Genomic DNA, 55,686 nt, shown 5'->3' with positions numbered 1-55,686 from the left:
GGCGAGGTTCGCGGAGACCGTGAAGCGGTCCGGGAAGGCCCGGTTGAGGGTCTCCGAGACGTGCAGGCCGATCGCCGGGCCGACCAGTTCCAGCAGGACCAGCGGGGACATCGGCAGGCCGAGGGGCTCCACCGCCTTCTCCGCGATCTCGACCGGCGTGCCCTCGTCGATGACGTTCTGGATCTCGCCCATGAAGCGGGTCAGGATGCGGTTCACGACGAACGCCGGGGCGTCCTTGACCAGAACCGCGGTCTTCTTCAGCTTCTTGGCCACCGCGAAGGCGGTCGCGAGCGAGGCGTCGTCCGTCTTCTCGCCGCGGACGATCTCCAGGAGCGGGAGGACGGCGACGGGGTTGAAGAAGTGGAAGCCGACGACCCGCTCGGGGTGCTGGAGCTTCGACGCCATCTCCGTCACGGAGAGGGAGGAGGTGTTGGTGGCGAGGATCGCGTGCGCCGGGGCCACCGCCTCGACCTCCGCGAACACCTGCTGCTTGACGCCGATCTCCTCGAAGACCGCTTCGATGATGAAGTCGGCGTCCGCGAAGCCCTCGGCCTTGTCCAGGACGCCGGTGACCAGGGCCTTCAGCCTGTTCGCCTTGTCCTGGTTGATGCGGCCCTTGCCGAGCAGCTTGTCGATCTCGGCGTGGACGTAGCCCACACCCTTGTCGACGCGCTCCTGGTCGATGTCCGTGAGGACGACCGGGACCTCCAGGCGGCGCAGGAACAGCAGGGCGAGCTGCGAGGCCATCAGGCCCGCGCCGACCACGCCGACCTTCGTCACCGGGCGGGCCAGGTTCTTGTCCGGGGCGCCCGCCGGGCGCTTGCCGCGCTTCTGGACGAGGTTGAACGCGTAGATACCCGCGCGCAGTTCGCCGCCCATGATCAGGTCGGCCAGCGCCTGGTCCTCGGCGTCGTAGCCCTGCTGGAGGTCGCCGTTCTTGGCGGCGGCGATGATGTCGAGGGCGCGGTAGGCGGCCGGGGCCGCGCCGTGCACCTTGGAGTCCGCGATGAAGCGGCCCTTGGCGACGGCCTGGTCCCAGGCCTCGCCGCGGTCGATCGCCGGGCGCTCGACGACGATCTCGCCCTTGAGGACGGTCGCCGTCCAGATCAGCGACTGCTCGAGGAAGTCGGCGCCCTCGAAGATCGCGTCGGCGATCCCGAGCTCGTAGACCTGCTTGCCCTTGAGCTGCTTGTTCTGGTTGAGGCTGTTCTCGATGATGACCGAGACGGCCTTCTCGGCGCCGATCAGGTTCGGCAGCAGCGCGCAGCCGCCCCAGCCGGGGACCAGGCCGAGGAAGACCTCGGGGAGGGAGAAGGCGGGGAGGGCCGCGGACACCGTGCGGTAGGTGCAGTGCAGGCCGACCTCGACGCCGCCGCCCATCGCCGCGCCGTTGTAGTACGCGAAGGTGGGGACGGCCAGCTTCGACAGCCGCTTGAAGACCTCGTGGCCGCCCTTGCCGATGGCCAGCGCGTCCTTGTGCTCCTTGAGCAGCTCGACGCCCTTGAGGTCGGCGCCGACCGCGAAGATGAACGGCTTGCCGGTGATGCCGACGCCGACGATCTCGCCGTCCGCGGCCTCCTTCTCCACCTGGTCGATCGCGGTGTTGAGGTTCGCGAGCGAGGCCGGGCCGAAGGTGGTCGGCTTGGTGTGGTCGAAGCCGTTGTCCAGGGTGATGAGGGCGAACTTGCCGGCGCCCAGGGGGAGGTCGAAGTGGCGTACGTGCGCCTGCGTGACGACCTCGTCGGGGAACAGCTCGGCCGCGCCCTTCAGGAGTTCAGCGGTGGTGCTCACTTGTCGCCTCCGTCGAAGTGCGGGTTCTCCCAGATGACCGTCGCGCCCATGCCGAAGCCGACGCACATGGTGGTCAGGCCGTAGCGGACGTTCGGCTGCTCCTCGAACTGGCGGGCCAGCTGCGTCATCAGGCGGACGCCGGAGGAGGCCAGCGGGTGGCCGTAGGCGATGGCGCCGCCGTACTGGTTGACGCGCTCGTCGTCGGCGATGCCGTAGTGGTCGAGGAAGGCCAGGACCTGGACTGCGAAGGCCTCGTTGATCTCGAAGAGGTTGATGTCCTCGATGGACAGGCCCGCCTTGGCGAGGGCCTTCTCCGTGGCGGGGATCGGGCCGTAGCCCATGACCTCCGGCTCCACGCCCGCGAAGGCGTAGGAGACCAGGCGCATCTTGACCGGCAGGCCGTTCTCGCGGGCGAAGTCCTCGCTGGCGATGATCGACGCGGTGGCGCCGTCGTTGAGACCGGCCGCGTTACCGGCGGTGACCCGGCCGTGGACGCGGAACGGGGTCTTGAGACCGGAGAGGTTCTCCAGGGTCGTGCCCGGGCGCATCGGCTCGTCGGCGGTGACCAGGCCCCAGCCCGTCTCGCCGCCCTCCGGGCTGGTGCGGCGCACCGAGATCGGCACCAGGTCGGCCTGGATCTTGCCGTTGGCGTACGCCTTGGCGGCCTTCTCCTGGGAGCGCACGGCGTACTCGTCGGCGCGCAGCTTGGTGATGTGCGGGTAGCGGTCGTGCAGGTTCTCGGCGGTCATGCCCATGAACAGGGCGGACTCGTCGACCAGCTTCTCCGACACGAAGCGCGGGTTCGGGTCGACGCCCTCGCCCATCGGGTGGCGGCCCATGTGCTCGACACCACCGGCGATGACCGCGTCGTACGCACCGAACGCGATCGAACCGGCCGTGGTGGTCACGGCGGTCAGGGCGCCCGCGCACATGCGGTCGATGGAGTAGCCGGGGACCGACTGGGGCAGACCGGCGAGGATGCCGGCGGTGCGGCCCAGGGTCAGGCCCTGGTCGCCGATCTGGGTGGTCGCGGCGATGGCGACCTCGTCGATCTTCTTCGGGTCGAGCCCGGGGTTGCGGCGCAGCAGCTCCCGGATCGCCTTCACGACGAGGTCGTCGGCGCGGGTCTCGTGGTAGATGCCCTTCGGGCCCGCCTTGCCGAACGGGGTGCGGACGCCGTCTACGAAGACGACGTCCCTGACGGTACGAGGCACGATGGCTCTCCTCCAGGTGCGGGATGGCACTGCTGCGTTGCGCTGAGCGCGCGCTCAGCACCCATGCTACTTATGGGTAACGTAGCTGCACAGTCCTGGCGGGGGGAGCGGTGAACGTCACACCGGCGGCGCAGTGCCGGGAGGGGCCCGCAGGCCGGGGGGCGTGCCTTTCGGCCGCGTTCTAAGGCCGCGGGCTGTGGGACGAGTGATCCGGTGGTGCCGTCGACCCCCTCGGCGTCAGCACGGGTGTGGGGACCGCATGTGAGTCCGGTCCCTCTCCCGTGATCACCCCGAACAGTGTCCTGGCCGCGTCCGCGCCGAAACCGTGCACGTCGTGGCTCATCGCGGAGAGGGTGGGGTGGGTCAGCCGGCACAACTGGGAGTCGTCCCAGGCCAGCAGGGACACGTCGGCGGGCACCTTCAGGCCCATCTCGGCGGCCACCGACAGCCCGGCCACCGCCATGATGTCGTTGTCGTAGACGATCGCGGTCGGCCGGTCCGGCGGCGCGGCGGTCAGCAGTGAGCGGGTTGCCCGGGCACCGGCCTCGCCCGAGTAGTCGGTGGTGACCTGCCAGGCACCGGCGAGGTCCAGGGAGCGGGCCGCCTCGTCGAAGGCGGCCGTGCGCATCGCCGTGTGCCCGAGGGCCGCCGCGCCGCCGACCCGGGCGATCCGCCGGTGCCCCAGCGCGGCCAGATAGCGCACGGCCTCCGTGACGGCGGTGGCGTCGTCCGTCCACACGGAGGTGAGCCCCCCGGTCAGCGACGGGTGTCCGACCGCCACCACCGGCAGGCCGAGCCGCTGGGCCACCGCCGGCCTCGGGTCGTCCGCCCCGAAGTCCACCAGGATCGACCCGCCGATCTGCCGTCCCTTCCACCAGGACTCCAGCAGACCGGCCTCCTCCCGTACGTTCCGCACGAGCCTCAGCAGCAGCGAGCAGGACCGCTCGGTCAGCACGCTCTCCACGCCCGAGATGAACTCCATGTAGAAGGGCTCCAGCCCCAGCATCTGCGCGGGCCGGCAGATCGCCAGCCCCACCACGTCCACCCGGGCCCCGGCGAGCGACCGGGCGGTGAGGTTCGGCGCCCAGCCCAGCTCCCGGGCGGCGGCGAAGATCCGGTCGCGGGTCGCCTCCGACAGCCCCGGCTTGTGGTTGAAGGCCAGCGACACCGCGCCCTTGGACACTCCGGCGCGCGCGGCGACGTCCTTGATGGTGACGCGGGGGGTCGGCGTCGCTGTCATCAGGCGGGCTCCACGCAGTACAGGGCGGCCCGGGCGGCGGCCGGGTCAGGAGTCTTCCAGCCCCGCACGCCGATCGTGACCCGTTCCCCGGGAAGCAGCGTGACCAGCCCACGGTCCGCCCGTGCCGTCGGATCCAGCCGGTCGGCCTGAAGCAGCAGGTCCCGTACGAGGGTACGGGCCGCCACCGTCACCGCGCCCGGCGCCACGGACACCTCGAACTCCGGCCGGGGGTACGGGATCTCGCGGTCGGGGGCCGGGAAGTGCAGGGCACGCAGCCCGGCCGCGTCGGCGACGAGGAACTCCTTGGGCCCGGCCGGCCTGAGCTCCCTCGGCACCCCGATCTCCGCCACCGCCCGCGCGCCGGCCGTCAGCGCCATGCTCGCCCCGCCGGCCACCACGCCGTCGACGGTCATACGGCGCAGCGTCACCGTCCCCGTCCACTCCTCGGCGGCCTGGTTGACGGCGGCCAGCACCAGCCCGTCCGCCCTCGGCCGCAGCGTCAGCAGCCGGTCGGCGTACAGCCGCCGCAGCTCGTGGTACAGCGGCTTCTCCCGCCCGTCGCCGTCCACGGCCGCCCAGGAGGTCACCGGCCAGCAGTCGTTGAGCTGCCAGACGACCGTGCCCGCGCACACCGGCCAGTGCGACCGCCAGTGCTCGATCCCGGCGGCCACCGCCCGCGCCTGGTTGACCTGCGTCAGATAGTGCCAGCGGTCGAAGTCCCCTTCGGGCACGGCGAAATGACGGGCGAGGCCGCGCTCCAGCTTGCCGTTGCCGTCGTCCGCCTTCTGGTGGTGCAGCACGCCGGGGGAGTCCGGCGCGAGGTCCTCACCGGGCAGCGCGCTCCGCAGCGTCGCGTACGCGGGCGGCGCCTGCCAGCCGAACTCGGCCACGAACCGCGGCACGCTCAGCCCGTAGTCCGCGTAGTCCTCCCGGTTCCACACCTCCCAGGAGTGGTGCGTGCCGTGCGCCGGGTCGTTCGGGTGGTGCGCCCAGGACCCCGACCACGGGCTGCCCGCCGTGTACGGCCGCGTCGGATCCAGCTCGGCCACGACGCGCGGCAGCAGTCCCAGGTAGTACCCCTCGCCCCAGGAGTCCCCGGCCAGCCGCCGCTCCCAGCCCCAGTCCCTGAAGCCCCACAGGTTCTCGTTGTTGCCGTTCCACAGCACCAGCGAGGGGTGCGGCATCAGCCGTACGACGTTCTCCCGGGCCTCCGCCTCCACCTCCCCGCGCAGCGGCTGCTCCTCCGGGTAGGCCGCGCAGGCGAACGGGAAGTCCTGCCAGACCATGAGTCCCAGCTCGTCGCAGGCGTCGTAGAAGTCCTCGCTCTCGTAGATCCCGCCGCCCCACACCCGCACCAGGTCCACGCCCGCCGCGGCGGCCTGCCCGAGCCGCTCCCGGTAGCGCTCGCGGGTGACGCGGGAGGGGAGCGCGTCGTCCGGGATCCAGTTCACGCCCCGCGCGAACAGCCGCTCCCCGTTGACGACGAGGGTGAAGCCGGTGCCGTCCCCGTCGGGCCGGCGGTCCAGCTCGACCGTGCGGAAGCCGATCCGGCGGTGCCAGGTGTCGAGCACCTCGTCACCGTGTGCCAGCATCAACTCGAGGTCGTACAGCGGCTGTTCCCCGTACCCCCGCGGCCACCACAACCGCGCCTCCGGCACCCGGAGCCGCACGACCCCATGCGTACCGTCGACCTCGGCGCGCGCCGTCCGACCGCCCACCCGGGCCTCCACCGCGAGCCGTGCCTCCACCCGGGTCCGCTCCACGTCCACCCACAACTCGACGACACCCGTGCCCTGTTCGACGGTCACCAGGGGCCGCACCCGGCTGATCCGCGCGGTCGACCAGCGCTCCAGCCGCACCGGCCGCCAGATGCCCGCCGTGACCAGTGTGGGCCCCCAGTCCCAGCCGAAGGAGCAGGCCATCTTGCGGATGTACTGGTACGGCTCGGCATAGGCGGCGGGCCGCTCGCCCAGCCGCTCGCGGACGGCCTCGGCCTCGGTGTAGGCGGAGGCGAAACGCACCGCCAGCGGACCCGTCGCCCCCGTGACGTCGAAGCGGTAGGAGCGGTGCATGTTCCGTACCCGGCCGAGGAGTTGTCCGTCGAGCGTGATCTCGGCGGCGGTGTCGAGGCCGTCGAAGACGAGATCGGTCCGCTCGTGCGCGGATGCCTCCCGCAGCTCCCTCTCGTACGCCCACTCCCGCCGCCCGACCCAGGCCACCTCCACCTCGTTCCGCCCGACGAACGGGTCCGGGATCACCCCGGCCGCGAGCAGATCGGAGTGCACGCACCCCGGCACCCGGGCCGGCAGCGCCTCCCCTTCGTGCCGCAGGATCCAGCCCTCGGTGAGCGGTGTGGCCTCCAGCATGCGCACTCCCTAAACCGGTCTACACGCGGGATTGGACGTACTTCTGCATCGTTGGCGGGATTGGGACTTTACCGGTTGAGGAAAGCGCTGTCAGAGTGCCGAATCAGCCAACTCGCACGTGCTCTTCCGTCCCGAGAACGGAGTTGACGCACATGAACCGCCGTACGCACCGAAGCCCCATCCTCGCCACGGCCGCGGGAGCCGCCCTGCTGCTCGCGGGCTGCACCGGTACGGGAGGCTCGGCCAAGGGCGCCGACGCCAAGGCGCCCGACGACCCGTCGAAGGTGAGCGGGACCATCACGGTCCTCACCCAGCGGACCGACCTCGTGCAGGACGGCACGATGAAGAAGTACGCCGCCGAGTTCAACAAGACGTATCCGAAGGTGAAGGTCAAGTTCCAGGCCCTCACCAACTACGAGTCCGAAGTCAAGATCCGTATGAACACGGAGAACTACGGCGACGTCCTGATGATCCCCGGGGTGATCAAGAAGAGCGACTACCCCAGGTTCTTCGCCTCCCTAGGCACCCAGGAGGAGCGGGCGAAGAAGTACCGGTTCACCGACTTCACCACCGTCGACGGCAAGGTCTACGGCCAGAGCCCGATCGGTGTGACCCCCGGCTTCGTCTACAACAAGCGGGTCTGGAAGGAGGCCGGCGTCACCCGGTGGCCCACCACCCCGGCCGAGCTCCTCGACGGCCTGAAGGCGATCAAGTCGAAGACCGGCGCGACCCCGTACTACACCAACTTCGCCGCCCAATGGCCGCTGACCTCCTGGACGTTCGTCAACGGCTCGGTGCACTGCGACACCCGGGCGACCACGAAGATCGCCGACGGCGACCCCTGGGCCGAGGGAGCCGACCTGCGCGTCGGCGACCAGCTCCTGTACGACATCGTGCACGACGGGCTCGCCGAGAAGGACCCGACCACCACCAACTGGGAGGCGTCCAAGCCCCAGTTGGCCAAGGGGAAGATCGCCACGGAATGGCTCGGCACCTGGGCGATCATCCAGTTCCAGGACGCGGCCCGCAAAGCCGGGGTGGACCCCGGCGACATCGGCTTCATGCCCTTCCCGGCCCAGGTGGACGGCAAGTTCTGCGCGGTCGTCGGCCCGGACTACAACCAGGCCGTCAACGTCCACTCCGCGCACAAGGAGGCGGCCCGCGCCTGGATCGACTGGTTCACCGACAAGTCCGGCTACGACAAGGACAACCTGGCCATCTCCCCGCTGAAGGACGCGCCCCTGCCCACCGTCCTGAAGCCGTACGAGGACGCGGGCGTGCAGCTGATCGAGCTCGACGACTCCGCGGGCGCCAAGGTCAAGCTGATCGACGACCAGTCCGAGGTCGGCATCAACAAGCCCGACTACCGCCAGGACCTGGTCGACCTCGCACGTGGCGCGAAGAGCGGCAGCCTCGACGACTTCCTGGACGGCCTCGCCAAGAAGTGGACCGACGCCCAGAAGACCGTGGGGTCGGGGTCCTGATGACGGACACCACGCAGAAGGCGGCCCACCGGGAGATCACCGCCCCGGCCGGACCGGCCCCCGCCCCGGAACCCGCGCCGCGTCGGGTGCGGCTCACGCGGGCGATGACCCCCTGGCTGTTCCTGCTCGCCCCGCTCGCCCTCCTGATCACCTTCACCTACGCGCCGATGGCCAACATGGTCGCGTACAGCTTCACCGACTGGGACGGCGTCAGCCCGGAACTGCACTACACGGGCACCGGGAACTACACCGAACTCTTCACCCGCCCCGACCTCTTCGAGGTCTTCTTCGTCAGCGGCTACTACCTGGCCGCCTCCGCCGTCCAGATCGTCGCCGCCCTCTACTTCGCGACCGTCCTGAGCTTCGACGTCCGCTTCCGGAACTTCTTCAAGGGCGTGCTCTTCTTCCCGTACCTGATCAACGGGGTGGCGATCGGCTTCGTCTTCCTCTACTTCTTCCAGGACGGCGGCACCCTGGACTCGGTGCTGAGCCTGTTCGGCGCGCACTCTCACCACGCCTGGCTGGGCACGCCCGTCTCGGCGAACCTCTCCCTCGCGGGCGTCTCCGTCTGGCGCTACCTCGGCCTGAACTTCGTCCTCTTCCTGGGTGCGATCCAGTCCATCCCGGGGGAGCTGTACGAGGCGGCCGAGCTGGACGGCGCGAACCGCCGGCAGCAGTTCCGCCACATCATCGCGCCCGGCATCAAGCCGGTGGTGACCCTGACCGTGATCCTCTCGGTCTCCGGCTCGCTGTCCGCCTTCGACATCCCGTACATCATGACCGGCGGCGCGACCGGCACCGAGACCTTCGTGATCCAGACCGTGAAGCTGGCCTTCCAGTTCAACAAGACGGGGCTCGCCTCGGCGGCCGCGGTCGTCCTGCTGCTGATCGTGCTGGCGGTGACCTGGCTGCAACGGCGTCTGGTCCCCGACGACAAGGTGGACCTCGTATGACACGCCGTACCGTCGCCCGCACCCTGGTGTACCTGTCGCTGATCACCGCGACGGTGGTCGTCCTGCTCCCCCTGGGCGCCGTCCTCCTGACGTCCCTGAAGACCCCGGACGAGATGGCGAACGACAGCGGCGCCCTCGCCGCCCCCCACGACCTGTTCAACTTCCACAACTACGTGACGGCGTTCCAGGACGGCGGAATGCTCCGGGCCTTCGGCAACACGGCCTTCATCCTGGTCTTCGCCATCGGCGGCACCGTCCTCATCGGCTCGATGACGGCGTACGCCATCGACCGCTTCACCTTCCGCTTCAAGAAGCTGGTGGTGGCGCTGTTCCTGCTGGCCGCGCTGGTCCCCGGCGTGACCACCCAGGTGGCCACCTTCCAGATCGTCAACAGCTTCGGCCTCTTCGACACCCGCTGGGCCCCGATCCTGCTCTACATGGGCACGGACATCGTCTCGATCTACATCTTCCTCCAGTTCGTCAGGTCGATCCCGGTCTCCCTGGACGAGTCCGCCCGCCTGGACGGCGCCAACGCCTTCACGATCTACCGCAAGATCATTTTCCCGCTGCTGAAACCCGCGACGGCGACCGTGGTGATCGTGAAGGGGATCACCGTCTACAACGACTTCTACATCCCCTTCCTCTACATGCCGTCCCAGGATCTTGGCGTGATCTCGACGTCCCTGTTCCGCTTCCGCGGCCCCTTCGGCGCCCACTGGGAGACGATCTCGGCCGGAGCGGTGCTGGTGATCCTGCCGACCCTGATCGCCTTCCTCGCCTTGCAGCGCTTCATCTACAACGGCTTCATGAGAGGCGCGACAAGATGACGCCGCCAAGGTGACGCGCCCCGAAGGGGCGCGGGGAACTGTGCGACAAGCCACGAGTAACCCGCAGCCGCCGTACAACAGAACCCCCAACGGCGCCTAGGCCCCCGTAGCGGCCAGCGCGGCAACAAGCACCGGCGTCACCAGCTCCACCTGCCAGGCCCGCGCACCGTACCCGGACAGCGCGGCACCCACGGACTCGTCGTCCACACCCTTCGGCGGCTCCCAGCAGAGCCGCCGTACCGTGTCGGGGGTGATCAGATTCTCCTGAGGCATGTTGAGCCGCTCGGCCAGCGAGGACACCCCCGCCCGAGCCGCCGAGAGGCGCGCGGCGGCGGACGGGTCCTTGTCCGCCCAGGCCCGAGGCGGCGGCGGCCCCGCGACCGGCTGCCCCGGCTGCGGCAGCTGCGACTCGGAGAGCGCCTTGGCGCGATCCACCGCGGCCTGCCACTGCTCCAGCTGCCGCCGCCCCATCCGGTGCCCAAAGCCGTTCAGCCCGGCCAGGACGTGCACATTGGCCGGCAAGGAGAGCGCCGCCTCCACGATGGCGGAGTCACTGAGCACCTTGCCCGGCGACACGTCCCGCCGCTGGGCGATCCGGTCCCGCGTCTCCCACAGCTCGCGCACGACGGCGAGTTGCCGGCGCCGCCGCACCTTGTGCATACCCGACGTACGGCGCCAGGGGTCCTTGCGCGGCTCGGCGGGCGGCGCCGACGCGATGGCGTCGAACTCCTGCCGGGCCCACTCCAGCTTGCCCTGCCGTTCGAGCTCCTTCTCCAGCGCGTCGCGCAGGTCGACGAGCAGCTCGACGTCCAGCGCGGCATACCTCAGCCACGGCTCGGGCAGCGGCCGGGTCGACCAGTCGACGGCGGAGTGGCCCTTCTCCAGTACGAAGCCCAGGACGCCCTCGACCATCGCGCCGAGGCCGACCCGCGGGAACCCGGCGAGCCGGCCGGCCAGCTCGGTGTCGAACAGGCGGCTGGGAACCATGCCTATCTCACGCAGGCAGGGCAGGTCCTGGGTGGCCGCGTGGAGCACCCACTCGGTGCCGGACAGCGCCTCGCCGAGTCCCGACAGGTCGGGGCAGGCTACGGGGTCGATCAGCGCGGTCCCGGCCCCCTCGCGGCGCAGCTGCACCAGATAGGCGCGCTGTCCGTAGCGGTATCCGGAGGCACGCTCGGCGTCGACGGCGACGGGGCCGGTGCCCGCGGCGAAGGCGGCGACCGCCTCGGCCAGCGCGGCCTCGTCGGCGATCACCGGGGGAATGCCCTCGCGGGGCTCGAGCAAGGGAACCGGCGCCGCCGTCTCAGAGGATCCGCCGTCGTCCGGAGGGGTTCCTCCGGTGGTGCGCAGTGGCATGTCTGCTGCGGTCTCTTGGGCGTCGGTCACATGTCAAGGGTATCTGTGTGTGGACAGCGCCCGTCGACGGAACGTTCCGTCGACGGGCGTCGGAGGGTCGTAAACCAGTCAGGAATCGGTCAGGCGGGTGAAATGCCTGGTTCACATGGGCGAACCGTTATGAGGTCAGTGGATGGCGGTCAGTGGATGGCGGTCAGGGGGTGAGGGTCAGTGGATGATCCCGGTGCGCAGGGCCACCGCCACCATTCCGGCCCGGTCGCCGGTGCCGAGCTTGCGGGCGATGCGGGCGAGGTGGCTCTTGACGGTGAGGGCGGACAGGCCCATCGAGACGCCGATCGCCTTGTTGGACTGGCCCTCGGCGACCAGGCGCAGCACCTCGACCTCGCGGCCGGACAACTCGCGGTAGCCGCCCGGGTGGCTCGGGGCGCCCGGGGGGCGTCGGTGCATACGGGCGGCGGCACCGATGGGGGCGGCGCCCGGTCGGCTGGGGAGCCCGATGTTGGTCCGGGTGCCGGTGACGACGTAGCCCTTGACCCCGCCGGCCAGGGCGTTGCGTACGGCGCCGATGTCGTCGGCGGCGGACAGCGCCAGGCCGTTGGGCCAGCCAGCGGCGCGGGTCTCGGACAGCAGGGTCAGGCCGGAGCCGTCGGGAAGGTGGACGTCGGCGACGCAGATGTCGCGGGGGTTGCCGATGCGGGGACGAGCCTCCGCGATGGACGAGGCCTCGATGACATCGCGCACGCCGAGCGCCCACAGGTGGCGTGTGACGGTGGAGCGGACGCGCGGATCGGCCACGACCACCATGGCGGTCGGCTTGTTCGGGCGGTAGGCGACCAGGCTTGCGGGCTGCTCGAGGAGAACGGACACCAGGCCTCCTGGGGTGCGGGGACGGGGCCGGCTCCTGGGGATGAAGCCGGGACGAACCGTGATTTCAAGGTCACAGTCGTCTTCGGCACCAAACCCGTCCGCCTTTAGGGAATGATCACGATCCAGTGAGTAACAATCCGTGCAATTCGGACACGCGGTCGATCATTCGGAGATCGAGTCGGTTCGAGCGGGTGCGATTCGGATTCCGGAAGTGGCCGTATCGACAAAGAGATGGTCAATGAAGGGTGAGTCGCGCGACTGCCGGGTGGACGAGAACGCCCCGCCGGCGATGCCGACGGGGCGGAGGTACTGAACTGCGGGGGTCAGCGGGACTGCGGCCCCCTGCGCTGCGGCAGGGTCACCACGGACGCGTCACCGGGGGCGGCCGGCGGCAGGCCCGCGACCTGGGCCAGCAGATCGCACCAGGAGGCCAGATGAGCGGCGGTGTCCGGGACCCCGCCCAGGCCCTCGCGGGGCGTCCAGGAGGCGCGGATCTCGATCTGCGAGGCGGCGGGCCGCTCGGACAGCCCGCCGAAGTAGTGCGAACTCGCCCGCGTGACCGTGCCGCTCGGGTCGCCGTACGCGAGCCCGCGCGCCTGGAGGGCGCCGGTCAGCCACGACCAGCACACCTCGGGCAGCAGCGGATCGGCCGCCATCTCCGGCTCCAGCTCGGCCCGCACCAGCGTCACCAGCCGGAAGGTGCCCCGCCAGGCGTCGTGCCCGGCCGGGTCGTGCAGCAGCACCAGACGGCCGTCGGCGAGGTCCTGGTCGCCGTCGACGACCGCGGCCTCCACGGCGTACGCGAAGGGGGCGAGCCGCTGCGGGGCAGGCGTCGGCTCCACCTCGATCTGCGGCCGCAGCCGGGCGGCCCGCAGCGCCTCCACGGCGGCCCGGAAGGCCGGCGGAGCCGCACTGCCGTCATGCCGGTCCGCCTCCCCCGTCTCCTTCTCGTCGTCCATCCCGCCAGCGCCGTCCGACAGTCGTCCCTGAGCCGCAGCCATGCGGGGAAGAGTAAGGGGAAGCGGGGCGTCGTGCGGGGCAGACACCCCGCGCCGCCGGTCGCCGCACCCCGGCAGGGCTCCCGGCACCGCCGTGCGAGACTTTCCCCGTGAGTGCCAACGAGACTGACCACGAGACTTCCACGGGCCGGCGGCCGACGCGGCCGTCCGCGACGTACGACTCCGCCTTCCTCAAGGCGTGCAGGCGTGAGCCCGTGCCGCACACCCCGGTGTGGTTCATGCGGCAGGCCGGGCGCTCCCTGCCGGAGTACCGCAAGGTGCGCGAGGGCATCCCCATGCTGGAGTCCTGCATGCGGCCCGAGCTGGTCACCGAGATCACGCTTCAGCCGGTGCGCCGGCACAACGTGGACGCGGCGATCTACTACAGCGACATCGTCGTACCCCTCAAGGCCATCGGTATCGACCTCGACATCAAGCCGGGCGTCGGCCCGGTCGTCGAGCGCCCGATCCGCACCCGCGCCGACCTCGCCCAGCTCCGTGACCTCACCCCCGAGGACGTCTCCTACGTCACCGAGGCGATCGGCCTGCTCACCCGCGAGCTCGGCCCGACCCCGCTGATCGGCTTCGCCGGCGCCCCGTTCACCCTCGCGAGCTACCTGGTCGAGGGCGGCCCCTCGCGGACGTACGAGAACGCCAAGGCGATGATGTTCGGCGACCCGGAGCTCTGGGCCGACCTGCTCGACCGCCTCGCCGGCATCACGACCGCGTTCCTCAAGGTGCAGATCGAGGCCGGGGCCTCGGCCGTCCAGCTCTTCGACTCCTGGGCCGGCGCCCTCGCCCCCGCCGACTACCGGCGCTCGGTGCTGCCCGCGTCGGCGAAGGTGTTCGAGGCGGTCTCCGGGTACGGCGTTCCGCGCATTCACTTCGGCGTCGGCACCGGCGAGCTGCTGCGGCTCATCGGCGAGGCCGGCGCGGACGTCGTCGGCGTCGACTGGCGCGTCCCGCTCGACGAGGCCGCCCGCCGCGTCGGCCCCGGCAAGGCGCTCCAGGGCAACCTCGACCCGACCGTCCTGTTCGCCGGCACCGAGGCCGTCGAGGCCAAGACCCGCGAGGTCCTCGACACGGCCGCGGAGCTGGAGGGCCACGTCTTCAACCTTGGCCACGGGGTCATGCCGTCCACCGACCCGGACGCGCTGACCCGGCTCGTGGAGTACGTGCACACGCGGACCGCCCGCTGACCTACCAGGTCTGCCAGGCCTGCCGGGGCCGGGCCCGTCTGCCGAACAGCAGGCCGCGCGGCTCCGGCGGGGGCGGGGTGCCGGGCTTGAGCGGCCAGGCGAGCAGCATGCCCGCGAGGAAGCCGACGACGTGCGCCGAGTAGGCCACCGTGCCGGCGCCGGACACGCCGTGCCCGGAGGAGTACACCGCCTGGAGACCGAACCAGAAGCCCAGCACCAGCCAGGCGGGCAGCCGCAGCGGCAGGAAGATCAGGAACGGCACCAGCACCCACACCCTGGCCCTCGGGTAGAGCACCAGATAGGCGCCCAGGACTCCGGCGATCGCCCCGGACGCTCCGATCAGCGGGTCGCCACTGTCGGCGTTGAGCAGCGCGAAGCCGTACCCGGCCGCGTAGCCGCAGACGAGGTAGAAGAGGAAGTACCGGACGTGGCCCATCCGGTCCTCGACGTTGTTGCCGAAGATCAGCAGGAACAGCATGTTGCCCAGCAGGTGCAGCCAGCTGCCGTGCAGGAACATCGCGGTGAACACCGACAGCGGCGGCGACTTGTCGTAGCCCGGCGGCCCCACCACACAGCCCGGGCCGTGCGGGCCCACACCCACGCCCCCCGTCGGGACCATCCTCGGCAGCTGATGGTGGATCAGCTCCCTGGGGACGGCCGCGTAGTGGTCCATGAAGGCCTGGAGGTTGCACAGCTGGGCCAGATCGCTGCCCCCGGCCACGGATCCGGCTATGCCGGGCGTGGACAGGAACACGAGGACGTTCGCGGCGATGAGCGCGTATGTCACCCATGGGGTACGGCGCACCGGGTTCACGTCATGCACGGGGATGACCACACAGAAGTACTGCCCGCGATGCGGCGGACGAATCGGTGAACGCCGCCGCGCAGGCGTGCGTATCTCTCCTCAACCGACGTGAGGATCAGGCGATGAACGACCGAATCACCCCTCCGATGCACGCCACGCCCGACGGCGAGGCGGAGATCGCCCTCGTGGTGCGGCTCCCCTGGGAGGACGTCGCACGGCTCGGCCAGGAGGCGGGGCGGCTCGCCTCGCAGATGCAGCGGCCGGTGACGCTGGACGAGGCGGTGAGCCATCGGCTGCGGTCCACGAGGGCGTCCGCGGCCCATGCCAAGCCGGCGGGGGAGCAGCCCGCGGCCGTGACGTCCAGCACCTCGGTGACCTCACTCCCGAGGATCAGCGGCACGGGCTGAGAGCCTGTGTCACACAGGCTCTAACCGGCACTCGCACGCACCTTCGCCGACGCCTTTCTCGCCGCCACCAGTACCGGGTCCCACACCGGTGAGAACGGCGGGGCGTAGCCCAGGTCCAGGGCCGTCATCTGTTCCACCGTCATGCCCGCGGTGAGGGCCACCGCGGCGATGTCGACCCGCTTGCCCGCGCCCTCCCTGCCGACGATCTGCACGCCGAGCAGCCGTCCCGTGCGGTGCTCGGCGAGCATCTTGACCGTCATGGGCGAGGCACCGGGGTAGTAGCCCGCGCGGCTGGTCGACTCGATGGTGACCGTCTCGAACCTGAGGCCCACCCGGCGGGCGTCCTTCTCGCGCAGACCGGTGCGGGCGATCTCCAGATCGCAGACCTTGCTGACGGCCGTGCCGACCACGCCCGGGAAGGTGGCGTAACCGCCGCCCGCGTTGGTGCCGATGACCTGGCCGTGCTTGTTGGCGTGGGTGCCGAGCGGGACGTACTGCTCCCGGCCGGAGACCAGGTTCAGCACCTCGACGCAGTCACCGCCGGCCCAGATGTTCTCGTGGCCGCGTACGCGCATGGCGAGGTCGGTGAGCAGGCCGCCACGGGCACCGAGGGGGAGGCCCGCCGCGGCGGCGAGCGCGGTCTCCGGGCGGACGCCGATGCCCAGGACCACGATGTCAGCGGGGTATTCGGCCTCCTCCGTGGCCACCGCGCGGATCCGGCCGTCCTCACCGGTGAGCAGCTTCGTCACCGCGGCGTCGTTGACCATGGTGATGCCGAGGCCCTCCATGGCCCGGTGCACCAGACGGCCCATGTCCGGGTCCAGGGTCGACATGGGTTCCGTGCCGCGGTTGACGACCGTCACCTCGAAGCCGCGGTCGATCAGCGCCTCGGCCATCTCCACACCGATGTAACCGGCACCCACCACCACCGCACGGCGGCCACGCGTGTCCGCCAGCGTGTCGAGGAGGGCCTGACCGTCGTCCAGGGTCTGCACGCCGTGCACACCGGGAGCGTCCACACCCGGCATGTCGGGGCGGACCGGGCGGGCTCCCGTGGCGACGACGAGTTTGTCGTACGACGTCCAGGACTCGGCGCCGGAATCGACGTCACGCGCGCGTACCCGCTGCCCGGCCACGTCGATCTCCACGACCTCGGTGCGCATGCGCAGGTCGATCCCGCGCGCGCGGTGCTCCTCGGGAGTGCGCGCGATCAGCTGGTCGCGTTCGGGCACGGCACCGCCCACCCAGTACGGGATCCCGCACGCCGAGAAGGAGGTGAAGTGGCCGCGCTCGAAGGCCACGATCTCCAGTTCCTCCGGGCCCCGCATCCGGCGTGCCTGCGACGCCGCGGACATCCCCGCGGCGTCGCCGCCGATCACGACCAGCCGTTCCGACCCGCGCCGTTCACCGCTCATGCTCATGTGCACACGCTAGGGCACGCCGGATTTCGGGCCCGCTCAGCCCTGCTCGTCCGGTTCGGCGGCGGCCTGCGGTGCCGCGGGCCGGGAAGCCGCGGGCTGGGGCGCCGGACGGGCCGTCGGCAGCGGCCCCGGGTCGGCCGTCGCCGGTGAGGCGGCGCGCGGCAGCCGGGGGCGTACGACCCGCAGCCACAGCAGCGTCAGCAGCGCGGCCAGGGCCGCGAACGGCAGCACCGCGCCGAGGGCCAGGGCGATCCAGCGGAGCATCGTGACGAACGCGTGCCAGCCGCCCGCCAGGGCGTCCCCGAAACCGGGGGAGTCGTCCCCGGCCGCCTTCCGCACCGGCGTCCGCGACAGCGACAGGGTGATGGTGGCCAGGCTCGTACGGTCCTTCAGGGACGCCTGCCGGGCGAGCAGCGCCTCCAGGTCCGACTCGCGGCTGCTCAACTCCCCTTCCAGGGTGACCACGTCACCGAGCTTGCCGGCCCGGTCCATCAGCTCCCGGATCCGGGCCACGCTGGCCCGCTGCGACTTGATGCGGCTGTCGACGTCCACCACCTGGTCGGTGACGTCCCGCGCCTTGGCCGTGCGGTGGATCAGCCTGCCCGAGCCCTCCAGGCCGGTGAGGACCGCGTCGTACTTGTCCGTGGGCACGCGCAGTACGACCCGGGTGCGCTCGTGGCCCGCGGAGTCCCGGCTGGTGGTCTCGTCGCCGACGTAGCCGCCCGCGTTCTCGGCGGTGGCGCGGGCCTCGTCCAGTGCCTTGGGCACGTCCTTGACCTGCACGGTGAGGGAGGCGGTGCGGATGATGCTGCTCGCGGTGAGCCTGGGGGCCTTGGTGGCGGCGTCGGCGCCGCGCGCCTTGCCGCCGGACGCCCGGTCCTGCGCGAGGCCGGCGGAGTTGGCCTTGCTGTCGGCGGAGCCGCCGCCGGCGTCGTCCGCGCCGCTGCATCCGGCGAGGGCGAGGGACGCGGCGAGCAGGACGGCGGCCAGGGCCTGAACGGGCCGTAGGGATCGTGGTGTGCGCATGTGGCGGTACCCCCCGAGAGGTTCGCGACGACTGACGTTCCTTCGACGCCCGGACGGCGCGGCGCGTTGGGGGGTGGACGGTTCCGATGAGGTCACGGTCACATCGCGCCGGGGCCACAAGGCCCTGGCGCCGCTGTCAGTGGTGTCTGAGAGGGTGGAGCCATGAGCGGATCACGTACGGGCACGGGTCACGTCGTCGTCATCGGAGCGGGCATCGCCGGGCTGGCCGCCGCGCACCGGCTGCTCCAGCGCGGGGCCCGGGTGACCGTGCTGGAGGCCTCCGACCGGGTCGGCGGCAAGCTGCTGCCCGGCGAGATCGCGGGCGTGCGCGTCGACCTGGGCGCCGAGTCGATGCTCGCGCGCCGCCCCGAGGCGGTGGGCCTCGCCCGCGAGGTCGGACTGGCCGACCGCCTTCAGCCGCCGGCCACCGCCACGGCCTCGATCTGGACCCGGGGCGCCCTGCGCCCCATGCCCAAGGGCCACGTCATGGGCGTCCCCGGCACCGCCGCCGCCCTGACCGGCGTCCTGTCCGACGAGGGCCTCGCCCGCATCGAGCGCGACGCCGACCTGCCCCGCACGGAGGTCGGCGAGGACGTGGCGGTGGGGGAGTACGTGGCGGCGCGGCTGGGCCGCGAGGTCGTCGACCGCCTGGTCGAGCCGCTTCTGGGCGGGGTCTACGCGGGCGACGCGTACCGCATCTCGCTGCGCTCGGCCGTCCCCCAGCTCTTCCAGGCCGCCCGCACCCACACCTCACTGACGGAGGCGGTCCGCGAGATCCAGGCGAAGGCTGCCGCCAATCAGCAGACGGGCCCGGTGTTCATGGGCATCGAGGGCGGCGTGGGCCAACTGCCGCTCGCGGTCGCGGACTCGGTGCGCCGACGGGGCGGCGACATCGTCACGGGCGCCCCGGTGGGCGAACTGCGCCGGGAACCCGGCGGCGGCTGGCGGGTGGCCGCCGGTGACCGCGTGCTGCGCGCCGACGCCGTGGTCGTCGCCGTCCCCGCCCCGGCCGCCGCCGGGCTGCTGGCCGCCGAGTCCCCGGAGGCCGCCGCCGAGCTGCGGACCGTCGAGTACGCCTCCATGGCCCTGGTCACCCTCGCCTACCGCCGCGCCGAGGTCGCCCTCCCGGACGGCAGCGGCTTCCTCGTCCCGCCCGTCGACGGGCGCACCATCAAGGCCTCCACCTTCGCCTCGCAGAAGTGGGGCTGGATCGCCGACGAGGACCCCGACGTGATCGTGCTGCGCACCTCCGTCGGGCGGTACGCCGAGACGGAGATCCTCCGGCGCGAGGACACCGACCTGGTGGAGGTCTCCCGGCACGACCTGCGCGAGGCCACCGGCCTGGACGCCACTCCCCTCGAGACCCGCGTCACCCGCTGGACCGACGGCCTGCCCCAGTACCCCGTCGGCCACCACGCGCGCGTGGCCCGCATCCGCGAGCACGTCGCCAAGCTGCCGGGCCTGGCCGTGTGCGGCGCGCAGTACGACGGTGTCGGCATCCCCGCGTGCATCGCGAGCGCGAACGCGGCGGTGGACCAGCTGGGTGGTGACCTGCGCGGTGTGCAGGAGCTCACCGCCGACCCGGTGCAGAGCCTGCACGGCGGAGCGGGAGAATAGCGGCATGAGTGACGACGCTCCCACCACCGCCTCCGAGCGGATCCCGAACAAGGGCAAGCTGGCCAAGGACCTCAACGAGGTCATCCGCTACACCCTGTGGTCCGTCTTCAAGCTGAAGGACGTACTGCCCGAGGACCGCGCGGGTTACGCCGACGAGGTCCAGGAGCTGTTCGACCAGCTCGCCGCGAAGGACGTGACCATCCGCGGCACGTACGACCTGTCCGGGCTGCGCGCCGACGCCGACCTCATGATCTGGTGGCACGCCGAGACCAGCGACCAGCTCCAGGAGGCGTACAACCTCTTCCGCCGCACGAAGCTGGGCCGCGCCCTCGAGCCGGTCTGGTCGAACATGGCGCTGCACCGCCCGGCCGAGTTCAACCGGTCGCACATCCCGGCGTTCCTCGCCGACGAGACGCCGCGCAACTATGTCAGCGTCTACCCGTTCGTCCGTTCCTACGACTGGTACCTGCTGCCTGACGAGGACCGCCGCCGCATGCTCGCCGACCACGGCAAGATGGCCCGCGGCTACCCGGACGTGCGCGCCAACACGGTCGCGTCGTTCTCGCTCGGCGACTACGAGTGGGTCCTGGCCTTCGAGGCCGACGAGCTGTACCGGATCGTCGACCTCATGCGCCACCTGCGCGGCTCCGAGGCCCGCATGCACGTCCGCGAGGAAGTCCCGTTCTTCACGGGCCGCCGCAAGGACATCGGCGAGCTGGTCGCCGGTCTGGCCTGATCGGGATCGGGCGGGTTGTCCTGTGTGCTGCCGGGGGTCCGGGGGGTGTCCCCCGGGGGATGCAGCACGGGCCGCCGCAAGGACATCGGCGAGCTGGTCGCGGGCCTGGCCTGATCAGAGTCGCCCGGCCTTGCCCTTCAGCTGGTCCCTCAGGGCCTGCCTGCGGGGCGTCCCCGGCTTCGGCTCCGGGTGCGGCGCGCAGGACGCGTGCCGCACCGGGACGCGGCCCGCGAGCAGGTAGGCCTCGAGGTGGGCGTTGACGCACGCGTTCGGCCCGCCCGCGATGCCGTGCGTACCGGCGTCCCGCTCGGTCACCAGCACCGAGTCCGCCAGCCGCCGGCGCATCTCCAGCGCCCCGTCGTAGGGCGCGGCGGCGTCCCGCTCGGCGGCCAGGATCAGCGTCGGCGGCAGCTCACCCGGGCCGGTCCGTACGTCGACGGGCCGCTGCCGGGGCGCCGGCCAGTAGGCGCACGGCAGGTTCATCCACGCGTTCTCCCAAGTCTCGAAGGGCGCCACGCGCGCGAGCCGGGTGTTGTCGCGGTCCCACACCGCCCAGTCCGTCGGCCAGGGCGCGTCGTTGCACTCGACGGCGGTGTAGACCGCGTTCAGGTTCTCCCTCTCCGCTGCCGTCTTGGCGCTCGGCGCGGCCAGCTGGACCAGCGGCTTGGGGTCACCCTTCAGATACGCCGACAGCGCCTCGGCACGGCTCGGCCAGAAGTCGTCGTAGTACCCGGCGGACAGGAACGCGCCCTGAAGCTGCCCGGGGCCGACCTTCCCGCCCGCCGGTTCGGCGGCCAGCCGCGTCCGTGCCGTCTCGTAGCTGCGGCGCACCTTCTCGGCGGTGTCGCCGAGGCCGTACACGTCGTCGTGCCGGGCGATCCACTGCCTGAAGTCCGTCCAGCGGTCCTCGAACGCGGCCGACTGACCGAGGTTGTCGCGGTACCAGACCTGCGCGGGGTCCGGGTTCACCGGCGCGTCCAGCACCATCCGCCGCACGTGCGAGGGGAACAGCGTCGCGTACAGCGCCCCGAAGTAGGTGCCGTACGACGCGCCCATGAAGGTCAGCTTCTCCTCGCCCAGCGCCGCGCGCAGGACGTCGAGGTCGCGGGCGTTGTTCAGGGAGTTGTAGTACCGCAGCGCGCTTCCGGCCCGCAGGGCGCAGCCCCGCGCGTACGCCTTCGCGCCGGCGATGCGCTTCTTCTTGTACGCCGTCGAGGGGTGCGTCGGCGCCTGCGCGGGCCCGGTGACGAGCTGCCCCGGGTCCTGGCAGGACAGCGGTGCCGAGCGGCCCACCCCGCGCGGGGCGTAGCCGACGAGGTCATAGGCGGCGGCGACGCGCTTCCACTCGGGCAGGAGTCCGATCACCGGGAAGTACATGCCGGAGGCGCCCGGGCCGCCCGGGTTGAAGACGAGGGCGCCCTGACGGGGCACCTTGCGCTTGCTGTTGCGCGGGTCCTTGTGGGTCGCCTGCGCCCGGCTGACGGTCAGCTTGATCTGCCTGCCGTCGGGACGGGCGTAGTCCAGCGGGACGGTCACCGTGCCGCACTGCACGCCGTCCGGCGCGCCCTGGTCGGCGGGGCACTTGCCGAAGTCGATGCCGGCCGCACGCGCGCGGGCGGCGGCCACCGCGGTGCCGCGCTGTTCCGCCGTCGTGTCCGGGGCGTGGGGTGCGCCGCCGGCGGGGGCAGCGACGAGGGTGGTCAGGAGCAAGGAGCCGGCGGTCGAGTAGAGGGCGGCAGCTCTCATCGCGTATCCCTTCGGTGGGGGCGGCGGCGCACCGCCAAGACAAAAGGGATATTTCGTTCGGTGGTCGGCGAAGGCAAGCACCGTCCGGCCGGTGTCGGCCCCAATGCCCCCTATGCGCCCCCGGGCGGCGTCCTCACTCCCGCCAGGGCTGGTCGCGGTGCGCGAAGGCGGCGCGCAGTTCCGGTTCGCCGATCGCGCGGATGCCGCGTACCGCGACGGAGGTGAGGTAGCTCCGGTCGTCGCCCGCGCCGGGCGTCTGCCGGTTCAGCGCGCCGAGCAGCCGCTGCCCGGCCGGGGAGGCCCAGGGTGAGTACGGGTGCACCTCGACCCGCGCCATGGCCAGGCAGCTCAGGGTGAGGGTGAGGGGGAGCGCGAACCACAGGGCGACCAGGTCGCGCGGCATCTGGGTCGGCGCGGGCGTCAGCAGTGCGGCCGCACCCAGCACGAGGACGGCCAGCGCGGCGGCCCGCACCTGGCGGACGCCGGCCGCGACGGTCGTACGCGCCCCGTCGGGCACCGCGAGCCCCGCGCGCACCAGGTCGTCGGCGAGGCTGCGCACCGCGTCCGCGCCCGCCGCCGCGAACCGCACCGGCTCTATGCGGGACTGCCCCTCCGGGCCGATGGCGCCTATCACGGACCGCTCCATGTCGTCCCGGCCGCGCGGGTCGACGACGGTCGCCCAGCCGGTGTGCGCGAGCAGCAGCCGCCGCTGCCGGGCCATGGAGACCATGGTCAGATCGGCGACCCGCGCGGGCCCGCCGGACAGGAACGCCGCCTCGTACAGCGTCAGATCGTGCTCCTGTCTTGCGATCGCGTCCTGCCTGTCGGCGGTCGCCGCGCGTACGGCGGCCAGGCACAGCCGGGTGCAGGCCGTGCCGGCGACGGCCCAGGCCAGCAGCAGTAGAAGGACCCAGAACATGACAAGTTTCTATGCCAGTGGTCTGGGAAACTCCATGCCCTGTTCACAATCCGGACGTAGTGTTCCCGGTATGTGACGTTCCGTTTGCCCCGCAGGTCAGGAGCCGTTCGACGGCAACGGGCTCGAGGCGGCGGGCGGGAGCGAGTAGCTCGGGACCGGTGACGGTGCGACCGGGATCGGGGAGCCGGTGGCCGCGCTCGGCAGGGCGGAGCCCGGGGGAGTGGGCGTGCCGCTCGCGGCGAGGTCACGGGCCAGCGCGGCGAAGTCCACGTACCCGGTCGCCTCCAGGACCTTGATGTGGTCCAGGACGGTCGTGTTGGCGTCGTCGGCGAGGCCGCGCACCAGCGAGTTCTGCGTGCCCGCGCGTACTTGGGCGACCACCGAGAACACCCTGCCGTGCGCGAGCCGCACGATGTTGGCGAACTGCCGGTCGAAGTCCTCGCCCTGCGCCGCCTTCAGGGTGGCGAGCCACTGCTTCTGCTGGCCGGTGGGCTCGTTGGGCAGCCCGAGGTTCATCTTGGCGGCGACGTCCCGGACGCGCTGGTCCAGGAAGGTGTGGCCGTCGACCAGGTGCTGTCCTGCCGTCCGCACGGCCGGGGTGGTGCCCTTCTCCTCCGCCAGCCGGCCGGCGGGCAGTTCCCACAGTCCGGCCAGCCGGACCTTCGTGATGAAGTCCCGGTCCTGCGCGGACAGCGGGCCGTACAGCGTCAGGGTCGTGTCCGCGCTCAGCACGTCCGCGCCGGTCGTGCCCGGCCGGTCGGTGTACGACCAGATCGGGAAGGCCAGCGCCACGAATGTCGCGGCCAGGCCCGAGATGATGATCCCGGTGCCGCTGAATATGCCTCGGCCCTTGACGGGGCGTCGCGATCGCATGGCGCCTCCTGTTGCGGCACCGCACGCCCGTGGGTCCTGGGGTGCGGAATTGGCATATTACTGCGGTGCTCTCCCCACTGCCGTCCCGCATAAGCCGGTAAATAATGCCAATTCGGACGTGAACCGGGTAACACCGCGGCCGTCACCCCCGCCGCAGCAGCACCCTCCGCGCCGCGCGGGCGGCCCGCACCACCGGTCGGCTCGACCGCGGCACCGGCCCCGAACGCTCCAGCCACCACTCCCGCAGCTCCCGCCGCGCTCCGGCGTCCGCGCACCGCCCCGTGAACAGCAGGTGCCCCGCGAAGTCCAGGGCGTCCTGCCGGTAGCCCCCGGTCATCGGCTGCCCCCGGGCATAGTCGAGGAACGCGGCCCGGTACCCCTTCCCGAGGATCTCCGGCAGCTCGGGCGCCACCTTCGCCACCACATCGGCCCGCTTCGCCGCAAGCGCCTGGGCCTGCACCCGCATCCGCGTCCCGTCGAAGCCCTCCGGCACCGGTGTCCCGGCGACCAGCGCGGACAGCATCGCGGCCTGCGCGAGCCCGAGGCGCCGGCGGACGGCGTCGGTGGCCGCCGGCCGCGGTGCCGTGGCCCCTTCGGCCGCCTGCGGCGAGGCGGCGGCCCTCGTCGCCCACCCCTTCGCCACGGCCCCCCGGATGGACCGCAACTCCCGCTCCAGCTCAGCCGGTTCGGGGAAGTTCTCGTCCCGTTCCAGCAGCACCCCCGGCGGGTCGACGCGGGCGGCGAGGTCGGTCAGGATGTCGAGGACGGGCTGCGGCACGGCGTGGGCGTGGCTGTCGTGCCAGACGCCGTCCCGTTCGAAGCCGCCCGCGACATGCACGTACGCGATGGCTTCCAGGGGCAGCTCGGCCAGCGCCTCGGCCGGGTCCTCGGCCCGGTTGACGTGGTTGGTGTGCAGGTTCGCCACGTCGATCAGCAGCCGTACCCCGGTCCGGTCGGCGAGTTCGTACAGGAACTGACCCTCGGTCAGCTCCTCGCCGGGCCAGGCGATCAGCGCGGCGATGTTCTCCACGGCGAGCGGCACCGGCAGCGCGTCCTGGGCGATGCGGACGTTCTCGCACAGCACGTCGAGGGCGTCCCGGGTGCGCGGCACGGGCAGCAGATGGCCCGCCTCCAGGCGCGGCGAGGCGGTCAGCGGGCCGCCCGCGCGGACGAACGCGATGTGCTCGGTGACCAGCGGTGAGCCCAGCGCCGCCGCCCGCTCCGCGAGAGCGGTCAGCCGTCCCTCGTCGGGCCGGTCGGCACCCCCGAGGCCGAGCGAGACCCCGTGCGGGACGACGGTCACCCCGCGCTCGCGCAGCCGCCGCAGCGACTCGGGGAGGTGCCCGGGGCACACGTTCTCCGCCACGACCTCGACCCAGTCGATGCCCGGCATGCGCTCCACCGCATCCGCGATCTCCGGCCGCCAGCCGATCCCCGTCCCCAGTCGTTGCATCGCCGCCCCCTCTCACCCGTGTTCCGGCGTGAGGGGGGTATGGCCCCGGCGGCGGCCCGCGAATCCGGCGGCCCGCACCTTCAGAGCAACATTTGAGGTTCGTACCCGTGGCGTTGACGCGTCAGCCCCGAGCGGGCCGCGTCACCGCAGCGCGGGGTGGTCGGCGACCACCGTGCAGGAGCCCGGCGCGATCTCGGTGAAACCGGCGTCCCGCACCAACGGCAGGCCGGAACGGGTCAGTTCGGCCCACCGGGCCGGGGCGGCCGTGCGCACGGCCAGCGGGAAGCCCGCCTCGCGCCAGGCGGTGCGCTCCTCGTCGGACAGCTCCCACCAGGCGAGCTGGGCCCCGTGACCGGCCTGGGCCATCGCCTTGCCCGCCGACATCGTCACGTCAGGGTTCAGCCACACCACCGGCGCCGTGAGATCGGCGTCGACGGGCGGCTCCGGGTCGTCCAGCTCGGTGCCCGAAACCTGGAGCTTGGCCAGGTCCTTGGGCCAGCCGTCCAGCGGGACCGGCGGGAAGACCCGCACCTGGGCCGACTTGCCCGTGACGGTGATGCCGGGCAACGCCTCCGCCCGCCGCCACTCGGCCCCCCGCGCCCGCCTGACCACCTTCCGGATCCGGGCGTCCTCCCAGTCCCGCATGGCCCGCGCCCACTCGCCGTCCGCCACCGACCGCTCGTCGCCGAGCATCGTGAGCACGGCACGGGCGGCGGTCTCCAGCGCGTCGGTACGCGCCGGCGGCGCCGCCTTCTCGATCCGCGCGACGAGGGGCAGCACGAACTGCGGAACCTCGTCGCGCGCGGAGCGCTCGGCACGGAAGGGACTGTCGCCGGGAACGGTGGGATCACTGGTCACGTCCTCCAGTCTGCCAGGCGGAAGATCCGTACTCGCCCGCGTGTACGGGCGGACGACTACGCGAGAACGGAAGAAGGGCGGCGGACTCATGAGCGAGGATGACCACTCATGACACGTGAGCTACGGCTGGAACGCGTGGGCCGCCGCTACGGCCTGCACGGCCCCTGGGTGCTGAGGAACGTCCGGCTGACCGTCGCCCCCGGATCACTCACCCGCGTCGAAGGCGCCAACGGCACCGGCAAGTCCACGCTGCTGCGCCTGCTCGCCGGGATCGACGCCCCCACCGAGGGCCGCGTCACCGGCCGCCCCCGCACCGCCTACGTCCCGGAGAGATTCCCGTCGGCCCTGCCCTTCACCGCCGCCGACTACCTGACCCACCTGGGCACCATCCACGGCCTGTCCCGCCGGACGGCACCGCGCGCGGCGGCCGAATGGCTGGACCGCTTCGGCGCGGGAGCGTACGCCGGGACACCGATGGACCGGCTGTCCAAGGGCAGCAGCCAGAAGGTGGCGGTGGCGCAGGCGCTGCTCGCCGAACCGGAACTGCTCGTGCTCGACGAGGCCTGGACCGGACTGGACACAGAGGCGCGGGCGGAGTTGGAGCGGGCGGTGGCCGAACGCGTCGCCGCCGGGGGCGCCGTCGTGTTCGTCGACCACGAACCGCGCCGCCTGGCGGGCGCGGCCGACGCGACGTACGCGGTCGTCGGCGGCACCCTCGAACACCGTACGGAACAGGCGACTTCACCGGCCGGGCCGCACACGCTCCTCACCGTGCAGGGCCCGCCCGGCGGCCGCCTGCCCGACGAGGCGGCCCGGCTGGCCGGCCCGGCCGAGGAGGAGCCGGCCGGCACCCACCGGCTCCGCGTCCCCGCGTCCCATTCGGACGTCGTCCTGCGCGCCCTGCTGACGGCCCGCCCGCCCTGGCACGTGGTGAGCGTGCGCCCCGGCCACCGTGACCTCGACCCCGAAAGCCGCCCATGACCGCCCTCCTGCGCTACCAGGCCGCCCTGCTGCTGCGTTCCCAGCGCTGGCTGCCGCCGTTCATCCTGTACGCGGCGTTCCTGGCCATCGGCGTGCAGGGCGGGCAGCCGGTGCTCGACTCGCTCGGCTACACCGCCGCCTTCCTGCTGCCGGTCGCCGCCTGGCTGGTGCGGATCTGCGTCACCAACGAGCCGCCCGCGGCCCGTACCTGTGTCGCCGCGGCGGCCGGGCCCGCCAGGGCGCACCTCGCCTGCCTGCTGGTGGCCCTGTCCGCCTCGGCGGCGCTCGGCACGGTGGCCACCCTGGTCGTGACCTGGATCAGCGATCCCGCGAGCGTCGGGGACCGGGTCCGCGTACCGCGCCTCGACGCCGGTGCCGCCGGGATCCTGGCCGCGCTGGTCTGCGCCCTGCTGGGCACGGCCGTCGGCGCCCTCACCAACTGGCCGCTGCTGCGCTCGCCGGGCCGGGCGGTGCCCGCGATGCTGCTGACCGCGCTGCTGGTGCTGGTCGTGGCCGGCTCCCCGGCGCAGGCGGCGGTGCACGGCCTGGTCACCGGCTCGCAGTCGGGGCACGTCCCGGTACCGCTGCTGCCGCTGGCCGGTGCGGCCCTGGTCGCCGCCGCCTCCTCGGCCCTGGCCTGCGCCCTCACCGCCCGCCGGTCACCCTGAGCAGGCGGTGCGCTGCGCCTCCTGCCACTCGCACACCGGGCAGAGCGTGATGCCCTTGTACGACTCGGGGTACTCCGTCGGCTCCCGGCACAGCACGCACTCCGCATACGGCGGCCCGTCGGCTTCGGGCGGTTTGGTGGCGTCGGCGATGGTGCAGTAGTCCGTGTCGCTGGTGTCGCTCATGTCTCCAGCGTAGGCCGGTCAGTGCCGGGCGTCCGTGGCCCCGATCAGCTCCGAGACCTTCACGAACCGGTAGCCCCGCTTGCGCAGTTCCGGCACGACCGTGCGCACGGCCCGCTCGGTCGTCGGGGCCGCGCTGCGCGTGCAGTGCATGACCACGACCGATCCCGGCTTCACCCCGTCCAGCACCTGCCGGGCCACCGCGTCCGCGTCCGTGGCGAACGCGTCGCCGCTCACCACGTCCCACTGCACCGCGGTGACACCGAGACCGCTCAGCGCGCGCAGTGCCTTCTGGTCGTAGCAGCCGCCGGGGAAGCGGAAGTACGGCATCGGGTGCGGCACGCCCGCCTTGCGGATGGCGGTGTACGCCCGCTCCACGTCCGAGCGCATCCGGTCCGCGGCTACCGTCGGCAGGCCGTAGCAGTCGCCGGTGAAGGCGTAGTGGCTGTACGAGTGATTGGCGACCTCGAACTGCCGATCGTGGCCGAGGGAGCGGGCCTCGGCCGGGTACTCGTCCGCCCACCGGCCGGTCATGAAGACGGTGGCCGGCACCTTCAGCGCACGCAGCGTGGCGATCAGCGCCGGGTTGTCGAAGTGCTCGCCCGCCGCCGCGCGCGGCCCCTGGTCGGCGGTCATGTCGGCGTCGAAGGTCAGCGCGACCGTCTTGCCCCGTGTCCGCGGCCCGTGCTCGAAGACCGGGGTCAGGCCGCCCGGGCCGGGGGCGAGAGTGGGCGGGTGCGCGGCGGAGGGGGCGGGCCTGGCGGGGGCCGGTTGGCCGGCGCTGGGCGCCCCGGCGGTGCCGCAGGCGGCGAGGGCCGCGCTCAGGGCGCAGACGGCGGTCATGCGTCGTACAGATCTGATCACCGTACGAAAATAGGGCGAGTTATCCCTTAGTGTGACGATCTGATGTATGGCTCGACCGTGCGGTCACCCGCCCGGCGGCAGCCCCTCACACGTCCCGCTGCTCCAGCGGTTTGATCGCCGGGCCCTGGACCACCTTGCCGTCGACGTCGAAGCGGGAGCCGTGGCACGGGCATTCCCAGGCACGTTCGGCCGAGTTGAAGGCGACCAGGCAGCCCAGATGGGTGCACCGGGCCGAGAGGGCATGCAGGTTGCCGCCCTCGTCGCGGTGGACGGCCAGCCGTTCGTGCCCGGCGTGCACCACCGCGCCGTCGCCGGGGCGGATCTCGTCGAGGGACGGCGAGGACCGCAGCCGGTCCCCGACGAAGTGCCGGGCGACCTGCGCCTGGTGCTTGAGGAACGACGGGGCCTCCCGCACGGCCGACTTTACCCGCCGCGGGTCGTACAGTTCCGCCCACGGGCAGTCCCGGCCGGTGATCAGCGAGGTGAGCAGCAGCCCGGCCATCATGCCGCCGCTCAGCCCCCAGCCGCCGAAGCCGGTGGCGACGTACGTGTGCCGGGCACCCGGGTGCAGCGGGCCCACCAGAGGCACGGTGTCGGTCGGGTCGTTGTCCTGGGTGGCCCAGGCGTGGGTGAGCTCCACGCCGGGGAAGTGCTCGCCGGCCCACGCCTCCAGACGCTCGAAGCGGGCCGGGGTGTCGCCGGTGCCGGGCGTGAAGTGCTCCCCGGTGACGATGAGCAGCCGCTGCCCGTCCTCGCCGCAGGGCGCGGTGCGCACCGAGCGGGTGTTCTCCTCGGGCGTGATGTACATGCCGCCGGGATCCCGGTTCGCGTCGAGCCGTCCGGCGACGACCAGTTCCCGGCGCGGGGAGAGACGGGTGAACAGCAGGGCCCGGTCGAAGACCGGATAGTGGGTGGCGACCACGACGTGCCGGGCGGTCACCGTGGCGCCCGAGGCGGTGGTCAGCTTGCACGGCTCGCCCTCCTCCAGGCCGGTGACCGTGGTGTCCTCGTACACCTGCCCGCCGCGCGCGAGCAGGTCCTCGGTGAGGGCCAGCAGGTACTTGCGGGGGTGGAACTGCACCTGCCCGGCAACCTCCACCGCGCCCGCCACCGGGAAGGGCAGGCCCGTCTCCGTCACGAACGAGGCCGGCAGCCCGGCCTCCCGCGCGGCCTCCGCCTCGGCCCGCACCTCTTCCACCCGGCTCCGTTCGCGGACGAACGTGTAGGCGCTCCTGCGCTCCCAGTCGCACGCGATGCCCAGTTCCTCCACCAGCGCGGCGGCGTGCTCGATCGCCTCCGACTGGGAGCGGGCGTACAGCCGGGCGCCCTCGGCACCCCGGGTGCGGCGCAGCTTGTCATAGATCAGCGTGTGCTGCGCGGTCAGCTTGGCGGTGGTGTGCCCGGTGACCCCGGCCGCCACCCGCCGTGCCTCCAGCACCGCCACGCCGAGCCCGGCCCGCGCCAGCTCGTACGCCGTGCTCAGCCCGGCCACGCCCGCGCCGATCACGGCCACGTCGACGTCCAGGTCCTCGGTCAGGGCGGGGCGGGACGGGCCCGGTGCCGTCTCCAGCCAGTACGAACCGCTCAGGTGCCGGTGCTCGCTCATGGCCGCCGGGTACCCCGTCCCGGCCGGGTCGACCGTGCCCTTGCCGTCATGCCTCCTTCAGCAGCCGCTCCCGGCACCGATCCACGTCGAAGTCCGCCGGCGGGTACGAGGGGTCCAGGTCCTCCAGGTGGGCGAGGAGGAGGCGGCTGATCGCCCAGTTGCGGTACCACTTGTGGTCCGCCGGGACCACATACCAGGGCGCGGCCGGGGTCGAGCAGCGCTCCAGGGCGATCTCGTACGCCTCCTGGTAGGCGGGCCACTTGGCCCGCTCCTCGATGTCGCCGGGGTCGAACTTCCAGTGCTTTTCCGGGTTGTCGAGGCGTTTGAGGAGGCGGCGGCGCTGTTCCTCGTACGAGATGTGCAGGAAGCACTTGATCACGGTGACGCCGTCCTCGGTGAGGGCCCGCTCGAAGTCGTTTATCTGGGGGTAGCGCAGCTCGATCTCGGTGCTCGGGGCGAGTCCGTGGACGCGGGCGACCAGGACGTCCTCGTAGTGGGAGCGGTCGAAGACGACGATCTCGCCCGGTTCGGGCAGCGCCTTGCGGACGCGCCAGAGGAAGTGGTGCCTGCGCTCCTCGTCGGTCGGCTGCTTGAAGGCCTGGAGCCGGCAGCCGGACGGGTTGAGCAGGCCGATGACGTGCTTGACCGTGCCGCCCTTGCCGCTGGTGTCCATCCCCTGGAGGACGAGCAGCAGGCGGCGGCGGTCGCCGCAAGTGCTCGCCGCCCACAGACGCTCCTGGAGGCCGGCCAGGCGCTTGCCGGTCCGCGCGGTGGCGAGCCGGGCGGCGGCTTTGCCGCCCGCGTAGCCGGGGGTGGCCGCGGTGTCGTACGCGGCGAGGTCGACCGGCTCGCCGCCGGGCACGCGCAGCGGCTCGCGGAGGTCCGGGCTCTTCTTCGTGTCCATGTCAGCGGCCGTAGCGTCCGGTCAGCGTGCCCTGGGCCAGGGTGTGGCCGCTCAGGGCAGTGCGGACGGCGTCGGCTGTGGCGCCGGGGGGCAGGTCGTTCAGGGGCCGGTCGGTGGCGTACACCGAGAAGACGTACCGGTGCGGCCGATCGCCCCTGGGCGGGCACGGGCCGCCGTAGCCGGTCTTACCGAAGCCGTTGCGGCCCTGGGTCGCGCCCGCGGGGACCCGTCCGGCGGCCAGTCGTGTCTCGTGCGGGTCGATGCCCCACACCAGCCAGTGCGTGAACGTGCCGTGCGGGGCGTCGGGGTCCTCGACCAGGACGACCAGGGCGGCGGTGTCCGCCGGAACGCCGGCGAGGGCGAGCGGGGGCGACACGTCCTCGCCGTCACAGGTGTGGCGGCGCGGGATCGTGCCGCCCTCGGCGAAGGCGGAACTCGTCACCGTGATGCGGTGCGCCGCGGTGGGGGAGGGCACGGACGGGTCGCCGCCGCCGGTGTCCGCGCAGCCGGAGACGACGCCCATCGCGGTCACCACCGTGACGATCAGGGAACCCGGTCGCATGCGGCGCACACTAGCCGTGGTGCGGGAGTGCGTCGGTGATTGCGGTCGGCTGCTGTCCCCTCTCCAGGAAGCGCAGCAACTCCACCGGAATGGGTAGTACCAGCGTGGAGTTCTTCTCCGCGGCCACGGCCATCACCGTCTGAAGCAGCCGCAACTGAAGGGCGGAGGGCGTGTCGGCCATCTGCTGCGCGGCCTCGGCCAGCTTCTTGGAGGCCTGGAGTTCGGCGTCGGCGTTGATGATCCTGGCCCGGCGCTCCCGGTCGGCCTCGGCCTGGCGGGCCATGGAGCGCTTCATCGTGTCCGGCAGGGACACGTCCTTGATCTCCACCCGGTCGATGGTGACGCCCCATTCCACGGCCGGGCTGTCGATCATCAACTCGAGCCCCTGGTTCAGCTTCTCGCGGTTGGACAGCAGGTCGTCGAGGTCGCTCTTGCCGATGATGGACCTGAGCGAGGTCTGCGCCATCTGGGAGACCGCGAACCGGTAGTCCTCGACCCGGATGATCGCGCTGGTCGGGTCGACGACCTTGAAGTAGACGACGGCGTCCACCCGCACGGTCACGTTGTCGCGGGTGATGCCCTCCTGTGCGGGCACCGGCATCGTGACGATCTGCATGTTGACCTTGCGCAGCCGGTCGACCACGGGGATGATCATGGTGAAGCCCGGCGGCCGATCCGCGTCGGTGACCCGGCCCAGCCGGAAGACCACCCCACGCTCGTACTGCTTGACGACCCGCGCCGCGGCGGCCAGATACACCAGACCGGCGGCACCGGCTGCCACGATCACGCCCACCAGTTCCTGGATCATGACGACCTCCTCCACACCAGAGGCATCGTCTTGTAACGATATGCCCGCAGCCGTCCCGAGGCCATGCCCTGGCGACCCGGGCCGGACGGATGCCGCGCCGACCGGGCCGCTGTCGGCTTTCGCCGGTTCGCTTCGCTGTGGCGCTGTGGCGCTGTGCGGTTGGGTTCGCTGTAGCGCTGTGCGGTTCGGCTTGGATGCCGGCGCCGGTGGGGGAGAGGTGGTGGCGGTGGGGCCGGCGGCCGGGGCCGGACGCGTGCCGCCACGGCCCGGTGGTTGGTGCCGGCTCGGGGCTGTCGTGCTGTGCTTCGCTGTGCGGCTCGGGAAGGGGGTTCGGTGTCCGGTGCCCGCCGGGCCGGGGCCGCCGTGGTTCGGTGGCCCCGGCCCGGCGGGCGTGCCGGGCGGCTAGGCCGCCATCAGGCGTACCGGCTCCGTGCCTGCCGCGCTGTGGCGTTCGGCCCAGTTCTCCAGGGCCGTACGGCAGGCGTGGTCGAGGTGGTGCAGGCCGGACAGGTCGAGCTGGACCGGGCGGTCCTGGGGGAGGGCCTCCAGGGTGTCGAGGATCTTCGGCAGCCGCAGGAAGGTCGCGTTGCCGGTCAGGTACGCCTCGACCGGACCCGCGCCCTTGTCGGCGACCTCCAGCTTGACGTGCGAGGCCTCCCAGGCGGTCTTGACGACGGCCAGCGCGAGCCCGATGAGCACGCCCTCGAACATGCTGACCGCGACGATCGACACCGCCGTGACGGTGAGGATCACCGCCTCGCCGCGGTGCTCGCGCCACAGGGCGGCGAGCGCGCGAACGGGCACGAGCTTGGCGCCCGAGTAGATCAGGATGCCCGCGAGCGCCGGGATCGGGATGTAGCCGAGGACGTCCGGCAGCAGCGCCGCGAACAGCAGCAGCCAGACGCCGTGCATCACCCGGGACGCCTTGGTCCGCGCACCCGCCTGGACGTTCGCCGCGCTGCGCACGATCACCGCGGTCATCGGCAGCGCGCCGAGCAGCCCGCAGAGGGTGTTGCCCGCGCCCTGGGCGACGAGCTCCTTGTCGTACTCGGTGCGCGGCCCGTCGTGCAGCCGGTCCACCGCCGCCGCGCTGAACAGCGACTCGGCGGACGCGATCAGCGTGAACGCGACGATCGTGCCGAGCACCCCGACGCCCGCCAGCTCCCCGAAGGAGCCCATCGGCGGCGGCTGGATCGAGTCGAGCAGCCCCTTGACCTCGACGGCGGCCACGGGCAGGGACAGGACCAGGGCGGCGAGCGTGGCGAGCCCGACCGCGGCGAGCGGTCCCGGGACCGTACGCACCTTCGCCGGCATGTACTTCCACAGCAGCAGCACGGCTATCGTGCCCGCGCCGAGCGCGAAGGACGCCATCGCCCCGGTGTCCCCGAGGGCGTCCGCGAACGCCCCCGGGAGCCCGGCTATCTTGCCCAGGCCTGAATCGGGGGCCTTGGCGGCCAGCGCCGGATAGAGCTGTCCGGCGATCAGCACCAGGCCGATGCCGGCCAGCATGCCCTCGACGACGGACACGGAGATGGCCCGGAAGTAGCGGCCCAGCCTGAGCACGCCCATCAGGACCTGGAGCAGACCGGTGGCGAGCACGATGGCACCGAGCGCGGGCAGCCCGAACTCCTCCACCGCCTCGAAGACCAGCACGGTCAGCCCGGCGGCCGGCCCCGACACCTGAAGGCTGCTGCCGCGCATCAGCCCGGTGACGAGGCCGCCCACGATGCCGGTGACCAGTCCGAGCTCGGCCGGGACACCGGAGGCGACGGCCACGCCCACGCACAGCGGGAGCGCGACCAGGAACACGACGAGAGAGGCGGCGAAGTCCTGCTTCAGGTGCGGGAACCGGGAGTTCGGGGGCGTCGGGGATATGGAGGTCACGTTGGTCATCGGCGCGCTCACAGGGACTCGAAGGTGTCGGTCTGCGGGCGGTGCGTCCGGACGGCGCCGGTGTGCACCTCGTAGTACCAGGCATGCAGGGCCAGTCGGCCCTGCGCCAGCTTCTCGGCGACGCACGGGTACGAACGCAGCCGCAGCAACTGGGTCAGGACGTGGCTCTGCACGCCCTCGGCGACCGTCGGGTCCTCCACGGCCCCCTTGGGCCGGGGTGTGGCGTGCGAGAGCCAGTCGCGCACGGCGGGCACGGCGTCGAGGTCGTCACCGCGCACCAGCGCGCCGACGGCTCCGCAGTGGGAGTGGCCGCAGACGACCACGTCCCGGACACCGAGCACCTCGATCGCGTACTCGATGGTGGCCGCCTCGCTGGTGGGGTGCTCCGAGGCGTACGGAGGAACGATGTTGCCCGCGGTGCGCAGCTCGAAGAGCTCGCCGGGGCGGGCGCCCGTGATCAGGGCCGGGACGACCCGGGAATCGGAGCAGGTGATGAACAGCACCTGCGGGGACTGGCCTTCGGCGAGCTTGGCGAACTCCTCAGGGCGCTGTCCGAACGTACGGGCGTTGTCGATGAGGGGCTGCTGCATGTGTGTGGACTCCTCCTGGCGCGCCCAGGCGGCGCGTCGGGCTTGCACGACGGGATGTGGGGGGACGTGGCGGGAACAGCACCCGGCTCTCAGCAGCGGAAGACCTGCAGCGCGGCCGGAGAGGGTGCTCTCACGGGTCTGGCTGTGCGGTGGTGCGTCCCACGGGGTGCGGCCGCCGGATGCGCGACCGCCGGATCCCGGGTGGGCAGCGGGCGTTCGAGCGCCCACCCGGAGGCGGCGGCGCGGTGGCGGTTGCGGGTGTGCGGGGGACCGGCCGGATCCCCGGTGGAGCTCAGATCGCGGAACGTGTCGGAACCGTCGCGCACCGGCTTCGAGGAGGACTTGATTCCGGGCTGAGCCTTGGCCTCTACCTGACGGAAAGTGTGCGCGGATGCGAAGCTTCCGGTGGGCGTGAAGAGCTGTAGCGCGAGCAGGGCGGCGGCGAGGAGCGAGATCACGGTCCGGGCCGTCGTACCTCGGAACATGCGCCCCCCTTCCCGCGTTCACGCCTCTGGTCCATGCCAAGGGTTGGTCAATGGATGGTCAAGAAACACGTTAACCCTGCAAAGTTGTTTGCAGGGTTAACTCGGTGTTTCGCGCAGAAGAGAGCGTGAAAAGTGCTGGTGGAGTGGCCTGAACTGATCCTTGACCGGCGCGTCCGGTTGGGGTAAGGACCGAAGTAGGGGCCCTATTCGACCGGCACCAGGCCCTTGGCGTCCCTCGCGAGCGCGGTGAGGCGGGATATCGCGCGGAAGTACTTCTTGCGGTAGCCGCCGTTCAGCATCTCCTCGCTGAACAGCTGGTCGAACGGCAGCCCCGAGGCCAGGACCGGCACCTCGCGGTCGTAGAGCCGGTCCGCGAGGACGACGAGCCTGAGGGCGGTCGACTGGTCGGGGACCGGCCGCACCCCGGTGAGGCAGACGGCCCGCAGGCCGTCGGTCAGCGCGCCGTACCGGCTGGGGTGCACCTTGGCGAGGTGGTCCAGCAGCTGCGGGAAATCGTCCAGCGACGCGCCCTCGGTGGCGTGCGCGGCCCGGGCCACCTGCTCCTCGGAGAACGGCGCCGGCGCCTCGGGCAGGCCGCGGTGGCGGTAGTCCTCGCCGTCGATGCGCAGGGCGCGGAAGTGGGCGGACAGGCCCTGGATCTCGCGCAGGAAGTCGGCCGCCGCGAACCGGCCCTCGCCGAGCTTGCCGGGCAGTGTGTTGGAGGTGGCCGCGAGCGCCACGCCCGCCTCGACCAGCTTGCCGAGCAGCGTGGACACCAGGACGGTGTCGCCCGGGTCGTCGAGCTCGAACTCGTCGATGCACAGCAGGCTGTGCCCGGAGAGCGTCTGCACCGTCTTCTGGAAGCCGAGCGCGCCGACCAGGTTCGTCAGCTCGACGAACGTGCCGAACGCCTTGCGGGAGGGGTCGGCCGGCGTGGCGTGCCAGAGGGAGGCGAGGAGGTGGGTCTTGCCGACGCCGTAGCCGCCGTCCAGATAGACACCGCGGGGACCGGCCGGGGCCTTGGCGGCCTTCGCCCTGCCGAAGCCGAACAGCCCCCGCCTGGCGGTGCCGCCCGCGGGCGTGCCCCCGATCCCGGCCGCGAAGCTCTCCAGCACCCGTACCGCCTCGGTCTGGCTCGGCTGGTTCGGGTCCGGGATGTACGTGGCGAAGCGCACCGAGTCGAAGCGCGGCGGTGGCACCATCTCGGCGACCAGCCGGTCCGCGGGGACGTGCGGCTCGCGGGCGCACAGGGACATCGGGGCCGCGTCGGTCATGGGGTTGAAACCGGAGGCGGAGGCGGCTGTGGAGGACGACACGGTTCCCCATGCTAAGCGGCGTGGAACACTGCACGGCATGCGACGCCTGTTCCCTGTGACCGACGAAACAGCTGCCCGGACCCTCGGCGGTGCCATTGAGGCGGAGGGGGTCGGGGAGCCCGGTGGGGCCAGTGAGGCTCCCGATGCTCTCGTCGACCGTGAGTGGAGCCTCGCCGAGCTCGCCGCCGCCTACGCCTATCCCGAGCCCGCCTCGCCCGGCGGGCCGGTGCCCTGGCTGCGGGCCAACATGGTGTCCACCCTCGACGGTGCCGCCCAGCACGAGGGCCGCTCGCACCCCATCTCCAACGCGACCGACATGCGGATCTTCGGCACGCTGCGGGCGCTGGCCGATGTAGTGGTCGTGGGCGCGGAAACGGTACGTCAGGAGGGGTACCGCCCGGCCCGGGAGCGCGCGGAGTTCGCGGGGCTGCGGGCCGCGGCCGGGCAGAGCCCCGCCCCGGCGATCGCGGTCGTCACCGCGAGCCTGGACCTCGACTTCTCCCTCCCCCTGTTCGCCTCGCCCCTCGTGCCCACCCTGATCCTGACCGGCGCCGCGGCGGCCCCCGACCGGGTCGCCGCCGCCGAGAAGGCGGGCGCCCGCGTGGTGATCGCGGGCGACGGTGTCGGCGTGGACCCGGCCCGCGCCGTCCAGGCCCTCGCCGGCCTCGGCCACACCCGGCTGCTCACCGAGGGCGGCCCCCGGCTGCTCGGGCAGCTCGTGGCCGCGGAGGTGCTCGACGAGCTCTGCCTGACCGTCTCCCCGATGCTCACCGCGGGGGACGCGCAGCGCATCGCCGGGGGACCGTCGGTCGACGTGCCCCGGCGGTTCGAGCTCGTGTCCCTGCTGGAGGAAACCGGATTCCTGTTCAGTCGCTACCGTCGGTCCTGAAAATCCGTGCGATCACGGGGCAGGATGGTTTCCGCAGGGCCCGTCGGGGCCCTCGCGAAAGAAGAGGCCCGCGGGTGCGCGAAGGAGAAGGGGCGCTGGTGTTCACAAGCGTATTGATGATCGAGAAGGCCCTGACGTCCGCGGACGTGGAGTTCGTCACCACCCTGCACGGGGATGAGCAGGTCACCTTCCATGTGCTGCTCCAGCCGCGCGGCGACCAGGCCGACCGCCTGCTCAGGGCCATCGACGACATCGCGCTCGGCGAACTCGACGAGGCCGCCCGCGAGGGCGCCACCCCCGAGGGCGACGACGCGAAGGCACTCGGGGCGCAGGCCCTGGGCGTGTCCCTCACGGCGCTGCGTACGGCGGGCAGCGCGGCGGAGGGCCGGCTGATCGAGGACCATCCGCTGGACGCGCTGAAGACCCTCGTCGACGAGGTGGACGCGGACGAGGTGATCGTGCTGACCGACCCCCACTACGTGGAGGAGTTCTTCCACCGCGACTGGGCTTCGCGGGCCCGGCACAAGGTGGGAGTACCGGTGCTGAAGCTGTTCTCGCACAGCAGGGCGTGACGGCGGGCCCTCGCTGACCGAGTACTTGGACAGCACGGAATAAGGTGGGGGCGCGCCCATCGCTGGGCGCGCTCACCGACGTACCGGATCTTGGGAGATACGCGCATGGCACCCGGCCTTCCCCCCGCCATGGACCGACCGCACTTCATCGGCATCGGCGGCGCCGGGATGTCGGGTATCGCGAAGATCCTCGCGCAGCGCGGGGCCAAGGTGGCCGGCAGCGACGCGAAGGAGTCGGCGACCGCCGAGGCGCTGCGGGCGCTGGGCGCGACCGTGCACATCGGGCACGCGGCGGAGCACCTCGCCGACGACGCGAGCTGTGTGGTCGTGTCCTCGGCGATCCGGAAGGACAACCCGGAGCTCGCCCGCGCCGCCGAACTGGGCATCCCGGTCGTGCACCGCTCCGACGCCCTCGCCGCGCTGATGGACGGCCTGCGCCCGATCGCCGTCGCTGGCACCCACGGCAAGACCACCACGACGTCGATGCTGGCGGTGTCGCTGACCGAGCTGGGGCTGAGCCCGTCGTACGCCATCGGCGGCGACCTGGACGCGCCCGGCTCCAACGCCCTCCACGGCGAGGGCGACATCTTCGTCGCCGAGGCGGACGAATCGGACCGCAGCTTCCACAAGTACGCCCCCGAGGTCGCGATCGTCCTCAACGTGGAGCTGGACCACCACGCCAACTACGCCTCGATGGACGAGATCTACGAGTCCTTCGAGACCTTCGCGGCCCGGATCGTGCCCGGCGGCACGCTGGTGATCTCCGCCGACCAAGAGGGCGCCCGGGAGCTGACCCGGAGGCTGGCCGGATCGGTCAGGACGGTGACGTACGGCGAGGCGGCGGACGCCGACGTACGCGTGCTGTCGGTCGTCCCGCAGGGTCTGAAGAGCGAGGTCACCGCCGTCCTGGACGGGCAGGAGCTCACCTTCACGGTCTCCGTCCCCGGCCGCCACTACGCGCTCAACGCGGTGGCCGCCCTCGCGGCGGGCGCGGCGCTGGGCGTCCCGGCCGCCGAACTGGCCCCCGCGCTGGCCGCGTACACCGGCGTCAAGCGGCGCCTCCAGCTCAAGGGCGAGGCGGCCGGCGTCCAGGTGATCGACTCCTACGCCCACCACCCCACGGAGATGACCGCCGACCTCGAAGCGATGCGCGCCGCCGCGGGCGACGCCCGGATCCTGGTGCTCTTCCAGCCGCACCTGTTCTCCCGCACCCAGGAACTGGGCAACGAGATGGGCGGGTCCCTGGCCCTCGCGGACGCCTCGGTCGTCCTCGACATCTACCCGGCCCGCGAGGACCCGATCCCCGGCGTCACCAGCGACCTGATCATCGAGGCGGCGCGGGCGGCGGGCGCGGACGTCACGGCCGTCCACGACAAGGACCGGGCGCCGGCGGTGATCGCGGGAATGGCGAAGGCCGGTGATCTCGTTCTCACCATGGGCGCGGGCGATGTCACCGACCTCGGCCCGCGGATCCTGGACCAGCTGTCGAAGTGAGGGGCTGAAGCTCATGTCGTACGACGTCGAGAAGCCGGACGAGCAGTGGCGCGCGGAGCTGAACCCGGCCGAGTACGCGGTGCTGCGGCAGGCCGCCACGGAGCCCGCCTTCACCGGTGAGTACACCGACACCAAGACCGAGGGCGTGTACTCCTGTCGCGCCTGCGGTGCCGAACTGTTCACCTCCACCACCAAGTTCGAGTCCCACTGCGGCTGGCCGTCCTTCTTCGACCCGAAGGACACCGACGCCGTGGAACTCATCGAGGACCGCTCCCACGGCATGGTCCGCACCGAGGTGCGCTGTGCCCGCTGCGGTTCCCACCTCGGGCACGTCTTCGAGGGCGAGGGCTATGCGACACCGACGGACCAGCGGTACTGCATCAACAGCATCTCCCTGCGGCTGACGCCGGACGAGGGCTGATTCCGGGATACCAGCGGCCCAACGTGGTCGGGTCCCCCCCAGTGGGGACCCTCCCAACAAGGTGGCGCATATCGTCCGATCGAGCTGTAGCCGGCGCAGGCGTCGAGCGGGGACGACATCACACCGAGAGGGACGCTCCGACGGGCAGCCGAACCGTGAACACGGTCAGTCCCTCACCGCCGCCCAGCGCGATCGTCCCCCCGTGCGCCTCCACCAGCGCCCGGGCCACCGACAACCCCAGCCCGCTGCCGCCCCGGTCCCGGCTGCGGGCCTTGTCGAGGCGGTAGAAGCGGTCGAAGATGCGGGCGCGGTCGGCGGCAGGTATCCCGGGGCCGGAGTCGCTGACCCGTACGGCCACCGTGCCGGCCTCTCGGGAGACCGCCACGGACACCTCGGTCCCGGCCGGCGTGTGCACCGCCGCGTTGGTCAGCAGGTTGTCCAGGACCTGCCGGATCCGCAGGGGATCCAGGCGCAGCTTCACCGCTTCCGGCCCGGTGGTGACGGTCAGCGGACGGTCCGGATGGCCCGCGCGGAAGGCGTCCGCCGCCTCCCGCACCAGCTCCGTGAGGTCGGCGTCCGCCGGGCGCAGCGGCGCCTCCACCTCCGCCGCGTCCAGCCGGGCGAGCAGCAGCAGATCGTCGAGGAGCACACCCATCCGGGCGGCCTCGGCGCGCAGCCGGGCCAGGTGGCGGTCGCGTTCGGCGGGCTCGTTGGCGGCCGCGTACTGGAAGAGGTCCGCGTAGCCCCGTACCGACATCAGCGGGGTGCGCAGCTCGTGCGAGGCGTCCGCGACGAAGCGGCGCAGCCGCTGCTCCGCCTCCGCGCGGACGGCGAGGGAGGCGTCGATGTGCTCCAGCATGGTGTTGAAGGCGGTGCGCAGCTCCTCCACCTCCGGGCCGCCGCCGGGGGCGTCCGCGCGCAGCGGCAGCCGGGCCGCCGACTCCGTCAGGTCGTGCGAGGCGATGCCGTGGGCGGTCGTCGCCATGTCGCTCAGCGGTTGCAGACCGCGCCGCAGCATCTTGCGGCCGAAGACCACCAGGGCCAGCAGCGCCACGGCGAACGCCACCACCTGCACCACGACCAGCCGGCGCACCGTCCCCTCGACGTCCGCCAGCGGCGCGGCGCTGACCAGTACCACCCCGGGCTCCACCTCGCAGGCCCGCAGTTGGTAGATGCCCTCGCCGGAGATGTCCGCGGTGCGCGAGACCTCCGCGTCCGAGTGGGCCCGCGCCTCGGCGAGCGCGGTGAGGGCACGGGTGTCGTCCGGCACGTCGGCCGGCCTGCGCAGCACCGCCGAACCGCCGGAGACGTCGTACACCGCCGTGTACCAGCCGTAGTACGGCTTGCGGCGGACCGTGCCGTGGGTGAACGCGTCCTTGGTCTGCACGGTCTGGACGAGCTTGAGCTGCTGGGCCAGCTGCTGCTGGAGGTAGTCGCGCATGTACGTGGTCAGCGCCGTGCCGACCACCGCGAACACCACCAGCGACAGTGCGCCCAGGCCCAGCGCCAGCCGGGTGCCCAGGCGCAGTCTGCGGTACGCGTGGCGGAGCCGGCGTATCACTCGGCCGCCTGCCGGACGACGTATCCGAAGCCGCGCACGGTGTGGATCAGCGGCTCCCGGCCGGTCTCCTCGAGCTTGCGACGCAGCCGGCTGATGACCAGTTCCACGACGTTGGAGCGGCCCCCGAAGCCGTACTCCCAGACATGGTCGAGGATCTGCGCCTTGGTGAGCACCGTCGGGGACTTGCGCATCAGATAGCGCAGGACTTCGAACTCGGTGGGGGTGAGGGACAGGAGCCGGTCGGCGCGCCGCACCTGTCGGGTGTCCTCGTCGATCGTCAGGTCGGCGACCCGGACGACCGACCGCTGGAAATCCGGTCCGGCGCTGCGCCGCAGCACCGTGCGCAGCCGGGCCATCAGCTCCTCCACCGCGAACGGCTTGACCAGGTAGTCGTCCCCGCCCCGGGTCAGCCCCGCGACCCGGTCGGCGATGCCGTCGCGCGCGGTGAGGAACACCACCGGCACCATCGTCCCCGAGCGGCGCAGCCGGTCGAGCACGCCGAAGCCGTCCACGTCGGGCAGCATCAGGTCCAGGACGACGATGTCCGGGCGGAACCCGGCGGCCTTCGTCAGCGCCTCCTCACCGGAGTACGCGGTCACCGCCTCCCAGCCCTCGTACCGGGCGACCGTGGCCACCAGGTCGGCGATCGGCGGGTCGTCGTCCACGACGAGGAGTCGTACTTTTTCCACCCGCTCATCCTCGTCGACGCGCCTCAAGGCGCCAGCCCCGCCCGTTCCCACCGGCCACATCGATATCCAGTTGAAAGTAGTCCGACAGGAAAACGACAGCAGCCCCGGGCGAAGCTCGACTCCCCGGACCCGATCAAGGAGCTGCCGTCCCGTGACGACCGTCCAATCACCCCCTGCGCCCCCCACGGCGATACGCCCCAGGGTGGTGGCCCGCACCGGTCTGTACGCCGTGCTGGCCGCGAACGCGGCCGTGGTCGCCTACTTCTTCGCCCAGGCGGGATTCGCCTCGAACGCCCTGATCGTGATCGGCCGCTTCGCCGGCCTGTACGGGGCCCTCCTCATGGCCTTCCAGCTGGTGCTGGTGGCCCGGCTGCCCTGGCTGGACCGCCGTATCGGCATGGACCGGCTGACCTCCTGGCACCGCTGGACCGGCTTCGGCATCCTGTGGACGCTGCTCGCGCACGCCGTGTTCATCAGCCTCGGGTACGCGGACGGCGCCCGGATCGGCCCGATCAGCGAGCTGGTCGACCTCGCCGAGACGACTCAGGGCGTGCTCCGCGCGATCGTCGCGCTGGCCGTCGTCATCGTGGTCGGAGCCGTATCGGCCCGCTACGCCCGCCGCCGCCTCGCCTACGAGACCTGGCACTTCATCCACCTGTACACCTACGTGGCCGTGGTGCTCGCGTTCAGCCACCAGGTCGCGGTCGGTACGACCTTCACGTCGTCGTCCGCCGCGAAGACCTACTGGTACGCGGTGTGGGGCGTGGCGCTCGGCTCGATGGCCGTGGGCCGCCTGATCCTCCCGCTGTGGCGCAATACCCGCCACCAGTTCCGCGTCTCCGCGGTCGTCCCCGAGTCCGACGACGTCGTCTCGGTCCACGTCACCGGCCGCGACCTGGACAAGCTGCCCGCGCGGGCCGGCCAGTTCTTCCTGTGGCGTTTCCTGACCCGCGACCGCTGGTGGCAGGCCAACCCGTTCTCCCTCTCCGCCGCCCCCGACGGCCGCACCCTGCGCCTGACCGTCAAGGCGGCCGGCGACGGCAGCGCCGCCCTGCGGCACCTGAAGCCCGGCACCCGCGTCTTCGCCGAGGGCCCCTACGGAGCCTTCACCACCCTGCACCGCACGAGGTCCGAGTCCCTGCTCATCGCCGGCGGCGTCGGTGTCACCCCGATCCGGGCGCTGCTGGAGGACCTGGAGGGCCACGCGGTCGTCATCTACCGGGTCGCCGGTGAACGCGACGCCGTCCTCTACGACGAACTGCGCGACCTCGCCCTCGCCAAGGGCGCCGAGCTGCACCTGGTCACCGGACCGCCCGTCCCCGACAAACTGGCGCCGCGCGAGCTGGCCCGGCTGGTGCCGGACATCGGCGACCGGGACGTCTTCCTGTGCGGGCCGCCCCCGATGATGACCGCGGTACTGCGCAGCCTCGGCGACCTGGGCGTGCCCAAGCAGCAGATCCACTTCGAGCGTTTCAGCCTGGCGGGATGAGAGAGACACCGTGAAGCGAGCCATACCTGTCGTCGCCCTGAGCATCGCGGGCCTGGTCCCGGTCTGGCGCTACGAGCCGTCGATCGGCGCTGCGACGTCGTCCAGCGCCGAGCCCGCAACGACACCGTCCGCCTCCTCGGGGACCACGACCTCCGGCACGGTCGTCAAGGGCACGACCATCGACACCGAGAAGGGTCCCGTCCAGGTCCAGGTGACCTTCGACGGCGACAGGATCACCGCGGTGCGCATGCTCCAGCAGCCGAACCATCCGCAGACGACGGCCGCCGTGCCGAAGCTGGTCGCGGAGACGCTGAAGGCGCAGAGCGCGGACATCGACACGGTGTCGGGCGCGACGATCACCAGCGAGGCGTACGAGAAGTCCCTCCAGGCCGCCATCGACGCGAACGGGAAGTCGGCCTCCTCGTCGCCTTCGCCCTCCGCCTCCGCCAGTTCGCAGGTGGTCGCCGGTCCGACGGTCGACACCGAGAAGGGTCCCGTCCAGGTCGAGGTGACCGTGGAGGGCGAGAAGATCACCGCGGTGCGCATGCTCCAGCAGCCGAACCATCCGCAGACGACGGCCGCCGTGCCGAAGCTGGTCGCGGAGACGCTGAAGGCGCAGAGCGCGGACATCGACACGGTGTCGGGCGCGACGATCACCAGCGAGGGCTACAAGAAGTCGCTTCAGGCGGCGCTGGACGAGGCCTAGATGCGGCGCGTGGAACAGGTGATGGGGTTCCCCGTGTCGTTGCGGATCGACGACGAGCGGGTCCCCGAGGGCGTCGCGGACGCGGTCTTCGACTGGCTGCGCGAGGTCGACACCCGCTTCAGCCCCTTCAAGCCGGACAGCGAGGTGTCCCGGCTGGACCGGGGCGAACTGGGGCCGGGTGAGCTCAGCGACGACCTGACCGAGGTCCTCGAGCTGTGCGAGGAGTACCGGACCGCGACCGGCGGCGCCTTCGACGCCCGGCTGCCCGGCCGGGGCCTGGACCCCTGCGCGGTGGTCAAGGGCTGGTCGGTGCAGCGGGCGGCGGAACTCCTCGCGGCGGCCGGGGTGCGGCGGTTCTGCCTCAACGCCGGCGGTGATGTGGTCGCCGCCGGGGGCCCCTGGCGGGTGGGGATACGGCACCCGGAGCACGCCGACCGGCTGTGCGCGGTGCTGGGGATCACCGACGGGGCGGTGGCGACCTCCGGGCGCTACGAGCGCGGCGACCACATCGTCGACGGGCGCACCGGGCGTCCCGCGACGGGCCGGCCGAGGGGTGCGCCGATGCAGTGTGCGACGGACGGGCCGCCGGAATGTCCGGTGGCCCGTCGTGCAGGGGTACCGGTCAGCCGGCGTCGGAGGCGTCCAGGCGGTACAGGCCGCTGCTCGTGGACGTCGAACCCGAGCTGTAGGCCGAGGACTTCACCGCCGTCCCGTGCTTCTTCACCCAGGCGGTGATCTCGGAGTTCGAGCCCTGGCCGCCGGCACCGACCATGACGTAGTGCAGCTTGCCCGCCTTCACCAGGCTCTTGAGCTTGGCGAGGGTCATGGCGTTGTCGCTGCCGGACCAGCCACCCATGGAGATGACCGGCTCGCCGGACTCCAGGATGACTGAGGAGGCCGTCTGGTCGGTGGCCACCGCGACCAGCCAGGTGGCGCCGTCCTGGTGCTTCTTGAGGTAGGTGATCATCTCCGAGCTCACCTGGGTGCCGCCGCCCATGCCGCCGCCACCGCTTCCGGACGGGCGCTGCCCCGTCGACTGCCCTCCGGACATCGGCTGCCCGCCGGACGCCGAAGCCGAGCCGCCGGCGCCGGGCTTGGTGCCGCTCGGGGCTCCGCCGCTCGAGCGCTGTCCGCCGCCGCCCATGCCGCCGGTGGTGGGACCGGCCGTCGGGTTGGTGCCGTTGGTGCCGGCCGTGGCCGCCGACACCGCGTACGCGGCGGGCCCGGCCAGCAGCGCCACGACCGCCGTCAGCGCCGCCAAGCCCATCAGCCGCTGTCGCCGCATGAACCGCCCGGCGAGCAGACCGAGCACGGACACCGCACCCGTGACGCCGACCACGACCTCGGCGACCGTGTACACCGCCCCGGACCCGGACACCCGCTGGAGCAGGACGACCGCCCACACCGCGCTCACCGCGACGGCACCGGGCAGCACCCACCCCCTCCCCCACTCTCGGCTTCGCTCGAGCGGGGGGACCCCCACGGCCGCGCCGCCCTCCCGGAACGCCCGGTACAGCAGCACCCCGCCCGCACCGGCCAGGGCCGCGATGCCGGGGGCCATGGCGGTGACGTAGTACGGGTGGAAGGTGCCCTCGGCGAGGGAGAACGTCAGGTAGTGCAGGACGAACCAGCCGCCCCACAGCACGAGCGCCGCCCGCTGCGGGGCGGTACGCGGCGCCCGGCCGCGCAGCACCAGCCCGCCGGCCAGCGCGACGGCCGCGAAGGGGATCAGCCAGGAGATCTGGCCGCCCATGATGTCGTTGAACATCCGGTACAGGCCCGCGCTGCCGCCGAAGCTCGCCCCGTTGCCCTGCGAGCCCACCGACGAACTCGCCCCGAAGATGCGGCCGAAGCCGTTGTAGCCGATCACCAGGTCCCAGACCGTGTTGTCGGTCGAGCCGCCGATGTAGGGGCGCGAGGAGGCCGGGACCAGGTCGACGACCAGCATCCACCAGGCGCTGGAGACCGCCAGGGCGAGCGTGCCGACGGCGAGGTTGCGGATGCGGCGGCCGAGCGAGGCGTTCGCGGCCCACAGGTAGACCAGGAGGAACGCGGGCAGCACGACGTACGCCTGCATCATCTTCGTGTTGAACGCGAAGCCGATCGCGACCGCCGACCACACCAGCGGCATCAGGCGTCCGGTACGCACCGCCTTCAGCAGGGCGGCCGCGCCGAGCAGCATCAGGAACACCAGGACCGGGTCCGGGTTGGTGTCCCGGGTGATCGCCACGGTGATCGGGGTGAGCGTCAGGGCCAGCGCGGCGATCGTCGCCGCCACCGGCCCGAAGTCCCGCTTGACCAGCCGGTGCAGCAGGGCGACGGAGCCGGTGCCCACGGCGACCATCGGCAGCATCAACTGCCAGGTGCCGTATCCGAACACGCGGGCCGACAGGCCCATCACCCACAGGGCGAACGGCGGCTTGTCGACGGTGATGAAGCTGCCGGAGTCCAGGGCACCGAAGAAGAACGCCTTCCAGCTCTTGGTGCCGCTGTAGACGGCCGCGTCGTAGAAGGTGTTGCCGGTGACGGAGGAGAGGTTCCAGGCGTACAGGGCCGTGGCCAGCACCAGGATCGCCCACAGTGCGGGACGGGCCCAGCGGGGGTCCTCGGGGGCGTCGGCGGCGCGGCGATGGCCTGCTCGGGCGGGCGTGGGCGGCGGGGCGAGAGTCGTCATGGCAGTGACCATCGGGGCCGTGTCTGGGCCCGCGCTGAGGCTTCGCTGAGGGGCGGATGAGAATCAGCGGACTCACAGCTTGCGCACAGTGCGGTCACGACCGGCTGCCAGGCCGTCGCCCGCCAAAGTACTGAAACACTTCAGGTCTAGACTCTCCCCCGCAACGGCCTGCGCATCGACGACCGTGGCCGAGAACGGGCAGTTCCTGCCACACCCGAAGGGTATTCGGCGTTTTGATACGGATAGATTCAGTCACCAAGCGGTACCCGGACGGCACGGTGGCGGTCGACCGGCTGTCGCTGGAGATTCCGGACCGCTCGATCACCGTCCTGGTGGGGCCCTCCGGCTGTGGCAAGACCACGACCCTGCGCATGATCAACCGGATGATCGAACCCAGCGAGGGCGCCATCCTCCTCGACGGCGTCGACATCCAGAAGCAGCCGGTCAACACCCTGCGCCGGTCCATGGGTTACGTCATCCAGAACGCCGGTCTCTTCCAGCACCGCACGATCATCGACAACATCGCCACCGTGCCCCGCCTGCTGGGCTGGAGCAAGGACAAGGCGCGGGGGCGCGCGGCGGAGCTGATGGAACGGGTGGGGCTCGACTCCGCACTGGCCAAGCGCTACCCCTACCAGCTGTCCGGCGGTCAGCAGCAACGCGTCGGCGTGGCACGGGCGTTGGCCGCGGACCCGCCGGTGCTGCTGATGGACGAGCCGTTCTCGGCCGTCGACCCGGTGGTGCGCAAGGGCCTTCAGGACGAACTCCTGCGGCTGCAAGCCGAGTTGGGCAAGACCATCGTCTTCGTCACCCATGACATCGACGAGGCCATCAAGCTGGGCACCACGGTCGCCGTGATGCGCACCGGCGGCAAACTGGCCCAGTTCGCCCCGCCCGCCGAACTCCTCTCCGCGCCCGCAGACTCCTTCGTCGAGGACTTCCTCGGCACCGACCGCGGCATCCGCCGGCTGTCCTTCTTCCCCGCCGCGGAGCTCGAGTTGCAGACCGCGCCCGTCGTCGCCGTCGACGCGGGCGCCGAGAAGATCGCCGCGCGCGGCACCGCCGACGTGCCCTACCTCCTCGTGACCGACGCCGACGGCCGGCCGCTCGGCTGGAGCAGGCCGCAGGACCTCACCCCCGGCGAGATCGACCCCGAGCGGCTGCTGTCGTACGGGCGGCCCTTCGCGCCCGCCACGGACTCGCTGCGGGCCGCGCTCGACTGCGCGGTGCTCTCCCCGACCGGCTGGGCGGTCGGCGTCGACGGCGCCGGGCGGGTCGTCGGCGTCGTCTCGCAGCAGGTCATCGGCGAGGCCATCCGCAGCGCCCACGCGACGGTACCCACCGCCGCGAAGGTGGCCGGATGAGCGGCGGCCTCTTCCACCTGCCGAGCGACCTTCAGAACAGCTACTCCGGTCTGATCGGGCTGCACCTGCGCGAGGCCCTGCTGCCGGTTCTGGGCGGCCTGCTGGTGGCCCTGCCGGTCGCCCAGCTGTGCGTGCGGCTGCGCTGGCTGTACGCGCCCGTGCTGTGGGTGACGACCGTGCTGTACGCGATACCGTCGCTGGCCTTCTTCGTCGTACTCATCGACTACACCGGCCAGACCGAGACCACGGTGATGATCCCGCTGGCCGTCTACAGCCTGGTCGTCCTCGTCCCGGCGATCGTCGACGCCGTCCGCTCGGTACCGCAGGAGACCCTCGACGCCGCCACCGCCATGGGCTTCGGGCCCGTACGCCGCTACGTGCAGGTGCAGTTGCCGATCGCGGTGCCCGCCATCCTCGCGGGGCTGCGGGTCGCCACCGTGTCGAGCATCTCACTTGTCAGCGTGGGCGCGCTCATCGGCAACCAGGGCGCGCTCGGCAACCTGCTCTACGACGGCATGTCCTACCACCAGCCGCGCCTGGTCTGGCTCTCCGTCATCGGCACGGCCGTCCTGGCCGTCCTCGCGGACGCCATGCTGGTCGTCGTCCGTCTGCTCCTTACGCCCTGGATGCCGCGCGGCACCCGCAGGCCCCGACCCGTCGACGCCGAGGCCCGGCCCGAACCGGCCGCGGCAGCCCTGGAGGACGCCGTCCGATGAACGTGCTCCACTTCGTCAACGCCTTCTTCAGCGACGGCTCCCACTGGCACGGCTACGACGGCATCCCCACCCGGCTGCGCGAGCACGTCCAGTACTCACTGCTCGCCCTCGCCATCGCCGCCGCCATAGCCCTTCCGGTCGGCCTGCTCACCGGTCACACCGGCCGCGGCGGCAACGTCCTGGCCCTCATCGCCACCGCCGCCCGGGCGCTGCCCAGCTTCGGCCTGCTGGTGCTGATGTTCGTGCTGATCGGCTTCGGCCTGGTGCCCGTCATGATCCCGCTGGTCGCGCTCGCCGTCCCGCCGATCCTGGTGACGACGTACGAGGCGATGCGGTCCGTCGACCCGTCCCCGGTGGATGCCGCACGGGGCATGGGCATGGGAGAGCCGCGGATCCTGTTCCAGGTCGAACTGCCGGTCGCGCTCCCGCTGATCCTCAGCGGGCTGCGCTCGGCGGCCATCCAGATCGTCTCGACGGCCACCATCGCCGCCTATGTCAGCCTCGGCGGGCTCGGGCGGTACGTCATCGACGGCCTCTACCAGCGCAACTTCGAGAAGGTGGTGGGCGGCGCCACCCTGGTGGCCGGGCTAGCGGTGGTCACCCTCACGGTCTTCTCGGTGCTGAACAGGATCGCGGTGTCACCCGGAGTGCGCCGCGCGGGCTGAGCACCCCTGTCTATCGCGCCTCGGTGCGGGCCAGCGCCAGCTCCAGTACGACGAGCAGCGCGTCCCGCACCGAGCCGCGTTCACGTGCGTCGAAGACCAGCACCGGGACGCCTTCGGTGACGTCGAGCGCCCAGCGGACCTCGTCCAGGCTGTGCTCCACCTTCCCGTCGAAGGCGTTGACCGCCACCGCGAACGGGATGCCCTTGTGCTCGAAGTAGTCGACGGCGGCGTAGCAGTCGTCCAGCCGGCGGGTGTCGACGATGACGAGCCCTCCGACCGCGCCCTCGACGATGTCGTCCCACATGAACCCGAACCGCTCCTGCCCGGGCGTGCCGAACAGGTACAGCTTGAGGGTCGGGTCGATGGTGAGACAGCCGAAGTCCATCGCCACCGTGGTGGTGGTCTTGCGCGGGGTGTGCGTGAGATCGTCCACGCCCGCCGCGACCTCCGTGATCGCGGCCTCGGTGGTCAGCGGCTCGATCTCCGAGATCGCGCCCACGGCGGTGGTCTTGCCCACGCCGAAGCCGCCCGCGATCACCATCTTCACCGGCAGCGGCGGCCGTACGGCCGTCCGCGCGGCAGGGCCGCCGGTCGGAGCTTCAGTCGGTGTCACTCAGTACCCCCCGGGAGTCGGGGATGGCGCGGAGGCCATCGATAACCCTGCGCAGGACGGACGCGTCGTGGGTGGCGTCGAAGTCGGGCACGTACACCGTCAGGTGCCCGGCCGCGCGCAGATCCTCGGCCAGGACACGGACCACGTTGAGGTGCAGTCGCAGCCGGGCCGCGAGCTCCGCGATCGACTGCGGGAGCCGGCAGGCGGCGACGATGTCGTGCTGCTCGAAGGAGAGCCGGTCGAGCGCGTCGAGCCCCTCGGCGGTGGCCACCACCTGGGTCTCGACGGGCACCGTCCGGCCGGAGCCGCTGTCCGCGACCCGGCCGGCGGTGACCAGGAACGGCCGTACGGCGGAAGCTGGGCCGACCGGGTCGGGGCCCGGGGGCGGGAGGCCGTCCGCCATGACTGCGTTTCTTCCTCTCTCGGCTGTCTCGATCCGCGTGACCGGCGGGCCGGTCAGCGCCTCGACGGGACGCCGACGGTGTTCTTCAGTTCGAGCACGAGCTGGGGGCTGAGCGCGGCACCGGCCCGGTTGGCGAACAGCGTCATCTCGTACGCGATGTTGCCGAGCTTGGCCTCCTTGTCGGCGACGACGCCGAGGACGGCGCCGTTGCCGATCGCGGAGACGATGACGTGGCCGCCCTCCAGATCGATGATGACCTTGTTGAGGCCGCCCAGCCCGTAGTTGCCGGAGGCACCGGCGGCCAGGCTGGTGATGCCGGAGACGATCGCGGCCAGCCGCTCGGAGTGGGCGCGCTCGCGCAGCTCCGACACGGCGATGAGCAGCCCGTCGGAGGACACGGCGATGGCGTCCACGACACCCGCGGTCTCGGTCGCGAATCGGTTGAGCAGCCAGTTGAAGTCGGCTGCGGCGGCCTGCAGATCGGTCGGCGGGGTGCCGCCCGTCGGGGTGTCACCTGTCGACGTGCTCACTGCTCGGCTCCTTCCGTACGGTGGTTCTGGTCGTGCTTGTGGTGCGTAATCTGGGTCTCGCCGGTCGCGCCGGGTAGCGGGAAGTCACCTGTGTCGCTGTCCCGTTGGGCGCGTTCCACCGCCGCCTCGAACTCCTCCAGCGCGTCCCGCACGGCGTCCGCGTCGGCGGTCCGCGCCGTCTGCGGCACGACCTGCGAGGCACCGGCGGTCGTGCGGAGCGTCGCCCCGCGCACGCGGCGGCGGAGGGGGCGGGCGCCGTCGGCGGCCGGGGGAGTGTCGGCGCCGGCGCTGCTGTGCGGGGGTGTCTCGGCCGGGGCGCCGGGGATGCGCGGGCCCTTGTCGTCCTCGCCTGCCGACTCGCGGCGCGGGATCCTGCGGGGGAGCGGGGAGGGGTGGTCCTGGCCGGGGGCCGTGTCCGGGGACATGGCGTGACCGTGGCCGTCGGACGCGTCCGCGTCCCTCGAGCCACTGGGTTCCGCGGGCACGGAACGGGCGACGGGGCTCGGCCCACCGGAGCCGGAGCCCACCGGGCCACCCACCGGCGTACCGGAAGGCACCGGGCCACCGCCCGCGGCCGGCACGCCGGCAAGCGCCGGAGCACTGTACGACTCCGCCGGACCGCCGGAGGCCACCGTCAGCAACAGGCGCGCCGGCAGGGTCACCTCGGCCGTCACACCCCCGCCGGGGGTACGGGACAGCTCGACGCCGATCTCCCAGCGGCGCGCCAGCGTGCCGACCACGAACAGGCCCAGCACCTTGGTGGGTACGACGTCCAGGCGCTCGCGGCGGATCAGGCGGGCGTTCTCCTCGGCGAGGCGTTCGGCGCTCATGCCGAGGCCGTGGTCGGTGATGACGACGTGGGTGCCCTCGGCGCCGGAGCGGACCGAGACCTCGACGGGGCTGCCCGCGGGCGAGAACGACACGGCGTTCTCAAGGAGTTCGGCCACCATGAGGGTGAGGTCGCCGATGATGTCGGGCTGGACCACCGCGTCCGCCGCGGCGTTCAGCCGTACCCGCTGGTAGCCCTCGATCTGTCCGAGCGAGGCTCGTACGACGTTGCTGAGCGCGGTGGGCCCGCCGTCCAGGACGGTCTCCCGGATGCCGGCCAGCAGCATCAGGCTGTCGGCGTTGCGGCGCAGGCGCACGGCGATGTGGTCGATGGAGTACAGCCGCTCCAGCAGCGCCGGATCGGTCTCGCCCCGCTCCACCGCGTCGATCAGCGCGAGCTGCCGGGTGGTCAGGTTGCTGACCCGGCGGCCGACGTTGCCGAACATCTCGGCGACGTTGCGCCGGCTGAGCACCTGGCGCTCCAGCAGCCCGGCCGCGGTGGTCTGCACGCGGTTGAAGGCGTGGGCGAGGTCGCCGATCTCGTCGCGGGCGGTGACGGGTATGTCCCGCAGCCGGGGCGGTCCGTCGTCCTCGGCGTCGTCGTCGGCCACCCGGGCCAGCTCCCGGCCGGCGACGTCCGCGACCTCCTGTGCCACTCCGGTGAGGGCCTCCACAGGCCGGATCACCGAGCGGCGGACCATGACGGCGAAGGCGAGCCACAGGGCGAAGCCGATCAACGCGACGCTCAGCAGCAGGCCGGCCCGCCACTGGGCCGAGCCGGCCGCCTCGTCGGCCCGGTCGGCGATCCGGTCGATCAGCGAGGTGGTGATCTCCAGCCGGGCCGCGGCCTGACGCGGGTAGTCGGGGTAGTCGAGCAGCGCGTCCTTGACCGCCGCGCTGATCTCCGTCTGGTTGCCGGCCTCCAGCTTGCCGGGGTCGATCTGAAGCTCGGCGTACGACTCGGCGATGTTGCGCTGCGCGGGGGTGTGCTCGATCCCGGCCAGCGCCTCGGCCTGGTCCTCGGTGGCGAACCGGGCGAACCGGTCCGCCTGGTGGTCGTACAGGTCGTAGGCGCCGACCGCGTTGGTGAACTCGATCAGCGCGTTGGTGTCCCCGGTGGTCGCCGAGAACACGCTGGTCTCGAAGGAGCTGTGGGCGGCGTCCGCGCGCAGCAGCGAGTCCAGCAGGTTGCCGGTGAAGGTCGAGGCCAGGGACGCGTTGCGGTCCAGGTCCAGCCCGTCGATCAGGTTCTGGGCGGCGTTGGTGTACGCCGGGTCGATGTTGTCGGCCGGGAGGTAGCCGTCCTGGACGGTGCCGCGCAGGCTGCTCAGGCCCTCGACCTGCCTCAGGGCCTGCGCCTCGGTGTCCGCCAGCCGGTCGCCGAAGGTGTCCCGTACCTTCTCCACCTGGGCGTCGACCGCCTTCTGCGCCGCCCGGTAGCCGTGCGGTGAGGGTGTGCCGCCACCCGCCTCGTAACGCACGGAGAGCAGGATGGCCTGCCGGTGTTCGGCCTCCACGAGGTTCGCCAGCCGGGCGACCTGGGAGCTGTCGCGGACCAGCTGCGCCGCCGTCCGGGCGGTGCCGGACTGCTCGACGAGGTCGGTGATGAGGTAGGACAGCAATACGGCGATCACCGCGAGCGGCACGCCGACCAGGACGTTCAGCTTGCGCCGGAAGGGCCAGCGGTCGGCGAAGCCCCGGGCGTGCGCGTCCACGGTCGTGGACACCGGGCCTCCTTGGTAGGGGTGTCTCCACCCGAACTGATGCGTGACGACACCGAAGCGGGGCCCCGTACACCGCTGTGACCGACGTCAACTGCGGTGAGACTACAGCGTCCTTGAAGGGCTGATCAGCGGGCTCCATGTCAAGAATCTGTTACAAAACAACCGCTTGCCCTACACAACTAGTCAGCAAGTGCAGCCAATCAGTGACCATGAGACTCTTGACTGACCGAGAACCGCCTGGATTGGATCAGTCGCAGAGCGGTCCTCCGCTGTGCACGTTGTCCACCGCACCATCTGAGCCCGGAACGGGAACCGTGACTGCCAACACCCACACCAGCAGGTCATTCCGGAGACACCCCGGCGCGGCGATCGTCGCGCTGGCCGCGGCGACGGCCCTGCTGGCGGGCTGTTCCTCCTCCTCCGACAAGTCCGACGACCCGCTCGCGGGCGAGAAGGCGAGCGGCGGCACCGTAGTCGTCGGCTCCAACAACTTCCCCGAGAGCATCCTGATCGCCGACATCTACGGCGAAGCTTTGAAGGCCAAGGGAATCAAGGTCAGTTACAAGCCGAACATCGGCAGCCGTGAGACGACCTACGGTCTGCTCAAGAACGGCACCATCTCGGTCCTGCCCGAGTACAACGGCGCGCTGCTGGCCTACCTCGACCCGAAGGCCACTCCGAAGACCGTCGAGGCGACCACCGCCGCGATCGAGGCCAAGCTCGACTCCAAACTCACGCTGCTGAAGCCGGCGTCGGCGCAGAACAAGGACTCCGTCACCCTCAACAAGGAGACGGCCGACAAGTACAAGCTCACCGCCGACTCCTCCATCGCCGACCTCAAGGACGCCGCGAAGGACCTGGTCATCGGCGGCTCCCCGGAGTTCCAGACCCGGCAGCAGGGCCTGGTCGGCCTGAAGTCGGTGTACGGCGTGGAGTTCAAGACCTTCAAGGCGCTGGACGCGGGCGGCTCGCTGACCCTGGCGGCGCTGAAGAAGAACACCGTGCAGGCCGCGGACGTCTTCACCACGGAGCCGACGATCTCCAAGGAGAAGTTCGTCGTCCTCCAGGACCCGAAGAACCTCTTCGGCTACGAGAACGTCCAGCCGCTGGCCTACAAGAGCGCGCTGAACCAGAAGGGCACCGACGCCCTCGACGCCGTCTCGGCCAAGCTCGACACGAAGACGCTGCTGGACCTCGACACCCAGGTACAGTCGCAGAGCAAGGACCCGCTGGACGTCGCCAAGGCCTGGCTGAAGTCGGCCGGCCTCGACTGACCTCCCGCCCTTGGCCGCGACCGCCGACGGAACGACGCGGGTGCCCCCGGACGCCGGGGGC

Annotated in this window: 52 protein-coding genes (1 of these 52 only partly in view); 20 read left to right on the top strand and 32 right to left on the bottom strand. The window is 72.0% G+C overall.

All coding sequences use genetic code 11. The features are described 5' to 3' along the window. From ACWGJM_RS41820 to ACWGJM_RS41805, 4 genes are all read right to left on the bottom strand, one after another. On the bottom strand, positions 1-1,791 hold the 5' portion of the coding sequence (locus ACWGJM_RS41820; RefSeq protein ID WP_453416994.1) for a 3-hydroxyacyl-CoA dehydrogenase NAD-binding domain-containing protein. Its footprint begins 339 nt before the window's first position; only the first 1,791 of its 2,130 coding nucleotides appear in the window; it begins with the start codon at positions 1,789-1,791; the stop codon falls past the left edge of the window. Further along, positions 1,788-3,005: a thiolase family protein gene (locus ACWGJM_RS41815; protein ID WP_453416993.1), complete on the bottom strand. Its 1,218-nt coding sequence runs from the start codon at positions 3,003-3,005 to the stop codon at positions 1,788-1,790. Before ACWGJM_RS41815 ends, ACWGJM_RS41820 begins: the two co-directional genes overlap by 4 nt. 181 nt (positions 3,006-3,186) lie before the next feature. After that, positions 3,187-4,245 carry a LacI family DNA-binding transcriptional regulator gene (locus ACWGJM_RS41810; RefSeq protein WP_453416992.1) on the bottom strand — a complete coding sequence of 353 codons (1,059 nt, stop codon included), beginning with the start codon at positions 4,243-4,245 and terminating at the stop codon, positions 3,187-3,189. After that, on the bottom strand, positions 4,245-6,611 hold the full coding sequence (locus ACWGJM_RS41805; protein WP_453416991.1) for a glycoside hydrolase family 2 protein: 2,367 nt from the start codon (positions 6,609-6,611) through the stop codon (positions 4,245-4,247). The genes ACWGJM_RS41810 and ACWGJM_RS41805 overlap by 1 nt, the downstream gene beginning before the upstream one ends. Before the next feature lie 152 nt (positions 6,612-6,763). Between ACWGJM_RS41805 and ACWGJM_RS41800 the strand changes: the two genes are divergently transcribed. The 3 genes from ACWGJM_RS41800 to ACWGJM_RS41790 are packed head-to-tail and all read left to right on the top strand — an operon-like array spanning position 6,764 to position 9,875. After that, positions 6,764-8,095 carry an extracellular solute-binding protein gene (locus ACWGJM_RS41800; protein ID WP_453416990.1) on the top strand — a complete coding sequence of 444 codons (1,332 nt, stop codon included), beginning with the start codon at positions 6,764-6,766 and terminating at the stop codon, positions 8,093-8,095. Then, the gene (locus ACWGJM_RS41795; protein WP_453416989.1) at positions 8,095-9,048 is read left to right on the top strand and encodes a carbohydrate ABC transporter permease; all 954 of its coding nucleotides are present in this window, start codon (positions 8,095-8,097) and stop codon (positions 9,046-9,048) included. The genes ACWGJM_RS41800 and ACWGJM_RS41795 overlap by 1 nt, the downstream gene beginning before the upstream one ends. Further along, positions 9,045-9,875, top strand: a complete 831-nt coding sequence (locus ACWGJM_RS41790) for a carbohydrate ABC transporter permease (RefSeq protein ID WP_453416988.1) — start codon at positions 9,045-9,047, stop codon at positions 9,873-9,875. The genes ACWGJM_RS41795 and ACWGJM_RS41790 overlap by 4 nt, the downstream gene beginning before the upstream one ends. Positions 9,876-9,971: 96 nt before the next feature. Here ACWGJM_RS41790 and ACWGJM_RS41785 read toward each other — a convergent pair whose 3' ends face one another. The 3 genes from ACWGJM_RS41785 to ACWGJM_RS41775 all read right to left on the bottom strand — a co-directional run bounded on the left by ACWGJM_RS41785 (position 9,972) and on the right by ACWGJM_RS41775 (position 13,099). Continuing rightward, entirely contained in the window at positions 9,972-11,261 is a 1,290-nt protein-coding gene (locus ACWGJM_RS41785) for a ribonuclease D (RefSeq protein WP_453416987.1), read from the bottom strand. 177 nt (positions 11,262-11,438) lie between these two features. Continuing rightward, positions 11,439-12,098, bottom strand: a complete 660-nt coding sequence (locus tag ACWGJM_RS41780; RefSeq protein ID WP_453416986.1) for a LuxR C-terminal-related transcriptional regulator — start codon at positions 12,096-12,098, stop codon at positions 11,439-11,441. Between the two features lie 323 nt (positions 12,099-12,421). Continuing rightward, complete coding sequence (locus tag ACWGJM_RS41775) at positions 12,422-13,099, bottom strand: DUF3000 domain-containing protein (protein WP_453416985.1); 678 nt, start codon at positions 13,097-13,099, stop codon at positions 12,422-12,424. 107 nt (positions 13,100-13,206) lie between these two features. Here ACWGJM_RS41775 and hemE point away from each other — a divergent pair, with 107 nt between their 5' ends. Next, on the top strand, positions 13,207-14,295 hold the full coding sequence (hemE, locus tag ACWGJM_RS41770) for a uroporphyrinogen decarboxylase (protein WP_453416984.1): 1,089 nt from the start codon (positions 13,207-13,209) through the stop codon (positions 14,293-14,295). A 1-nt stretch (position 14,296) separates the two neighbouring features. On the opposite strand, the gene ACWGJM_RS41765 is transcribed toward hemE, so the two are convergent. Continuing rightward, the gene (locus ACWGJM_RS41765; RefSeq protein ID WP_453416983.1) at positions 14,297-15,130 is read right to left on the bottom strand and encodes a rhomboid family intramembrane serine protease; all 834 of its coding nucleotides are present in this window, start codon (positions 15,128-15,130) and stop codon (positions 14,297-14,299) included. A 92-nt stretch (positions 15,131-15,222) separates the two neighbouring features. On the opposite strand from ACWGJM_RS41765, the gene ACWGJM_RS41760 reads away from it, so the two are divergent. Continuing rightward, positions 15,223-15,507, top strand: coding sequence for a hypothetical protein (locus ACWGJM_RS41760; RefSeq protein ID WP_453416982.1), 285 nt, complete (start codon positions 15,223-15,225; stop codon positions 15,505-15,507). A 20-nt stretch (positions 15,508-15,527) separates the two neighbouring features. Here ACWGJM_RS41760 and ACWGJM_RS41755 read toward each other — a convergent pair whose 3' ends face one another. Beyond that, on the bottom strand, positions 15,528-16,928 hold the full coding sequence (locus tag ACWGJM_RS41755; RefSeq protein ID WP_453416981.1) for an FAD-dependent oxidoreductase: 1,401 nt from the start codon (positions 16,926-16,928) through the stop codon (positions 15,528-15,530). Positions 16,929-16,964: 36 nt separating this feature from the next. Continuing rightward, positions 16,965-17,954 carry a DUF4349 domain-containing protein gene (locus ACWGJM_RS41750; protein WP_453416980.1) on the bottom strand — a complete coding sequence of 330 codons (990 nt, stop codon included), beginning with the start codon at positions 17,952-17,954 and terminating at the stop codon, positions 16,965-16,967. Positions 17,955-18,116: 162 nt separating this feature from the next. Here ACWGJM_RS41750 and hemG point away from each other — a divergent pair, with 162 nt between their 5' ends. Together hemG and hemQ are read left to right on the top strand one after the other, a co-directional pair. Further along, complete coding sequence (gene hemG, locus ACWGJM_RS41745) at positions 18,117-19,571, top strand: protoporphyrinogen oxidase (RefSeq protein ID WP_453416979.1); 1,455 nt, start codon at positions 18,117-18,119, stop codon at positions 19,569-19,571. A 4-nt stretch (positions 19,572-19,575) separates the two neighbouring features. Further along, positions 19,576-20,307, top strand: a complete 732-nt coding sequence (gene hemQ, locus ACWGJM_RS41740) for a hydrogen peroxide-dependent heme synthase (protein WP_453416978.1) — start codon at positions 19,576-19,578, stop codon at positions 20,305-20,307. 114 nt (positions 20,308-20,421) lie between these two features. Here hemQ and ACWGJM_RS41735 read toward each other — a convergent pair whose 3' ends face one another. The 5 genes from ACWGJM_RS41735 to ACWGJM_RS41715 all read right to left on the bottom strand — a co-directional run bounded on the left by ACWGJM_RS41735 (position 20,422) and on the right by ACWGJM_RS41715 (position 26,156). After that, entirely contained in the window at positions 20,422-22,053 is a 1,632-nt protein-coding gene (locus ACWGJM_RS41735) for an alpha/beta hydrolase (protein ID WP_453416977.1), read from the bottom strand. 133 nt (positions 22,054-22,186) lie between these two features. After that, positions 22,187-22,972 (bottom strand): TIGR04222 domain-containing membrane protein, encoded by a 786-nt coding sequence (locus ACWGJM_RS41730; protein ID WP_453416976.1) that lies wholly within the window; start codon positions 22,970-22,972, stop codon positions 22,187-22,189. 96 nt (positions 22,973-23,068) lie between these two features. Beyond that, positions 23,069-23,845: a DUF4142 domain-containing protein gene (locus tag ACWGJM_RS41725; protein ID WP_453416975.1), complete on the bottom strand. Its 777-nt coding sequence runs from the start codon at positions 23,843-23,845 to the stop codon at positions 23,069-23,071. A gap of 142 nt (positions 23,846-23,987) precedes the next feature. Then, entirely contained in the window at positions 23,988-25,298 is a 1,311-nt protein-coding gene (locus ACWGJM_RS41720) for a DUF692 domain-containing protein (protein WP_453416974.1), read from the bottom strand. A 141-nt stretch (positions 25,299-25,439) separates the two neighbouring features. Further along, on the bottom strand, positions 25,440-26,156 hold the full coding sequence (locus ACWGJM_RS41715) for a peptidyl-tRNA hydrolase (RefSeq protein ID WP_453416973.1): 717 nt from the start codon (positions 26,154-26,156) through the stop codon (positions 25,440-25,442). Positions 26,157-26,264: 108 nt separating this feature from the next. Here ACWGJM_RS41715 and ACWGJM_RS41710 point away from each other — a divergent pair, with 108 nt between their 5' ends. Both ACWGJM_RS41710 and ACWGJM_RS41705 read left to right on the top strand, forming a co-directional pair. Next, the gene (locus ACWGJM_RS41710) at positions 26,265-27,137 is read left to right on the top strand and encodes an ABC transporter ATP-binding protein (RefSeq protein WP_453416972.1); all 873 of its coding nucleotides are present in this window, start codon (positions 26,265-26,267) and stop codon (positions 27,135-27,137) included. After that, a complete protein-coding gene (locus tag ACWGJM_RS41705; protein WP_453416971.1) occupies positions 27,134-27,805 on the top strand; it encodes an ABC transporter in 672 nt (223 codons plus the stop codon). Before ACWGJM_RS41710 ends, ACWGJM_RS41705 begins: the two co-directional genes overlap by 4 nt. Here ACWGJM_RS41705 and ACWGJM_RS41700 read toward each other — a convergent pair. The 10 genes from ACWGJM_RS41700 to zapE all read right to left on the bottom strand — a co-directional run bounded on the left by ACWGJM_RS41700 (position 27,797) and on the right by zapE (position 36,971). Further along, positions 27,797-27,988, bottom strand: coding sequence for a hypothetical protein (locus ACWGJM_RS41700; RefSeq protein WP_453416970.1), 192 nt, complete (start codon positions 27,986-27,988; stop codon positions 27,797-27,799). The two genes, ACWGJM_RS41705 and ACWGJM_RS41700, sit on opposite strands and share 9 nt — an antisense overlap. An 18-nt stretch (positions 27,989-28,006) precedes the next feature. Next, positions 28,007-28,849: a polysaccharide deacetylase family protein gene (locus tag ACWGJM_RS41695; RefSeq protein ID WP_453416969.1), complete on the bottom strand. Its 843-nt coding sequence runs from the start codon at positions 28,847-28,849 to the stop codon at positions 28,007-28,009. A gap of 85 nt (positions 28,850-28,934) precedes the next feature. Next, positions 28,935-30,455, bottom strand: a complete 1,521-nt coding sequence (locus ACWGJM_RS41690) for an FAD-dependent oxidoreductase (protein ID WP_453416968.1) — start codon at positions 30,453-30,455, stop codon at positions 28,935-28,937. Positions 30,456-30,501: 46 nt separating this feature from the next. Continuing rightward, on the bottom strand, positions 30,502-31,359 hold the full coding sequence (locus ACWGJM_RS41685) for a polyphosphate kinase 2 family protein (protein WP_453416967.1): 858 nt from the start codon (positions 31,357-31,359) through the stop codon (positions 30,502-30,504). Position 31,360: 1 nt separating this feature from the next. After that, positions 31,361-31,921 (bottom strand): YbhB/YbcL family Raf kinase inhibitor-like protein, encoded by a 561-nt coding sequence (locus ACWGJM_RS41680; protein WP_453416966.1) that lies wholly within the window; start codon positions 31,919-31,921, stop codon positions 31,361-31,363. A 10-nt stretch (positions 31,922-31,931) separates the two neighbouring features. Continuing rightward, positions 31,932-32,729, bottom strand: a complete 798-nt coding sequence (locus ACWGJM_RS41675) for a slipin family protein (protein WP_453416965.1) — start codon at positions 32,727-32,729, stop codon at positions 31,932-31,934. A gap of 402 nt (positions 32,730-33,131) precedes the next feature. Beyond that, positions 33,132-34,622, bottom strand: coding sequence for a SulP family inorganic anion transporter (locus tag ACWGJM_RS41670; protein WP_453416964.1), 1,491 nt, complete (start codon positions 34,620-34,622; stop codon positions 33,132-33,134). An 8-nt stretch (positions 34,623-34,630) separates the two neighbouring features. Further along, positions 34,631-35,212 (bottom strand): carbonic anhydrase, encoded by a 582-nt coding sequence (locus ACWGJM_RS41665; RefSeq protein ID WP_453416963.1) that lies wholly within the window; start codon positions 35,210-35,212, stop codon positions 34,631-34,633. 89 nt (positions 35,213-35,301) lie between these two features. Beyond that, the gene (locus tag ACWGJM_RS41660) at positions 35,302-35,697 is read right to left on the bottom strand and encodes a hypothetical protein (RefSeq protein WP_453416962.1); all 396 of its coding nucleotides are present in this window, start codon (positions 35,695-35,697) and stop codon (positions 35,302-35,304) included. A 203-nt stretch (positions 35,698-35,900) separates the two neighbouring features. Further along, positions 35,901-36,971 (bottom strand): cell division protein ZapE, encoded by a 1,071-nt coding sequence (gene zapE / locus ACWGJM_RS41655; protein WP_453416999.1) that lies wholly within the window; start codon positions 36,969-36,971, stop codon positions 35,901-35,903. Between the two features lie 79 nt (positions 36,972-37,050). Here zapE and ACWGJM_RS41650 point away from each other — a divergent pair, with 79 nt between their 5' ends. From ACWGJM_RS41650 to msrB, 4 genes are all read left to right on the top strand, one after another. Then, a complete protein-coding gene (locus tag ACWGJM_RS41650; protein ID WP_453416961.1) occupies positions 37,051-37,902 on the top strand; it encodes a pyrimidine reductase family protein in 852 nt (283 codons plus the stop codon). 98 nt (positions 37,903-38,000) lie between these two features. Continuing rightward, positions 38,001-38,474: an indole-3-glycerol phosphate synthase gene (locus tag ACWGJM_RS41645; RefSeq protein WP_453416960.1), complete on the top strand. Its 474-nt coding sequence runs from the start codon at positions 38,001-38,003 to the stop codon at positions 38,472-38,474. Positions 38,475-38,579: 105 nt separating this feature from the next. Next, positions 38,580-39,968 carry a UDP-N-acetylmuramate--L-alanine ligase gene (gene murC, locus ACWGJM_RS41640; protein WP_453416959.1) on the top strand — a complete coding sequence of 463 codons (1,389 nt, stop codon included), beginning with the start codon at positions 38,580-38,582 and terminating at the stop codon, positions 39,966-39,968. Between the two features lie 13 nt (positions 39,969-39,981). Continuing rightward, positions 39,982-40,389 carry a peptide-methionine (R)-S-oxide reductase MsrB gene (msrB, locus tag ACWGJM_RS41635; protein ID WP_453416958.1) on the top strand — a complete coding sequence of 136 codons (408 nt, stop codon included), beginning with the start codon at positions 39,982-39,984 and terminating at the stop codon, positions 40,387-40,389. A gap of 118 nt (positions 40,390-40,507) precedes the next feature. Here the strand turns inward: msrB and ACWGJM_RS41630 are convergent, their stop codons facing one another. Then, complete coding sequence (locus tag ACWGJM_RS41630) at positions 40,508-41,950, bottom strand: sensor histidine kinase (protein ID WP_453416957.1); 1,443 nt, start codon at positions 41,948-41,950, stop codon at positions 40,508-40,510. Then, complete coding sequence (locus tag ACWGJM_RS41625; RefSeq protein ID WP_453416956.1) at positions 41,947-42,639, bottom strand: response regulator transcription factor; 693 nt, start codon at positions 42,637-42,639, stop codon at positions 41,947-41,949. The genes ACWGJM_RS41630 and ACWGJM_RS41625 overlap by 4 nt, the downstream gene beginning before the upstream one ends. Before the next feature lie 151 nt (positions 42,640-42,790). Between ACWGJM_RS41625 and ACWGJM_RS41620 the strand changes: the two genes are divergently transcribed. The 3 genes from ACWGJM_RS41620 to ACWGJM_RS41610 are packed head-to-tail and all read left to right on the top strand — an operon-like array spanning position 42,791 to position 45,569. Then, complete coding sequence (locus tag ACWGJM_RS41620; RefSeq protein WP_453416955.1) at positions 42,791-44,128, top strand: ferredoxin reductase family protein; 1,338 nt, start codon at positions 42,791-42,793, stop codon at positions 44,126-44,128. A gap of 10 nt (positions 44,129-44,138) precedes the next feature. Beyond that, positions 44,139-44,834, top strand: coding sequence for an FMN-binding protein (locus ACWGJM_RS41615; RefSeq protein WP_453416954.1), 696 nt, complete (start codon positions 44,139-44,141; stop codon positions 44,832-44,834). Then, positions 44,835-45,569, top strand: a complete 735-nt coding sequence (locus ACWGJM_RS41610; protein WP_453416953.1) for an FAD:protein FMN transferase — start codon at positions 44,835-44,837, stop codon at positions 45,567-45,569. On the opposite strand, the gene ACWGJM_RS41605 is transcribed toward ACWGJM_RS41610, so the two are convergent. After that, positions 45,457-47,508 (bottom strand): ArnT family glycosyltransferase, encoded by a 2,052-nt coding sequence (locus ACWGJM_RS41605; protein ID WP_453416952.1) that lies wholly within the window; start codon positions 47,506-47,508, stop codon positions 45,457-45,459. The two genes, ACWGJM_RS41610 and ACWGJM_RS41605, sit on opposite strands and share 113 nt — an antisense overlap. A 233-nt stretch (positions 47,509-47,741) precedes the next feature. Between ACWGJM_RS41605 and ACWGJM_RS41600 the strand changes: the two genes are divergently transcribed. From ACWGJM_RS41600 to ACWGJM_RS41590, 3 genes are read left to right on the top strand one after another with little or no spacing between them, the layout of a single operon-like run. Next, positions 47,742-48,872: an ABC transporter ATP-binding protein gene (locus ACWGJM_RS41600; protein ID WP_453416951.1), complete on the top strand. Its 1,131-nt coding sequence runs from the start codon at positions 47,742-47,744 to the stop codon at positions 48,870-48,872. After that, positions 48,869-49,588, top strand: a complete 720-nt coding sequence (locus ACWGJM_RS41595; protein ID WP_453416950.1) for an ABC transporter permease — start codon at positions 48,869-48,871, stop codon at positions 49,586-49,588. The genes ACWGJM_RS41600 and ACWGJM_RS41595 overlap by 4 nt, the downstream gene beginning before the upstream one ends. Then, the gene (locus tag ACWGJM_RS41590; protein ID WP_453416949.1) at positions 49,585-50,253 is read left to right on the top strand and encodes an ABC transporter permease; all 669 of its coding nucleotides are present in this window, start codon (positions 49,585-49,587) and stop codon (positions 50,251-50,253) included. Before ACWGJM_RS41595 ends, ACWGJM_RS41590 begins: the two co-directional genes overlap by 4 nt. Positions 50,254-50,263: 10 nt before the next feature. Here ACWGJM_RS41590 and ACWGJM_RS41585 read toward each other — a convergent pair whose 3' ends face one another. From ACWGJM_RS41585 to ACWGJM_RS41570, 4 genes are read right to left on the bottom strand one after another with little or no spacing between them, the layout of a single operon-like run. Beyond that, the gene (locus tag ACWGJM_RS41585) at positions 50,264-50,866 is read right to left on the bottom strand and encodes a GTP-binding protein (RefSeq protein WP_453416948.1); all 603 of its coding nucleotides are present in this window, start codon (positions 50,864-50,866) and stop codon (positions 50,264-50,266) included. Next, positions 50,853-51,269 carry a DUF742 domain-containing protein gene (locus tag ACWGJM_RS41580; RefSeq protein ID WP_453416947.1) on the bottom strand — a complete coding sequence of 139 codons (417 nt, stop codon included), beginning with the start codon at positions 51,267-51,269 and terminating at the stop codon, positions 50,853-50,855. Before ACWGJM_RS41580 ends, ACWGJM_RS41585 begins: the two co-directional genes overlap by 14 nt. A 53-nt stretch (positions 51,270-51,322) precedes the next feature. Beyond that, positions 51,323-51,799 carry a roadblock/LC7 domain-containing protein gene (locus tag ACWGJM_RS41575; RefSeq protein WP_361800337.1) on the bottom strand — a complete coding sequence of 159 codons (477 nt, stop codon included), beginning with the start codon at positions 51,797-51,799 and terminating at the stop codon, positions 51,323-51,325. Beyond that, the gene (locus tag ACWGJM_RS41570) at positions 51,796-54,354 is read right to left on the bottom strand and encodes an ATP-binding protein (RefSeq protein WP_453416946.1); all 2,559 of its coding nucleotides are present in this window, start codon (positions 54,352-54,354) and stop codon (positions 51,796-51,798) included. The genes ACWGJM_RS41575 and ACWGJM_RS41570 overlap by 4 nt, the downstream gene beginning before the upstream one ends. Positions 54,355-54,665: 311 nt before the next feature. On the opposite strand from ACWGJM_RS41570, the gene ACWGJM_RS41565 reads away from it, so the two are divergent. Beyond that, positions 54,666-55,625 carry an ABC transporter substrate-binding protein gene (locus ACWGJM_RS41565; protein WP_453416945.1) on the top strand — a complete coding sequence of 320 codons (960 nt, stop codon included), beginning with the start codon at positions 54,666-54,668 and terminating at the stop codon, positions 55,623-55,625. Positions 55,626-55,686 lie beyond the last annotated feature (61 nt).

The sequence above is a fragment of the Streptomyces sp. NPDC054834 genome, from assembly GCF_053611185.1.
Note: the sequence above shows the minus strand (reverse complement) of the source record. Positions and strands in the feature narration are given on the sequence as shown.

Excerpts from the sequence above, each read along its gene's own strand:
- ACWGJM_RS41725 (WP_453416975.1), bottom strand. The coding sequence starts at position 23,845 with ATGCGATCGCGACGCCCCGTCAAGGGCCGAGGCATATTCAGCGGCACC.
- ACWGJM_RS41790 (WP_453416988.1), top strand. The coding sequence starts at position 9,045 with ATGACACGCCGTACCGTCGCCCGCACCCTGGTGTACCTGTCGCTGATC.
- ACWGJM_RS41580 (WP_453416947.1), bottom strand. The coding sequence starts at position 51,269 with ATGGCGGACGGCCTCCCGCCCCCGGGCCCCGACCCGGTCGGCCCAGCT.
- ACWGJM_RS41700 (WP_453416970.1), bottom strand. The coding sequence starts at position 27,988 with ATGAGCGACACCAGCGACACGGACTACTGCACCATCGCCGACGCCACC.
- ACWGJM_RS41660 (WP_453416962.1), bottom strand. The coding sequence starts at position 35,697 with ATGTTCCGAGGTACGACGGCCCGGACCGTGATCTCGCTCCTCGCCGCC.
- murC (WP_453416959.1), top strand. The coding sequence starts at position 38,580 with ATGGCACCCGGCCTTCCCCCCGCCATGGACCGACCGCACTTCATCGGC.
- ACWGJM_RS41795 (WP_453416989.1), top strand. The coding sequence starts at position 8,095 with ATGACGGACACCACGCAGAAGGCGGCCCACCGGGAGATCACCGCCCCG.
- ACWGJM_RS41775 (WP_453416985.1), bottom strand. The coding sequence starts at position 13,099 with ATGGCTGCGGCTCAGGGACGACTGTCGGACGGCGCTGGCGGGATGGAC.
- ACWGJM_RS41810 (WP_453416992.1), bottom strand. The coding sequence starts at position 4,245 with ATGACAGCGACGCCGACCCCCCGCGTCACCATCAAGGACGTCGCCGCG.
- ACWGJM_RS41760 (WP_453416982.1), top strand. The coding sequence starts at position 15,223 with ATGAACGACCGAATCACCCCTCCGATGCACGCCACGCCCGACGGCGAG.
- ACWGJM_RS41610 (WP_453416953.1), top strand. The coding sequence starts at position 44,835 with ATGCGGCGCGTGGAACAGGTGATGGGGTTCCCCGTGTCGTTGCGGATC.
- ACWGJM_RS41735 (WP_453416977.1), bottom strand. The coding sequence starts at position 22,053 with ATGAGAGCTGCCGCCCTCTACTCGACCGCCGGCTCCTTGCTCCTGACC.
- hemQ (WP_453416978.1), top strand. The coding sequence starts at position 19,576 with ATGAGTGACGACGCTCCCACCACCGCCTCCGAGCGGATCCCGAACAAG.
- ACWGJM_RS41595 (WP_453416950.1), top strand. The coding sequence starts at position 48,869 with ATGAGCGGCGGCCTCTTCCACCTGCCGAGCGACCTTCAGAACAGCTAC.
- ACWGJM_RS41650 (WP_453416961.1), top strand. The coding sequence starts at position 37,051 with ATGCGACGCCTGTTCCCTGTGACCGACGAAACAGCTGCCCGGACCCTC.
- ACWGJM_RS41590 (WP_453416949.1), top strand. The coding sequence starts at position 49,585 with ATGAACGTGCTCCACTTCGTCAACGCCTTCTTCAGCGACGGCTCCCAC.
- ACWGJM_RS41605 (WP_453416952.1), bottom strand. The coding sequence starts at position 47,508 with ATGACGACTCTCGCCCCGCCGCCCACGCCCGCCCGAGCAGGCCATCGC.
- ACWGJM_RS41800 (WP_453416990.1), top strand. The coding sequence starts at position 6,764 with ATGAACCGCCGTACGCACCGAAGCCCCATCCTCGCCACGGCCGCGGGA.
- ACWGJM_RS41680 (WP_453416966.1), bottom strand. The coding sequence starts at position 31,921 with ATGCGACCGGGTTCCCTGATCGTCACGGTGGTGACCGCGATGGGCGTC.
- ACWGJM_RS41665 (WP_453416963.1), bottom strand. The coding sequence starts at position 35,212 with ATGCAGCAGCCCCTCATCGACAACGCCCGTACGTTCGGACAGCGCCCT.
- ACWGJM_RS41670 (WP_453416964.1), bottom strand. The coding sequence starts at position 34,622 with ATGACCAACGTGACCTCCATATCCCCGACGCCCCCGAACTCCCGGTTC.
- zapE (WP_453416999.1), bottom strand. The coding sequence starts at position 36,971 with ATGACCGACGCGGCCCCGATGTCCCTGTGCGCCCGCGAGCCGCACGTC.
- ACWGJM_RS41720 (WP_453416974.1), bottom strand. The coding sequence starts at position 25,298 with ATGCAACGACTGGGGACGGGGATCGGCTGGCGGCCGGAGATCGCGGAT.
- ACWGJM_RS41705 (WP_453416971.1), top strand. The coding sequence starts at position 27,134 with ATGACCGCCCTCCTGCGCTACCAGGCCGCCCTGCTGCTGCGTTCCCAG.
- ACWGJM_RS41710 (WP_453416972.1), top strand. The coding sequence starts at position 26,265 with ATGACACGTGAGCTACGGCTGGAACGCGTGGGCCGCCGCTACGGCCTG.
- ACWGJM_RS41730 (WP_453416976.1), bottom strand. The coding sequence starts at position 22,972 with ATGTTCTGGGTCCTTCTACTGCTGCTGGCCTGGGCCGTCGCCGGCACG.
- msrB (WP_453416958.1), top strand. The coding sequence starts at position 39,982 with ATGTCGTACGACGTCGAGAAGCCGGACGAGCAGTGGCGCGCGGAGCTG.
- ACWGJM_RS41675 (WP_453416965.1), bottom strand. The coding sequence starts at position 32,729 with ATGATCCAGGAACTGGTGGGCGTGATCGTGGCAGCCGGTGCCGCCGGT.
- hemG (WP_453416979.1), top strand. The coding sequence starts at position 18,117 with ATGAGCGGATCACGTACGGGCACGGGTCACGTCGTCGTCATCGGAGCG.
- ACWGJM_RS41750 (WP_453416980.1), bottom strand. The coding sequence starts at position 17,954 with ATGCGCACACCACGATCCCTACGGCCCGTTCAGGCCCTGGCCGCCGTC.
- ACWGJM_RS41755 (WP_453416981.1), bottom strand. The coding sequence starts at position 16,928 with ATGAGCATGAGCGGTGAACGGCGCGGGTCGGAACGGCTGGTCGTGATC.
- ACWGJM_RS41685 (WP_453416967.1), bottom strand. The coding sequence starts at position 31,359 with ATGGACACGAAGAAGAGCCCGGACCTCCGCGAGCCGCTGCGCGTGCCC.
- ACWGJM_RS41690 (WP_453416968.1), bottom strand. The coding sequence starts at position 30,455 with ATGAGCGAGCACCGGCACCTGAGCGGTTCGTACTGGCTGGAGACGGCA.
- ACWGJM_RS41805 (WP_453416991.1), bottom strand. The coding sequence starts at position 6,611 with ATGCTGGAGGCCACACCGCTCACCGAGGGCTGGATCCTGCGGCACGAA.